Genomic DNA, 55,969 nt, shown 5'->3' on the forward strand with positions numbered 1-55,969 from the left:
AGGCGATGCGGTCAATCAGCAGCGTGGCGGCCAGCAAATCTGCGGCCCCACCCGGTGAGGCATTGAGTGCCAGCATCTCTTTATCGAGCCAGGCGAGCGCCGCGCGGCCTTGAGATGTTGCCGAACCACCAGCAACCAGTACGCTACGCGCGCCGTTTTGCATGGTTTCCAACCCTTCAAGCCCGGCGCGAGACAACACGCAGGTATCGCTAAGCGAGGTCATAATGGCCATCAGTGCATCAAGCCGCGCCTGCGGTTCCGTTGCTCCGTTCTGGCGACTGCGGCGCAGTTGCGGCAGAGCCAGTTGCATGATGTGCGGGAAGCCAAGTTGCGCCTCTTCGCGAGCGCCGGGAACCTGATAACGCCGTGTTGCGAGTAGCCCCTTACTGAAAACTTTTGGTGCTGAACTGTCTGGCAGGCTGGCAAGTTTTGCGGCACTTGCCGCAATTTCTTCACTGCTGCCTTCAAGGCCGTGCATCGCGGCGGCAGAGACCAACAAACCGAGCGCCCAGATAGCGCCCCGGTGAGTATTCACTCCGCCTGTAGCCATCATCATCTGCGCCTCACCTTCACGACCTAAGCGGCCGACGAGTTGGCGCAGAGCGATATCTGCCGGGCGCTGCCAGCTTTGCAATGCCAGCGCATGAAACGTCGGGGAAAGGCTGTGCGCAGAGCGCTCCATCAATTCCAACGTCAGGTCGTGATGTGCACCACTTCCCCGACTGTCCACAAGACCAGGTTTCGGGCTTAAGCGTGCTTCTGTGATCAAGCTTTGGGTGGCAACCCTTGCAAGCCATGCAGCGCTGCCTTCACTCCCAATCTGTGGCTGTAGTTTCATTACCAGCTCCGGAATTTCGCAGGTGGGTTATACAGACCGTCAGACCATTCGACTAAGTCCGCCACGCTGCTGGCTGCCAGCAGTGAACGGGTCGCATCGGTGCGACGAATGCCCATATCTTCCGGGAAGACCACTTTGCCGCTTTGGCGCAGTGCGGCAACGCGTTTCGCATCCACGCCCAGACCGATATCGGTAATACCCGCAACGGATGCCACCATCGCGCGGCGTTCTTCCATGCTTTCAGCACGATACAGATACGCGATGCCTTCTTCGGTGAGCACGTGAGTCACGTCGTCGCCGTAAATCATTACCGGAGCCAGCGGCATACCGGAGGATTTAGCCACGTCCACCGCATCGAGTTTTTCCACGAACGTTGGCTTAACACCAGCCTGGAAGGTTTCGACCATCTGAACAACGAGCTTACGGCCGCGCTGCATCAGGTCTGGTTGAGCCTGCATCGCAAGCCAGGCAGCCGTTGCATGGCGACGACCATGTGGGTCATGGCCCATGTTTGGCGCACCGCCAAAACCAGAAAGACGACCGCGAGTCACCGTAGAGGAGTTGGCGTAGCCATCAACCTGTAACGTGGAACCGATAAACATATCGACTGCGTACTGGCCTGCTAACTGGCAGAACGCACGGTTGGAGCGCATGGAACCGTCGGCACCGGTAAAGAACACGTCCGGACGAGCACGCACGTACTCTTCCATACCCAGTTCGCCACCGAAGCAGTGAACAGTTTCAACCCAACCGCTTTCGATAGCAGGGATAAGCGTTGGGTGCGGGTTTAGCGTCCAGTGTTTACAGATTTTGCCTTTCAGACCGAGCTGTTCGCCGTAGGTTGGCAGCAGCAGTTCAATGGCGGCAGTGTTAAAGCCGATACCGTGGTTGAGCGATTGAACCTGATGTTCTGCATAGATGCCTTTAATCGCCATCATCGCCATCAGAATGTGTTCTTGCTTGATAAGACGCGGGTCGCGGGTAAACAGCGGTTCGATAAAGAACGGTTTGTCAGCCACAACCACGTAGTCAATCCACGAGCCGGGAATATCCACGCGCGGCAGGTCGCATTCGTCATCAACCAGTTCGTTAACCTGAGCGATAACAATACCGTCGTGGAATGCAGCAGCTTCGACCAGTGCTGGCGTGTCTTCGGTGCTGGCGCCGGTATACAAGTTACCTTTACGGTCAGCTTTAAAACCGGCAATCAGTGCCACGTTTGGTGCGAGATCCACATACAAACGGGAATAGAGTTCGATGTAGGTATGAATGGCACCAATCTCTAACTGACCGTCTTCGAGCAGTTGCGAAATACGCAGGCTCTGGGTGCCAGAGAAGGAGAAATCGAGCTTGCGGGCGATACCTTTTTCAAAAATATCAAGGTGTTCGCTACGCCCGACGCTCGGCATAATCATATGCAGGTCGTGAACTTTGGATGGGCTAACTTCAGCCAACATGCGGGAAAGGAAATCCGCCTGTTTTTGGTTATTGCCTTCAAGCACCACGCGATCGCCGGGAGCGATCAGTTTTTCCAGCATATCAACAAGATCTTCGGTTGGAAGCACCTTGCCCTGCACGTTGGTGGAAGCCATACGACGCAGTTTCTCAGTGCGGCGTGTGTTCCACTGGCGTGCTGGCTTTTGGAAAGCCGTCATTTTAACCTCCTGATTCAGCCAATCATTCTGATTTGCTTTAGCTTGGTTAAATTGTGCGCCTCACTGGTTAGACCATCAATTAAGCTCGGGAACCAATCATTAGCCTTAGAGTAATAATGGACTTTTGGTTTTGTGATCGGGGTGGAAGGCGAGCATTGAATTGATGGGCTAGCGACTTACCTAAAAATCCAACTTACGAGAAAGGCCGCATCGTGAAGCTGTGAAAATAGGATGCTGGCAGCTAGTTTGTAGAATGCGCTCGATTCTTCACGAGAAAAGCGCAATTTTCATTTCGCTTTCTTTTAAGTTCATAGCTAAAAGGCTATGATTGAACAATAGCCTTCTGGCTATGGGATAAAGTGATGTGGAACGTTCTGACAACGGAAGTTTTTGATCAATGGTTTTTAGCGCAAAACGAAATGCTCAGAGAAAATGTCCTTGCGATGATGGGGTTCCTTGAAGAGTTTGGTCCGCATTTGGGTCGGCCGTATGTCGATACCTTAAAAGGCAGCGTATTTCCCAACATGAAAGAACTTCGTATTCAGCATGCCGGAAACCCGATACGTGCCTTTTTCGCTTTTGATCCACAACGCCAGGCCATCATTTTATGTGCTGGTGATAAAACCGGGAAAAACGGGCAGCAATTTTATCGCAGTATGATTCTGCGGGCTGAATCAGAGTATCGTAATCACTTGGCAAAACTGGAGAGGTAATATGTCTACTTACAAAGAGTTGCTGTCACAACAAAGCCCTGAAAGCCAACAGCGTATTGCTAAAAAAATCGAAGTTTTACGCCAGGAATTAATACTCAGCCAGTTGCGTGAAGAGCTCAATATTTCACAGACTGAATTGGCCCGAACCATTGGTGTATCACAACCAACGCTCGCAAAAATTGAGAAAACCGGCAATGACCCACGGTTATCAACTCTTAAACGTTATGTGACAGCGCTGGGTGGGGAACTGAGTATTGATATCACTCTCCCTAACGGAAAGCGGGTGGCGTTTCACCTTTGACTGAAAAAACTCTCCTCTTCCCACGATGCAGAAAGAGGAGTTTAAAGCATCAGCTATTATGATTTAGCCGGGTGGGCAGTGATTTTGATTGAGTCGGTGTAAGTCACGCGCACGCTTTGGTTCACTTTCAGATCTTTCAATTTTGCCTGAACTTTAGGGTCTTCAACGGTTACCGTTTTTTCCTGACCTTTTGGTCCGACAAATGTGATTTCATTCTTTTTCAGATCGATGTGTTTAATTTTCAGCTGAACGTTAACCTGGCGGAAGGCTTCGTGCTCAGGTGAACCACTGGTCGCTTTTTCCATCCCTTTGGTGGTTGAAGCCGTAGGTGCGGCTTTATCAACGTTGGTATCAAAAGCAATAGCAACGGAACGCGTTACGGTAGTATCAACGGTATCGCCCGCTTTGATATTCGCCAGCGTGCCGGCTTCTTCTGGAACGTTGAGAGAGACTTTATTCCCTGCTTCCCCTTCCAGCACCACAACATGATTTTTTTGATCAACAGAAACAACTTTCGCGGAAAAATGATCGGCCTGGAAATCACCTGCTACAGGCAGGACGGTTGCATTAGCGGACATGATACTGAATGCCAGTAGGGAAACAGTAGCAGCACCTTTAATGAAGGTTTGAATCGGTTTCATAAATCAGATGTCCTTATAAGATAAACAGATATGTTCCGGCCCCTTAGGGGTTAGGGGCCAGTATGAGCTTAGCGGTATTTTTTATGGTAGGCATTGCGAGTGGTTTTAAATTCTTCTGCTGCTGCCTGCGCTTCTTTTACTTTGCCTTCGTTGGCAAGTTTCAGCGCACCGTCAATCTGTCCAACCAGTAAATCCAAACCGTGGCGATAATCCTTCATCTCGGCACTATCTGCCGCTTTGTTCTCGAGTTTTGGTGGTGTGCCCTTTTGCGCATCCAGCGCTGCGGTTCGCATGTTGTTTAGCGAGGTTTTTAACTCTGCCGCGTTATCGGTCTTCAACACGGTTTTGTAGTTTTCAGCGATGGTATCCATATCATCGCCAACATCTTTCGCCATTACAGCGCCAGTAAATAACACGGACGATACTGCCAACATTGCAATTAATTGCTTACGCATTGACTCACCTTTTTTATTAGAAAGGCGCGGCAGGACGCGCCTGTTACGGTTAACTACTGACCGGCGATTTTCATCTCCGGCAGTAACACTGAACCACATTGAATATTACTGCGCTTCTCAATATCACTACCAATTGTGACCATTTCACGCCACATATCTTTCAAGTTTCCAGCGATAGTAATTTCGCTTACTGGATATTGAATTTCGCCGTTTTCGACCCAGAAACCGGACGCGCCGCGAGAGTAGTCGCCAGTAATGCCGCTTACGCCCTGACCCATCAGCTCGGTCACCACCAGCCCGGTGCCCATCTCTTTAAGCATACCCGCGAAATCCAGGCCTCGCCCTTCGATACGCCAGTTGTGGATACCACCCGCATGACCGGTGCTTTTCAGACCCAGTTTGCGCGCGGAATAGTTGGTCAACAGCCACTGTTGCAGGACACCGTCTTTGATAATGTCGCGGCGTTCTGTGCGAACCCCTTCGCTATCAAATGGTGTAGATGCCAGGCCTTTGAGCAAATGTGGATGCTCTTCAATGGTCAGCCATTCCGGCAGGATTTGTTTGCCAAGAGAATCCAGCAGGAACGTGGATTTACGGTAAACCGAGCCGCCCGCAATCGCGCCCACTAAATGCCCGAACAGGCCCGTTGCCGCTTCAGCGGCAAAAATAACCGGCGCTTTCATGGTAGACAGTTTGCGAGGAGACAGGCGCGCAAGCGTACGGCGAGCACATTCGATACCCACTGATTCTGGGCTGTCGAGATCTTCCATCGCACGGCCAATGGTGTAGGCGTAATCACGCTCCATCTCACCATTAACTTCTGCAATAACACAGCTGGAAAGCGAATGGCGCGTTGAACAGTAGCTTTGCAGCATACCGTTGCTGTTACCGAATACTTTAATGCCGTAGTGGCTGTTAAAACTGCCGCCTTCAGTATTATTGATGCGCTTATCGACGTTCAATGACGCATTTTCAGCGCGAGCAGCCAGTTCAATCGCGCGGTCAGCGTCCATTTCCGTTGGGTGGAAAAGGTCCAGGTCTGGCGCTTCATAAGCCAGTAACTCTTTATCTGCCACACCCGCAAACGGGTCTGGTGAGGTGTAACGGGCGATATCCAGCGCCGCCTGCACGGTGCGCGCTACGGCATCCGGGCTAAGGTCTGTTGTGGATGCGCTACCTTTACGGTTTTGATGATAAACGGTGATGCCTAACGCACCATCGCTGTTAAATTCGACGTTTTCCACCTCACCGTATCGGGTACTTACGCTGATACCAGTGGTTTTACTGACGGCAACTTCTGCGCCATCGGACTGAGCGGAAGCCAGTTCCAGCGCCTGAGATACCGCTTGTTCCAGAACCTGACGTTGTTGTGCTACTTGCGTGTTTACTTTCATCGCTACTGCCATAATGTAAGGTGAGTGAATTAAGTCTAACCCAGAACAGAACAATTTCGCAGTGAACAGGCTTTACTGGTAGAATTAGCCACTTTTTTTAAGGAGCCTAATATGACTAAGCAGCCCGATGACTGGCTCGACGACGTACCAGATAACGAAAATGAAGACGAAGATGATGAGATTATCTGGGTCAGTAAAAGCGAAATTAAACGTGATGCCGAGGAGTTAAAACGCCTGGGTATGGAACTGATGGAGTTGGGCAAAAATGCGCTCGACAAAATCCCTCTTGATGAAGATTTGCGTGCCGCTATTGATTTGGCTCAGAAAATCAAAAAAGAAGGCCGTCGCCGTCAGGTTCAGTTAATTGGCAAAATGATGCGTTCGCGCGACATGGACCCTATCCGCGTAGCACTCGATAAACTGAAAAACCGTCACAACCAACAAGTCGCACTGTTCCATAAACTGGAAGCACTGCGCGATCGTTTGGTTGAGGAAGGCGATGATGCAATGAGTGAAGTGTTAAGACTTTACCCAGAAGCTGACCGCCAGCAATTACGTGTACTGATTCGTAACGCACAAAAAGAAAAGGCAGCAAATAAGCCGCCAAAATCTTATCGCCAGATTTTCTCATATCTGCGCGAACTGGCTGAAACCCAGGCCTAAAAAAATGCCCGCAAATTTGCGGGCATTTTTATTAGTGCCTGGCATATTAATCCCGCCCCATTACCACACTGGATAAATCCGTATTAAATCGCTGATATTGATCGCTGCTAATCGCATGCGGGTAGCTCAAAACAATCAGCTCATGATCTGATATATCAATGTGGTAAGTCGGATGATAATGATTAAATCCATTCTCATGGAAGCCGAGCTTTTGATAAAATCGCAGGCGTTTCTGGGCAATATCAGTCGTTAACGGATCGATCTCCAGAATGGTCAGCGGCTGCATTTGCAGAAACTGACTCAACATTCTTTTGCCATATCCTTGTGCCCGTAATTCCCCGTTTACCGCCAGATGCTCAATGTAGGTGTAATCACCAAAACTCCATGACGCAATCATGCCAATAAACTGCTCACCATCAAACCAGGCTTGCAAAGTGTAGTTTGGACTACTGAGCGCACTCACCTTAGCTTCGGGTTCACGTTTCTCATGCCATGGAAAAGCGCTTTCATATAACGCATCCACGGGCGAAAACCACGGACCATCAGGAGAGGTAATACGTTTAACTGTGAGCATATTGGTAGGCCAGAAAATGCCAGCCCGATAGCCGAGCTGGCATGGTAGGGGAGTACGATTACTGGTTTTCTGATTTTTTAGCCAGTGCATCCAGCAGCTTCTGGTGAATACCACCGAAACCACCGTTGCTCATCACCAGAATATGGTCGCCAGGTTGAGCCGTTTTCACCACCATATCCGCCAAAGTGTCGACATCTGCACTCCAGTGAGCAGGCTGAATACAGGCTTCTGCCACTTCAACCACTTGCCATGGAATATGCGGAGGCTGAAGTAAGAAGACTTCGTCAGCACGACCTAAAGAAGGTGCCAGATCATCTTTGCTCAGGCCCATTTTCATGGTGTTAGAGCGTGGCTCAAGCACCGCGAGAATACGTGCGGTGCCGCCAACTTTGCTACGCAACGCCGAAAGTGTTGCCAGAATCGCCGTAGGATGGTGAGCAAAGTCGTCATATACCGTCACGCCATGCGCTTCACCACGTAATTCAAGGCGACGACGGGCATTGATGAAGCTATCCAGGGCTTTCGCAGCATCTGCCGGGGTAACACCCACATGGCGTGCCGCGGCAATCGCCATCAGCCCGTTATGCATGTTGTGTTCGCCAACTAGCTGCCAGTGAACTTCTCCGACACGCTCGCCATCCAGGTACACTTCCCAGTTGGATGCATCAGGATTAAGCTTCTTCGCCTGCCAGTGGCCTTGCTCGCCCACCAGCTCTTGCTCGCTCCAGCAACCCATTGCCAGCGTCTGCTTAATGTTGGTGTCGTTCTCAGGCCAGATGATTTTCCCCTGCCCCGGCACAATACGCACCAGATGGTGGAACTGTTTCTGAATCGCTTTCAGATCGTCAAAGATGTCGGCGTGATCAAACTCAAGGTTATTGAGGATCAACGTACGCGGGCAGTAATGCACGAATTTGGAACGCTTATCGAAGAACGCACAGTCGTATTCGTCAGCTTCAATCACAAAGAATGGGCTATCGCCCAAGCGTGCAGAAACATCGAAATTACCCGGTACGCCGCCGATCACAAAGCCAGGCTTGTAGCCACAGGCTTCCAGAATCCACGTTGCCATACCTGCGGTGGTAGTTTTACCGTGAGTCCCCGCCACAGCCAGCACCCAACGGTCGCGCAGCACAAAATCGTGCAGCCACTGTGGGCCAGACATGTAAGGAATACTTTTCTCAAGCACCGCTTCAACGCACGGATTTCCACGCGTCATTGCGTTGCCGATGATCACCAGATCCGGCTGTGGATCGAGTTGGCTTGGGTCGTAACCTTGAATTAATTCAATACCCTGCTCTTCAAGCAGAGTGCTCATTGGAGGGTACACATTGGCATCCGAGCCCGTAACCTGATGGCCGAGTGAACGAGCCAGCATAGCAAGGCCGCCCATGAACGTGCCGCAAATACCCAAAATATGAATACGCATAAAACTATCCTTTTATTATTTGGCGCACATTCTAACCGTATGTTGGATGCTGGCAAATCGCATTTAAGTTAATTCCGTATTTTGCTGGCGCGATTCACCTGTACGCTACTATTTGAATCTTTGTTAGGATTGTTGCAGTCGTTTCATTTAATTAACAGAAGCAGGGAAAGTGTTATGAAAACGTTAGGTGAATTTATTGTCGAAAAGCAGCACGAGTTCTCGCACGCAACCGGTGAACTGACTGCCTTGTTGTCGGCAATAAAGCTCGGCGCAAAAATCATCCACCGTGATATCAACAAAGCAGGTCTGGTTGATATTCTGGGTGCCAGCGGAGCTGAAAACGTTCAGGGCGAAGTGCAGCAAAAACTTGACCTGTTCGCAAACGAAAAACTGAAAGCAGCACTGAAAGCCCGAGGGATTGTGGCCGGTGTTGCTTCCGAAGAAGAAGATGACATCGTTGTTTTCGAAGGCGCGGAACATGCCAAGTATGTTGTACTGATGGACCCACTTGATGGTTCATCAAACATCGACGTGAACGTATCAGTTGGTACCATTTTCTCCATCTATCGCCGTATTACACCGGTAGGCACTCCTGTCACCGAAGCCGATTTCCTCCAGCCCGGCAACCGTCAGGTCGCGGCGGGTTATGTGGTTTACGGCTCTTCAACCATGCTGGTTTATACCACCGGTTGTGGCGTTCATGCCTTCACCTACGATCCTTCCCTTGGCGTGTTCTGCCTGTGCCAGGAGCGTATGCGCTTCCCGGAAATTGGCAGCACCTATTCCATCAACGAAGGGAACTACATCCGTTTCCCGCAGGGTGTGAAAAAGTACATTAAGTTCTGCCAGGAAGAAGATTCCAACACCCAGCGCCCGTACACCTCACGTTATATCGGTTCTCTGGTTGCCGACTTCCACCGCAATCTGCTGAAAGGTGGGATTTATCTCTACCCAAGCACCGCAAGCCACCCACAAGGGAAGCTGCGTTTGCTGTATGAAGGCAACCCGATGGCGTTCCTTGCAGAACAGGCTGGCGGTAAAGCGAGTGATGGCAAAGAACGTATTCTGGATATCATCCCGGAAACCCTGCACCAGCGCCGTCCGTTCTTCGTCGGTAACGAACATATGGTCGATGATGTAGAACGCTTTATCCGTGAGTATCCGGACGCTTAATTCGTTTTAATATCTCCCCTCACCCCGTCCCTCTCCCCCAGGAGAGGGTTAGGGTGAGGGCTCGTGAATTAACAACGAAACGTCGCCATCGCCGCAACTAAATGCTGCGACTGCTCCTCAAGTGAACGCGTAGCCGCTGTTGATTCCTGAACCAATGCCGCATTTTGCTGCGCTGCCTCATCCATCTGGCTCACCGCGATATTCACCTGCTCGATACCATAGCTTTGCTCGTTTGACGCATTAGCAATTTCACTGACCAATCTGGTCATGCGCATCACCTCTTCAGCGATTTCATCCATCGTTTCCCCGGCTTGTTGCGCCAGTTCACGACCTTCGCCAACATGATTTTGCGAGTCCGAAATCAGCGTGCGGATCTCTTTTGCTGCATCAGCACTGCGGCTTGCCAGAGTACGAACTTCGCCCGCCACTACCGCAAACCCGCGCCCTTGTTCACCAGCACGCGCCGCTTCTACAGAGGCGTTCAGCGCCAGGATATTGGTCTGGAAGGCGATGCCGTCGATAACGCTCAGGATGTCTGCAATACGGTCAGAACTACTGGAGATATCACGCATTTTCTCAATCACATAACACACCATTTCGCTGCCACGGTCGGCGGTATCAGAAACGTCTTTCGCCAGTTTATGCGCCTGCTCGGCGTTGTCGGCGTTCTGTTTCACCGTCGCGGTAATCTGCTCCATGCTGGCAGCGGTTTGCTCCAGAGAAGTCGCCGTGGATTCAGTACGTTGAGCGAGATTCTGGTTGCCAGCCGCCAGTTCGCGGCTGCCGGTATCAATTTGCGAGCTGGCATCGCGCACGCGGCTTACCGATTCCATCAAGGAATCTCGCATGATGGTAATTGCCGTCGCCAGGCGGCCAAATTCGTTATTGCCAGCTGGTGGCAACGTCTGGGTTAAATCACCTTTGGCGACAAACTCCAGTTGCTCAATCGACTGATTCAACGGCTTGAGCAGTAAATGGCGGAGCGCCAGCCATACCAGCACGATAATCCCGGCGGTGAGCAGTGCGGCAATAATAATTAGCGTAAGGACGATTTTCTTATGCAATTGCACCGCTTCAACTTCGCTGTTGCCGCGCGCCTCGCCCCACTGTTTGAAAATCTCGACATCGGTATCAAACTTTTGCGACAGCGGAATCAGCGTCTTTTCCAGCAGGTCGTAGTAATCATCGGGGCTTTGTTTGGTGAGCGCTGCAAGCATCGGATTGATGCCTTTTGCGAGGTAGTCCGCATAACTCTGCGATAAGTTTTGAATCAGGCGATTGCCCTCTTCGTCGCTCACACCGCTGTCGATAAACTCTTTTAGCTGCTGTTGAGCCGCCGTCACATCACTGGCAACGTAATCGGTGGATTTGGTGGCATCTTCCAGTAGGCCAATTTCCATCTGGCGAACCGCCTGCCCTGCACCGTTACGCGCGCGTAACAACGAAACATAGCCATCAGACAAGCGCACCATCTGCTCGCCCTGTAGGCGATTGATATTCTGGAGTGAGGTTGAGCTTTGTTGCAGAGCAAAAATGCCCATGCCGCTGACAAATAACAACAGGAAGGTCATGACTGCCAGCAATGTCAGCAGCCCCGTGCGAATAGACAAATTTCTCAACATGCTCTTTTCCCGGTGACAGAACGATAGAAACGATTGAAGTGTTATCGACCATCACCGGGTAAACATTAGGCAAAGCGGTTCAGCTTTGACCTGGCGTTACGTTAATGCGCTTCACTGGCGAGCTTTGGCGGTTTTCCCACAGCACCGTCAGGCCGCGCTGTAGGGCAATGAAAATAAACAGCAAAATGCCGATGGCGATTTTCGTCCACCACGAACTGAGCGTGCCATCGAAGTTGATATAGGTCTGAATTAGCCCCTGGATAGCCACACCAAACAGCGTGCCGAGCACCGTTCCCACGCCACCGCTTAACAACGTGCCGCCGATAACCACGGAGGCAATCGCATCCAGCTCAACACCCATTCCAGCCAGCGCGTAACCCGCAGAGGTATAGAGTGAAAAGACGATTCCTGCCAAAGTCGCCAGCCCGGTAGAGAGCATATAAATACGAATCGTGGTGCTGCGCGTGGAAATCCCCATCAGGTTTGCCGAAGTCGCGTTGCCACCAATCGCATAAACCTGGTTACCAAAACGGGTACGGTGCGCAAGGAAAATGCCAATCACCACCACGGCCAGCATCAGCAGGCCCATGGCACTCAAACGCCCACCGCCGGGAATACGCCAGGCAAGGTTTGAAAGGGTGTCATAAATCGGGTGATCAATCGGAATCGACTCTTCCGAAACCAGATAACTGACCCCACGCAGGAAGAACATCCCGGCAAGCGTGATAATAAAGGCTGGGATTTTCAGCGCGTCGATAAGCAGCCCCATAAACGCACCGAACGCGCAGCCCATCAGCAGCACCAGCGGGAAGGCCACCAGCGGCGACAAACCCCAGAAGCCAATCGCTTTGGCGAGGAACACGCCGGTAAAAGCGATCACCGAACCGACAGAAAGATCGATGCCGCCCGAGAGGATCACAAAGGTCATGCCGACGGCAATAATTCCCAGAAATGCGTTATCGGTCAGAATATTGCAGATTACCCGAGTTGAGGCAAAACCGGGGAATTGCGTCAGGCAATACAGATACCCCAGCACAAACACCGCCAGGGTAATCATCAACGGCAAGTTACGTTTGATCATGGCGACGGAGTCCTTTGAGCAAAGCAATAAAACGTGGCGACTGAACAACCAGCACGCACATCACCACCACCGCTTTCACCACCTGGTTAAGCTCAGGCGGGAAACCAGAAAGCAGAATGCCGGTGTTCATGCCCTGAATAATCAGCGCACCAATCACCGAAAGCGCGATGTTAAAACGCCCGCCCATCAACGAACCGCCACCGATGACTACCGCAAGAATAGCGTCCAGCTCCAGCCACAATCCGGCGTTGTTGGCATCAGCACCGCGAATATCGGCGGTGACGATAATCCCGGCGATAGCGGCGCACAGGCCACTCAACACGTAAGTCAGCATCACGACGATACGCGTATTTACCCCGGCGTTTTTCGCTGCGCGAATGTTAATCCCAACCGATTCGATAAACAGTCCCAGCGCCGTTTTACGGGTAAACAGCCAGAAGACCAGCAGCGTTGCCAGCACAATAATCACGGGTGTCGGGAAGAAGAACAGCGAACCGCTGCCCAGAAACGAGAGGTTTGGTGAATCAAAAGTAACGATTTGTCCGGCGGTGATAAGTTGAGCCACACCGCGCCCGGCCACCATTAAAATCAGCGTGGCAACAAACGGTTGGATTTTCAGGATGGCCACCAGAATGCCGTTCCACAACCCCGCCAGAACACCAACGCCGAGGGATGCCAGAATCACTACCGTCAGGCTGTGCCCGTCGACAGTTAACGTCGCAGCCGTCGCACCAGCAATCGCCATCACCGCCCCAACGGAAAGATCGATACCGCCGGTGGCGATCACCAGCGTCATGCCAATGGCAAGTAATGCGACCGGTGCCGCACGGTTAAGAATGTCTATCGGGCTGCCGAACAGCCGCCCATTTTGCACCACGATATCAAAGAAATGGTTAGCGACCAGGCTATCAACCAGTAGCACCAGCACCAGAGCAACTAACTGCGGAATACCCGGCGGCCAGCGAAAACTTCGCTTCGGCTTTTCGGCATCCGTTTGCGGCAATGAACGAGACATCACGTTTTACTCCTTATGCCGCAATGGCATTCATAATTGCCGATACGGAAAGCTCGTCGAGCGGGATCTGGGCCACTTGCTGCCTGTCACGCATGATGATCACGCGATCCGCATAGCCCACCAGTTCTTCGAGTTCAGAGGAGATAACCAATAGCGCCAGGCCATCGGCACACAGCGTTTCGATCAAACGGATAATTTCGGCGTGTGCACCAACGTCGATCCCACGAGTCGGTTCGTCGAGGATCAGGAACTGCGGTTTGGTCAGCAGCCAGCGTGAGAGCAACACTTTTTGCTGATTACCACCGGAAAGAAATTCGATCGGTTGATCGGGGCCGGGCGTACGAATACCCAACTGGCGAATAAACCGTTCCGCTATTTGATACTGTTCACGCTTAGGGATGGGGCGCAGCCAGCCGCGTTGGGCCTGTAACGCCAGAATGATATTTTCACGCACCGAAGCGGCGGCAATAATGCCGTCAGTTTTGCGATCTTCCGGGCAAAAACCAATCCCGAGAGACGAAGCTTTATGCGGCGATCGAAGTGATTGCGGCTTGCCTTTGATCCATGCGTTGCCCTGATCTGCGGGTTTGATCCCAAAAATGACTTCGGCGGTTTCGGTGCGCCCGGATCCTAATAACCCCGCCAGACCAACGATCTCACCCGGACGGACCTCCAGATTGAACGGGTTGATCACCCCTTTCTTACCGAAATCTTTAAATGCGGCGACCGGTTTATCGCTCAGTAAAGTACGGCCCGCACGGTTGAGCGCATTGGTTTCCAGCTCGCGCCCCAGCATCATTTTTACCAGATCTATCTGCGGCAGATCTTTTGTATTTCGCGTGCCCACAAACGATCCATTGCGCAGAACGGTAATACGATCGGTGACTTCGTAAACCTGATCGAGGAAGTGAGTGACGAAGATCAAGCTGACGCCCTGGTCACGCAGCTGGCGCATCAGGGTGAACAGCATTTCAACTTCTTTGGTGTCGAGGCTGGCGGTCGGTTCATCAAGGATCAGCACTTTGGCCGATAGATCGATGGCCCGGCAAATGGCAACGATTTGCTGCATCGCGACGGAGTAGCGGTTAAGCGGCTCGGCGACATCCAGCGAGAATCCATAGGACTCCATCAGGAGGGTGGCGCGTTTTTCCATCTCTTTGCGTTGTATAAACCCAAAGCGACGCGGCTCGCGGCCGATAAACAGGTTATCCGCCACCGACATATTCGGCAGCAAATTCACTTCCTGGTAGACGGTGCCAATGCCAAGCTGTTGAGCATGAGCGGTGTTTCTCGGTGAGATCAATTCACCTTCGAGATAAATATTGCCGCTATCGCGCTGATAAACGCCGGTTAGCGCTTTGATAAGCGTGGATTTCCCTGCTCCGTTTTCACCCAGTAACGCCATGATTTCACCCCGATTAAGGCTGAAGTCCACTTTGTCGAGCGCTTTGACGCCGGGGAAATGTTTGGTTAAGCCTTCCGTGCGCAGAATTTCCTGATTGTTGTTTGTGTTCATGAACGCACTCCTGCCAACGCACAACTGTAGGGTGAGATAAGCGCAGCGCCCTCGACCAGGCCCGTGCCTTAATGGCGGATGACGCTACGCTTATCCGCCCTACATAAAACAGCCCCTCCGTTTCGGGAGGGGCATAACTCATCAGTAGCCCATCGATTTCTTCTTCTCGAGCTCTTCTTTCGCGGTATCCGGGAGGTACAGCGTTGATTTGGTGATGGTCACTTTTTCCGGCATGGTGCCGTCTTTTTTGAATTTCTCGAGCGCATCGAACGCAGGGCCTGCCATGTTTGGCGTCAGCTCAACGCTTGCGTTCGCTTCGCCGTCGATCATTGCTTTATAGATATCCGGCACCCCGTCGATTGAACCGGTCAGAATGTCTTTGCCTGGTTTCAGGCCCGCTTCTTTGATGGCCTGAATCGCACCGATCACCATGTCATCGTTATGCGCGTAAACCATGCAGATGTTTTTGCCGTTATTCTCGGCTTTGATGAAGCTCTCCATAACCTCTTTACCTTTACTGCGGGTAAAGTCGCCAGATTGAGAACGAATGATTTTCACGTTAGACGCTTTAGAAATGGCGTCCGCAAAACCTTTCTTACGATCGATTGCCACACTCGCGCCCACGGTGCCTTGCAGCTCAACCACGTTACATTGCTTACCGTTCAACTCTTTAAGCAGCCATTCACCAATCAACTGGCCTTCCAGCACGTTGTTGGCGGTAACAACGGTCATATACAGCGATTTATCTTTCACATCGATATTACGGTCGAGCAGGAATACCGGGATTTTGGCCTCTTTTGCTTCTTGTAATACTGGCTCCCAACCCGTGGCGACGATTGGCGCAATGAAGATTGCGTCTACGCCCTGGGCGATAAATGAACGTACGGCTTTAATCTGGTTTTCTTGTTTTTGTTGGCCGTCTGCGATTTTCAGCGTGATGCCGCGTTTCTCAGCTTCACTCTTCGCAACCGATGTTTCTGCTGCTCGCCAGCCGGATTCAGAACCTACCTGCGAAAATCCGACCGTTAACGGAGCAGCTATCGCCATAGACGACATGGCTGCGGAGACTGCAGAGACCAAAAGTAAGCGCTTCCACATAGGGACATCCTCGTAGGGTTATTGTTGGTTAAAATCTGGGCGTCGAAAAAACTATAGACGACGTGTGGTGTAACAGAATGAGTTACATCACAATTCCAACAAGTCGCGCATATCCTTGTAACCGCTTACAAAAATTTATAAAGAATACGGCTATGTTTATGGATTTTCCCGTTGTCGGAAGGTTCTGGAAACGGCAGCAGGTGAGAAATGAAGGCAAAAAGAGGCGAAGACATTTAAATCGAGTTAGCTATAATACGCGGCACTTGAATGACACCAGTTTAAAGGAAAAAGACATGAGCTTACTCAACGTCCCTGCGGGTATTGATCTGCCAGAAGACATCTACGTTGTTATCGAAATCCCAGCAAACGCTGATCCTATCAAATATGAAGTTGATAAAGACACCGGCGCGCTGTTCGTTGACCGTTTCATGTCTACCGCAATGTTCTACCCGTGCAACTACGGTTACATCAACCACACCCTGTCTTTAGACGGTGACCCGGTTGACGTTCTGGTCCCAACTCCATACCCACTGCAACCAGGTTCTGTTATTCGTTGCCGTCCAGTTGGCGTGTTGAAAATGACTGACGAAGCTGGCGAAGATGCCAAGCTGGTTGCAGTTCCGCACACCAAACTGAGCAAAGAATACGATCACATTAAAGATGTGAACGACCTGCCAGAACTGCTGAAAGCGCAGATCTCCCACTTCTTTGAGCAGTACAAAGCTCTCGAGAAAGGCAAATGGGTTAAAGTTGAAGGCTGGGACAATGCAGCAGCAGCTAAAGCTGAAATCGTTGCTTCCTTCGAGCGCGCTAAGAAGTAATTCTTACCCTCGCTTAATGCTTGTGAAAACACCGCCAGATGGCGGTGTTTTTTTATGCGTCTGCAAAAGTGAAACGGCCACTCAGATGAGTGGCCGTTTGGGAATGAACTACTCGCTATCTTTATCCAGCCAATCTCCGCTTTCGATGCGGGTTAACCCCTCCACCGAACGCTGGTACACATACATCCATGCGCTGCCGTAAGGAGTCTGAATTAGCTGACGTTTATACTCGCCACCTTTAGTGCGCAAAGCGTCAAGCTCAGAGAGTGTAGAAGCATCAATGCGATACACTTCACCCACCACAGACCCCTCACCCGGCACTACCCCCGGATAATGGCCAAGGCTGTATAAAGCGTAATTTTCAACATGATGATCCCCAAGCCACTGGGCGTTGGTCATCCAGTGGCTGTTACCTTGCTTGCGTCGTAAACTGCCGTAAACAAAAATTCGCATAGCTAAAACTCAAACTGATAAAGCAGATCAAGTGCCTGATCGATACCAGACACCGCTTCCAGATACAGCTTAGGCATCAGGCGATAACGCAGTGTTAGTGTCGCCAATGAGTCAAAAATACCCACTCCATATTTAACCTGGAGACCTGGCAGTACATAGCCACTGACCACCACTTGTGAGGAATCCCCCACCCCTGCGGTATCAAGCGCCAGATTGCTTACGCCAAACGTCTCGCCGATTTTACCCACAACCTGACCACTTTGTGCAACCCCCAAGCCAACAAGCATTGACGTCATGGCGTTACCATCGTCGCCAGAATTGTCTAAACCCTGCCCGCGAAGCAGGTAGGACAAGGCTTCTTGCTGTGACATGGCCGGATCAGAAAATATCTCAGCTTTCGGCTCATCTGCTGTTCCCGTGACACGAACACCGGCTATTACGTCGTTTTCCGTCGCTTCTGGGTTACGAATCGCTTCGATATTTAATAATGGCTGGTCTGGCGGGCCAGAGAATAACAGCTCGCCTTTACGTACGATCAAATCCTGTCCGTACGCATGGAAACGCCCTTCAGGAATATTGATCTGCCCGTTCAGGCCGAGACCCTGACGGTCTTGCACCATTTTTAAATCGCCACTCAGACGCGCTTTCAAACCAAACGCATCCAGGCGTACATTGTTACCAACATGAATAACCAGGTTACTGTTGATAGGAATGCTTGCCGTTTGCGGTTTAATCGGCTTCAGGTCTTTATCGAGCATCACTTCATCACTGGACACACCCACTGAGCTTTCCGGGACTTCATGCACCACAATTCGTGCCCACGGGATGTCTACACTCCCATCAAGCGTGAACAAGCTCGGAGTCGCGACAAACTCAACATCCGGTGACACGTCAAGGCGTACCATCGGCGGCACCGTAATACGCACCTTGTTGCCTTTCGCTGCCACGCGCGCGCGCCAGTTGTCTATTTGCGTCCAGTCAGCATCGCCACTCAGAGCAATATCACCCTGCTTCGTACGCACCGTTCCGGCAAGCGTCGAGCTCATGCCGTTAAAGTTCATCGCCAACTGACTTGGCTGCATATCAAACGGCATAAAGTTGCCGTCGATATCCACGCCGTTAACTTGCAACTGGCCGAAGACTTGCGGACGCTCTAAATTCCCCGCCAGACGTAAGTTAGCGTTAATCTTTCCGGCGGCTTTTTCTCCACGTGAGAATATGGAGTTAGCGATCGCCAAATCAAAGTTGCGCATATTCACATTCCCCGCCAGGTTGCGGCGGTTTTGTGGATCGCTAATTTGAACCTGACCATCGAACTGGCCGTTTTGAGCAACGCGAATCAACCAGCCTAGTTTGGCCTGGTTATTTTTAAGCTCGGCATTGAGATTAAGCGTGTCGAACGCCACCAGCAGCGGGCTGTCGTTCACCATTTGCGTGACTTTCACGCCGTTACCCGTGAGCGTAACTGAACCTTGTGGCAAGCCTTCTGATTCCGCATCCCAGCTAACATCCGCACGGCCACTAAATGCTCCCACCGCTTGTGTATCAGCCGGCATAAACGGTTTGAGCATCGCTAAATCAAAGCGGTTCAGATTGACCAACGCACGGCCTTTTGCACCGGCATCAATTGGCTGCGGCACACAAAGTTCAGCATTCGGGTTCGTCCAGCAATGCGCGCCAATATTGATTTTCTGCTCTTTGTTGCGGTAATCGAGTGCCAGAGCGCGGTTCAGCGACCACGGACCAACCGGCGTTTCAAAGCGCGTATTGCTGAGATTGCCACGCCAGCGTTCTTCCGCACGGTCAAAGCTGCCGCTTAAATCAAGCTGCCCGGAAACCGGCTCGCCCTGAATGCGCAGTTTTAACTGGTGCTGTTTTTCGGAGCCTGTTGCGTCAAGCGTTACCAGGCTGAGATCGACACCTGGCTGGGAAATACGCTCAACCCGCAGATCCAGATTCCCGGCGATTTGATCGGTGGATTTCACATCTCCTTTCAGCAAGACTCGAGCAATCGACAGTTCCTGCCAGCGGAGGTTATTTGCGGTAAGGTCTGCCAGCAGCTGCGGCGCTTTCACATCGCCACGCACTTTAATCGTGCCTTTCGCTGTGCCGCCAAGTCCCGGTAAAGCATTGTCGAGATTCGGTGCATCGATGGTGGCATCAAGCTCCAGATCTTTCGGCCCTAACTCCCCTTTAACATCAGCACTGTTACGCCCCAGCTCGATATGCAACCCAGGAGTTTTCCACTGCATGTAACTGTTGCCGTTGAGCTTTCCGGTAACGTTTAGTTTGTTATTTTTGACATTCCCGGCAAGTTTTAGCTCGGAGACATCTACCTGCCAACTGCCGCCATACAAACTGCCACTGGTTTTCACCAGGCCGTCGAGTTTCGCAGGCCAGTCCGGGAATTGCTTCGCCGTATTGATATCGTCGAGTTTCAGCTCGCCGCGCCAGCTAATAGCTTTGCTCCAGTCGAGCACGGCTTTCAAGTCAGTGTTGCCCTGCAACGCAGCGACTCGCAGCTTATCGAGATTAAGCTGTTGCTCGTTGCCTGCCGCATCCAGAGTGATGGTGGCTGGCGGAATTTGCTCGCCTTTCACATCGCTACGGAACGACAATTTATAGTCGGTCATTTTGCCGCTGAATTTCAGTTTCAGGTTTTCGGCCTGGTACTCTTTCTTCCCGGTAAATGGCCAGTAAAGTTGCTTACTGACCACTTCAAGATTGAGCGGCAAGCCTGCTTCAGCAAGCTGAGTTTGCGCGGTGAGCTCAAGATCAACCGGGCCTGAGAGATTCATGCCCACTTTCAGCACATCCCGCAGCTCCCCACCAATCTTCATCTTCACCTTTTCGCCTTTGATTGGGTCGATATTCAGCGTGGTGTTTAAGGTTAAGTCGACCGGCCATTTATCGCGTAATTCCGCGCTACCAGTGGCGTTGACCAACCCTTGCGAGGAATCAACATCCAGCGCATCAAGCTTAAGAGAGCCGTCGATGCTGCTGACTTTTAGCAACAGGCTGCTGACCAACAGATCGGTGTCGCCCGTCAGGCGTAAGTTAGCCCCACGGAACTCCTGAATATTCAGGTTCAGCGGCAAATGCACATCGGTCATTTCCGGCAAAACCGGCTTTTCAAACAATTGTTTGAGCGTTTCGCCCAGCGGCAACTCTTCTGGCTGCGGGTTCTGGATCTTCGGCTCAACCACCTGTTCCTGCGCGACTTTTACTACCTTCGGCAACGCAATCAGCAACCCTTCAAGATTGGTCGGCGTAACCGTCAGGTTGCGCTCCTGCCAGTTAAGACCAGAGGTAAACTCCATCACCGAAACCGTGGTGTTATCAATCTTGATATTGACGTTATTAAGCGCCACGCGACTTAGGGTAATCGGATACGGCGTGGTGAGATTGAGCGGGCCAGTGTCCTCTTCCTGAACTGGCGCTGCCGGAGGCATTTTTTTGCTATCGATAACGACATCAATGTCTTTAAGCGAGAGATTATTCACGCACAGGCTGCTATCACGCAGGCAACCCAGTTTCACCGCGAGATTAATTTCACCGGCATTCACATCAACGCCAGGTTGTTGGTAGCGCAAACCTTTGATTGTCAGATTGCGCCAGCCACCCGTGACGCTGGCGATATCCAGCCCCGGCACCCAGCGGTTAGCGGCGTTAAATAAGACATGCAAACCGGTAGTTGTTCCCACCAGGAAGCCCACCGCGCCAATCAGCAGCACCACAAAAACCAACACCGCGAGGCTTATTTTCTTCCAACGACTCATAGTTCAGGCCCCAAACCGATGTAAAACTGTAAACCATGCTCATCTTTATCAGCTACCGGGACCGCTAAATCGAGTTTGATTGGCCCAACCGGTGACTGCCAGCGCACGCCAAAGCCTGCACCCGTTTTATAGTTACTCTGTTTGATATCGTTAACCGCTTCGCCAGAATCGACGAACACCGCCCCCCACCATTTCCCGGTAACGTTGTATTGATACTCCAGCGATCCGGTAATCATTTTTGACGCACCGGTCAGTTCGCCTTTGTCGTTTTCAGGAGAGATGGATTTGTAGGAATAGCCGCGAATACTGCGGTCACCACCGGCAAAGAAGCGTAAGTCTGGCGGCACTTTGTCGAAGTTATTGGTTTCAATCCAACCCACATTGCCGCGCACCACAAAACGGTGCTTTTCCTGCAACGTTCGAATCCAGACTTGCTGCGCCTGGAATACCCCGAAATCGACGTCCGAGCCCCATGTCGTGTCTGAAATATCAATCGAATAACGTTGGGAATCGCCCCAGGTTGGCATCAAACCACCGCGCGAACGGGTACGGTTAAGGCTCAAACCCGGATAAAGCAGCATCGTGGTGTTGGTTACGTCTGCCTGGGTAAAGTGATCGAGGCTCCAGCGCAGGTTAATGGCGTGCTGCCAACCGCTGGATAAATCCCAGTATCGTGAGACCGCGAGGGTGCTGGAGTCGGACTTGGTATCGTTCAGGTCGGTCGCTTTAAAGCCGCCCTGCACCAAATAATATTGTTCCAGCGGGTTTTTAAGCAGGGGCATTTTGTAGCTGAAATCAACGATCTGTTCTGGAGCGGAAAGGCTGATGCTGCTGGTCAGGCTGTGGCCGTATGAGTTCATCCACGGTTTTTTCCACGTCGCTTTTACGCGCGGCCCAACATCGGTGGAATAACCCACACCGGTTTCGATGGTGTTCTCAGTACGCGGTGAAACAACACCATGCAACGGTAATACTTTGGTTTCGCGAGACTTGTCGAATTCCGGCGCAACCACCACCGAATTAAACCAACCTGTCGCGGATAAACGGCGATTTAGCTCCGCCAGGTCTTTCGACTGGTAGTAATCACCCTGTTTAAAAGGCACAAGATTTTGCAGGTACTCTTCGCGTATTTGTGAGCCTTCAAAAGTCACGGCCCCAAAACGATAACGCTCGCCGCTGTTGTAATCGATGTCCCAGAACGCCTGGCGGCGCTCAAGCGAAACGCCTAGCTGGCTTTTGAGGAATTCACTGTCGAAATAGCCCTTTCGCACCGCAATGTTGGAAAGATCTTTTTTGAAACTGTCGTAATCGTGATGATTGAGGATAGTGCCAGGCTTTGGGCGCTCACCGAGCAACGCGATGTAGTCTTTATCGTCACGCGCTCCGCCACGGAGAATTACGTCGGTGCCGCCAATCAGCACTGGCGGGCCGGGATCGACTTTGGCAATCAATACCTGGCGTCCTTTGGCTGGTGGTGGCCGCAGGTCGAAATCAATGGTTGGCTCATAATAGCCGAGCGCTTTCAATCCATTACGGATAGCGTCATCCACACGCGCACGGAAACGCCTGTCTGGCGTAACTTCATCACTCTGGATAGTTGAAAGCTGAGCGCGAACGTTTTTTTGCAGTTCACCGCTTAGCCCTTCTACCTGTAAACGCACGTTGGCAGCGCTGGCCCACGTGCTTACCAGGCATAGGCAAGCCGAGCAAATAGTACGGAATCGTGGCACGTTTTCTCCTGAATATCCTTGTTCCCACCCCTGGAAGGAAACGTCTTTGTTACAAAACCACAACAATTGGGGTTGAAAACTGCACAATAACCCAAATAATTCTTATATGTACTGTAGTCTCATACAGAGAAGTTATTGTCTGCAATAACACGCCTCGTTACAACCGCATGGCGGTTGTTGTTAAATTTAGCCAACATCGGGAGAGCATGACTGATGAAATTATTTGAGAAAACCCATCCCGTAACGCAGTCCGAAGCGTTGCCTGGTCGCAATACCCCGATGCCAATCGCCACTTTACATGCGGTAAACGAGCATTCCATGACAAATGTACCAGATGGGATGGAGATCGCTTATTTCGCAATGGGTTGTTTCTGGGGTGTCGAGAGAATGTTCTGGAGAATTCCAGGGGTTTACAGCACCGCCGCAGGTTATGCCGGGGGCTTTACGCCTAACCCAACCTATCGCGAAGTGTGTAGCGGAATGACCGGGCACACAGAAGCGGTGCGCGTGGTTTACGACCCACAAGTGGTGAGTTACGAACAATTATTGCAAGTGTTCTGGGAAAATCACGATCCAGCCCAGGGAATGCGCCAGGGTGGTGACGTTGGCACACAATATCGCTCCGCAATTTACCCATTAACGCCAGAACAGGATGCCGCCGCCCGCGCAAGTTTTGCACGCTTCCGGGAGGCGATGACGCTCTCCGGAGACGAGCGACACATCACGACTGAAATTGCCAACGCCGGTCCGTTCTATTATGCCGAGGACGACCACCAGCAGTATCTGCACAAAAATCCATACGGCTACTGTGGTATTGGTGGTATTGGCGTTTGTTTACCACCACAGAGTTAAAGCATTTGTACAATCGGTTACCCTCGTTTCGTTTACGGGTAAATGAGGGCTGTGATATGTTATATGGTAACATTTAAACTCCAATAATGACTCCATGCAGCCCTCCCAATTTTCTGAACCAACGGAACCTTCACCGTTAACTTCTCAGGCTCGTTACTCTTTAGCGTCATCGCAGGCGAAGCTGACTGCAAGATTAGTCTTCGGATTAAGCGCGCTAATTTTTTTGATGATTGTGGTGGCGCTGATTGTCAGCATTATCGAGTCATCTTCACGCTGGACGGCTTTATTAAGCAGCCAGGCCGCAGTGCTCACCTTGCTAGCTATCGCTATCTACAATGCACAGCGAATTTGCCAGTGGCGGGCAGAAAAGTTCTCACCAGCGCTTAAATCCGAAACGGCTCCTACTGAAACAGAACCTCCCCCGACAATTTATCAACGGCTTGGCGCACTCATTCCCATCAACTTTGAACGCATCAATGCGTTACTTAAGAGTGACGGTGTCTGGTTGGCCTCGATGGCGGGATTCGTGTTATTCGTCACCCAGGCAGGCTGGGGAACTAATTATGTCTCGCTGGATGATGGCAACCTGCGCTGGGTGGCGGTCGGGATTATTGCATTGGCGATGTTTGTCACACTGGTTGCGGAGCGCCATCTGGCAGCCACTTCAAACGAAGCCTGGCCAGAAGCCAAATTCATTGCGCCGATATTACGTGTAACTCTCGCGGTACAATTGCTCTCTTTGCCCGCACTGATATTCCCGACTACAAACCTCTCATTGTTGGTCAATCTGCCTGCGATCCTTGTGGTGTTGGTAGCAATTGAGTTTCTGCTGCGCGGCTTGTTCTCACTATTCACTCCACCGGGTGAAGAAGGCTGCGAACCCAAGTTCCTTGCTCAAAGCCAACTGGCAGCACTACTCGTCTGGCCGCCACGCCCACTACTTTTTTTACAACGCGAGCTGCACCACCACTTTGGCATCGATTTACGCCAGCTTTGGGCATTCACGGTATTGCGTCGGGCGTTTTTACCTGTGCTGGCAGTCATGTTGTTTTGCGGCTGGCTGTTGACCGGGATGCAGCAAGTTTCACCAACCCAACGCGGTATTTATGAACGCTTTGGCAAACCGGTTGCCGTGTTGCCATCGGGCCTGCATTACGGGCTGCCCTGGCCTTTTGGCCAGGTGATACTGGCGGAAAATGGCCAGGTGCATGAGTTAGCGGCTGGAGAAGAAGCCGATACACCTGCGGAGCCGCTGGCGAATGCCGAAGGGAATGCACCGCAAAGTGCCGATCGCCTGTGGGATGCGATTCATAGTTTTGATAAAGCACAGATTATTGCCAGCCAAAGCGGTAACCAACAAGGTCTGCAAATCATTAATAGCGATGTCCGTTTTATGTGGCGCGTTGGCTTAACCGATAACGCAGCACTGGCGGCAACCTATAACAGCGTGAATTTGCCAGAGTTGATTCGCAGCGCCGCAAACCAGGTTCTGGTGCATCAGTTTTCCTCGCTGACTCTTGAGCAGGTTTTAGGGGAACAGCGCATCGAATTAGCAAGCCAGATTAATCAAGCAGTGCAGCAAAAACTCGATGGTCTGCATAGCGGTGTCGAGCTGCTCTCGACCGTCGTCGAAGCTATCCACCCTCCAGCAGGCGCTGCTGATGCCTTCCACGGTGTACAGGCCGCGCAAATTGCAGCTCAAGCGCTCGTGTCTCGCGAACGTGGGCATGCAGCAGAGCTGGCCGCCAGCGCACAAACTACAGCTACCACGCGCCAGAACCAGGCACAGATGAACGCCACCGATGTGACCAGTAAAGCGCAGTCAACGGCTGTGCGTTTTGCCGCACAGAAACAAGCAGTGGCGAAATCCGGCCAGGTGTTTGTCGATGAATTATGGTTTAGCCAGTTGCACCAGACTTTAGGCAAAAGCCCGTTGTTAATTATCGACCACCGTATTGGCGCAACCTCGCAGCCCACTATCGACCTGCGCGAGTTTCCCTCGTTAAGCCAGGCAGCACGCAACGATGCACCTTCCAAACCGACACAGGAGTCTTCCCGTTGAGCCATTCACATCATCACGGTTGCAGTAGCGGTTGCCACCACAGCCACCATTCTGACGCTCCTGTAACTAAAGCCTGGAAGCGCATTGCTGGCGCAGGTGCACTGGTGCTCATTCTTGCCGCCGCCGCAAGCCTTGTGCAGGTTCGCTCTGGTGAGTCGCTGATTATTACTCGGTTCGGTAATCCGGTACGCGTACTGCTCAATCCAGGTCTTGCGTGGCGCCTGCCCGCACCTTTTGAAATGTCCACCACCGTCGATCTGCGTCTGCGAACGACTTCGAGCGGCTTGCAGGATGTGGGCACGCGGGACGGGCTGCGCATCATTGTGCAGTCATATGCGGTCTGGCAGGTTGATAGTACCCCTGAGCATGTGCAGCGCTTTATGCGCGCGGTACAAAATCAGCCTGATGAAGCGGCACGGCAAATTCGTGCTTATCTCGGCTCGGCACTCGAAACCACCGCGAGCGGCTTTACGCTCTCTCAACTGGTCAATACGGACAGCAAACAAGTGCAGTTAAACCAGTTTGAATCGCATCTGCAGGCGCAAATCAGCCAGCCATTATTGGAAAGCTATGGTATTCGGTTGGTGCAGGTTGGAACCGAACGCCTGACCCTGCCCGCGGTGACGCTTAGCGCCACAGTCGACAGGATGCGTGCCGAGCGTGAAACCATTGCGACTGAACGCACTGCTGAAGGCAAACGCGCCGCGGCTGAAATTCGCTCGGCGGCAGAGCGTGATGCTCGCATTGTGGAGGCGACAGCACAGGTTCAGGCTGCAGATATCGAAGCACAGTCTCAGGCGCAAGCCGCCGAAATTTATGGCAAGGCTTATGCCAGTTCACCTCAGCTATACAGCCTGTTACGCCAGCTTGATGCGCTCAGCGGCGTGGTTAATTCCAGCACCCGTCTGGTGTTACGCACTGATGCCGCACCGTTCCGTCTGCTGGTAGAAGGGCCAAAGCTGGATACAACTCATGAGTGAGCATCACAAAAATAAACCTGCGGGCCCGTGGACACAGTCAATACGCCTCGCCTTTTACGCACTGTATGCACTGACACTGCTGGCAGCAGCGTCGTGGTTGTTTTCGAATATTCGCCAGATACCCGCAGACAGCCGCGCCGTGGTACTGCACTTCGGTGCACAGCAGCGAATTGCCGAATCGGGTTTATTGCTCACCTGGCCGAAGCCGATTAACGATGTGGTGATGGTTCCGGCACCTGACCGCGTGATTGAACACCACGTTACGGCGCTATTACGCTCGAATGATGCGCTGCATGCAGATGCTCGTGGCGATAACAGCAGCGATGCACTGGCGGGTTCCGGCTATCTGCTTACTGGTGACTCAGGCGTGGTGCAGTTAGATATCAGCGTGTTTTACCGTGTCGTCGCGCCAATGGCGTATGTATTGCAGGGCGAACATGTGATTCCGGCTCTCGATCGACTGGTTGAGCGTGCTGCCGTTGCGGTATGCGCCGCGCGCGATCTGGATACTATTCTTGTCGCCCGCCCGGAAATGGTCAGTGGCGATTTAAATGTTGCCCAGCAACGCGAACGCCTGCGGGCCGATGTTCAGCACAACGTCGAGCAAAATTTGCAGCGCCTGGCACAATCAGGCAGTGACCTGGGGATTACGCTTGAGCGGGTTACTGTGCAATCCACTTTGCCGGAAACCACAGTCACCGCATTCAATGCGGTATTAACTGCCAGCCAGCAAGCGTCACAGGCAATAGCCACCGCCAATACCGACGCCTCTTTAATTCGCCAAAAATCCACCCAGCTTGCCGACCAGACACGCCAGACGGCTCAGGCACAGGCCCGCGAACGAGTGGCGAAAGCTCAGTCCGACACGGCAATGGTGAATCGTCTGGCCAACAGCCCGCACGACCCCGACTTATTAGCGCGAGTTTACCGCGAACGCATTGCGGCGATTCTGGCGCAAGCTGAATCCGTCATTACCGTCTCTCCAAAAGATGATGCGAATTTGATTCTGCAAGCTGCTGGGCAAAAGGAACCTTCGAAACCATGAGTACCCACACTGTTAACCCCGGTGGCGCGCTGAGCCATCAGGAACAACGGCAGATTACCCGCCAGTTGATACTGGCATTGATCGCCAGCGGCACATTAATTCTTGGTTTGCTATGGCGTGGTCTGGCACCCGATCAAGTTGCGGTAGCCGATATCTTACTGGGTGCTGCATCGCTGATGGTCGGCATTCCGGTATTGCGCCACGCCTTTTACAGCCTGCGTTACCCGAGCTTGCATGGCATTACCGATCAACTGGTTGCGCTAGCGCTAATTGGCTCGTGGGCGACCGGGGATTTGCTTACTGCCGCATTGCTACCGCTAATTATGATCGTCGGCCATATCCTCGAAGAGCGCAGTATGATTGGTTCGCAAGAAGCGATTGAAGCGCTCAGCAAATTGACCCACAGCCGGGCGCGTCGCTTTGATGCTGACGGCAATCTGCATGAAATTGACAACCATGAACTGGTGGCTGGTGACATCGTCGAAGTGCGTGCAGGCGACCGGTTACCTGCTGACGGGCGTGTACTGGAAGGGACGGCAAGCCTGGATACCGCACCGATCACGGGTGAATCAGTTCCACTGGAAGTGAAACCGGGCATGAATGTTTACGGTGGTGCAATCAATCTTGATGGGCGGCTGCGAATTGAAGTGACGCACATCGGCGAAACCTCAACACTCGGGCGAGTGGTGGCATTGATGCAAAGTGCCGAGCAAGCCAGCCCGCCGATTACCCGTCTGCTTGAACGTCACGCGGCGCGTTATCTGCTGCTGGTTTTATTGATTGCCGCCAGCACATGGTTTTTGACGCAAAACGACCAGGCCATGTTGGCGGTACTGGTCGCCGCCTGTCCTTGTGCGCTAGTGCTTTCCGCGCCTGCAACATCTATTGCCGGGCTAACCGTTGCCGCACGTCACGGTATTTTGATTCGCGGTGCGGCCTTCCTCGAAGAGTTAGCCGAACTGAATGCGGTGATTATCGATAAAACCGGCACACTCACACACGGCAAGCTGCAACTTCATGAACTGATTCCTGAAGCGGGAGAATCGCCGGAAGTTCTGTCTGCACTGGCTGCGAGCCTTGGTGCCACCAGTAACCACCCGGTCAGCCGGGCGCTGGTCAATATTGCCCCGCAAAACACATGGCCGCAGCTTGAAAATGTGCATGAACACCAGGGTTTGGGTATTTCTGCCACTACAGCAGCGGGCGAGGCTTATCTCGGCCGACATGAGCTGTTAAAAACTCAGGTCGCTGATTTACCGGAAGAACCGCCACACGACGGGCCGATAGTTGGGCTGGTACTAGGGGGGCGTTTCCGTGGCTGGATTTTACTGGCCGATAGCCTACGCGACGAAGCGGCCAGTGCAATGGCGGAGCTGCGTGATCTTGGGCTTAACCATCAACTATTACTGACCGGTGACCGCGAAGCCGTGGCACAACGCATCGCGAAGAACGTGGGGATTAACGACGTTATAGCCGGGGCATTACCCGCCGACAAACTCCACCAGGTCAGTGTGCAAATCGACAATGGCTTCCGGCCAATGGTAGTTGGCGATGGGATCAATGATTCCCTTGCAATTAAAGCGGGTGTGGTTGGCGTTGCGATGGGTGCAGGTGGCTCGGATATCGCCATGGCATCAGCGGATATTGTATTAATTGGTGGGGACTTACGCCGTCTTGGAACCTGCGTGCGCTTAAGTCGCCTGTGCCGTCGCACCTTACAGATGAACGTGCTGATTGGGCTGGGTTGGACGCTGGTGATTGTCGTCGCCGCCGCATTTGGCTGGCTGGGAGCCTCCGGTGCCGTAATTGCCGCCCTATTGCACAATCTGAGCACACTGCTAGTGCTGGGCAACGCCGGGCGATTGTTAAGGTTTGAAGAAAAACTGGGTGGGTGATGGAAATCTACTCAGTCCGCTAAAAAACAAAACGCCTGATAGGTTTATCGGGCGTTTATGCTTGAAAAGTGCCAACTCATCTTAGGAATGGCCGAAAGGGAAAAGACGAACCCCCGCGGCTCGTGACACAGCAACGAGTGTAGAAATTGTCGGATTTCCTGTTGGGGACAGTGAACGATACAAATTTACACGGGAAAGCCCAGATTTAGCGGCTATTTCACCTATACCACCCCGAGCTTCAACAATACGTCGCAAAGCAACAAGGAAAGCCGCCACACCACCCTCCTCGTTTATTTCTTCCAGTGCAGTTTGTAGGTAAATTTCCGCATAGTCAGGATTTTCACGGATGATGTCGATAACGGCACTGTCATGGTCAGCTGCCTTTATAACAGCCCCTTTATTGGTTTTAGTCGTCATACAGCTACCTCGTTTTATAATCCTGTAAATATTTTACTGCTAAATTGAGATCTGTTTTTTGGGTGCTCTTATCGCCCCCCACTAACAACAGAATGATTTCATTCTTTTCGAGAGCGTAATACACGCGATAGCCTGGCCCGTAATCCACCCGGAGTTCCCACACACCATCCCGTTCAAACTTATGGTCACCAAAATTTCCTGCACTTGCGCGGTCTATACGAGCATCAATCCTTGCGACGGCACGTAAGTCTTTTTTGATGAGCTTATTTATCCAGTCGGAGTAAGGGACGTGACCCGTTTTGTCGACATATCGCTTCGTTGTGTAAGCCATTCATTCAATCCTTTGAATTTCTTAACTGTAGAAAGTGTACCTTATAAGATACAAAAGGAAAATTGATGGAATAAACTAAATAACCCAATAAAAGCAGCCCAAATTATGCCCTCTGGCAGCCCCATGCACCCTTACGCTATACTACCCGTTGAAATTGCTGGCCCAACCTCCACGGACTGGCAGTCAAAATGTACTAACCCTTAGATTTTCAACTTTCCTTCCGAGGCTCTGGCTCTAAGCCGGATAAACTATGTTAAACAGTATTTTATTAATACTTCTTCTTATTTCCGTCAGTGCATTCTTCTCAATTTCGGAGATCTCACTGGCTGCTTCCCGCAAGATAAAACTCAAGCTGCTGGCTGATGATGGCAACCTTAACGCGCAACGCGTACTGAAAATGCAGGAAAGTCCTGGCATGTTCTTTACCGTAGTGCAGATTGGCCTGAACGCGGTTGCGATTCTCGGCGGTATCGTCGGCGATGCGGCATTTTCCCCGGCATTTAAAGTGCTTCTGGAGCGCTTCTTCTCGCCAGAAATGGCTGACCAACTGAGCTTTATCATCTCCTTTACCCTGGTCACCAGCTTGTTCATTCTGTTTGCAGACCTCACCCCGAAACGCATCGGTATGATTTCGCCTGAATCTGTTGCTTTGCGAATCATCAACCCGATGCGCTTCTGTCTGTTTATCTTCCGCCCGCTGGTATGGTTCTTTAACGGCCTGGCAAACGTTATTTTCCGCATTTTCAAATTGCCGATGGTGCGTAATGACGACATCACCTCTGACGATGTTTACGCCGTGTTTGAAGCCGGTGCGCTGGCTGGCGTGTTGCGTAAGCAAGAACATGAGCTGATTGAAAACGTGTTTGAGCTCGAATCACGTACGGTGCCCTCGTCAATGACCTCACGCGAAAACGTCATCTGGTTTGATTTGCATGAAGATGAGCAAAGCCTGAAGAATAAAATTGCCGAGCACCCGCACTCCAAGTTCCTGGTGTGTAATGGTGATATCGACCATATCGTTGGCTACGTTGATTCCAAAGAACTGCTGAACCGCGTACTGGGCAACCAGAGCATGGCGCTCAACAGCGGTGTGCATCTGCGTAACACGTTGATTGTGCCGGATACATTGACGCTCTCAGAAGCACTGGAAAGCTTTAAAACTGCCGGAGAAGACTTCGCGGTTATCATGAACGAATATGCGTTGGTGGTAGGCATCATCACGCTGAACGACGTCATGACGACGCTGATGGGTGACCTGGTCGGCCAGGGTATGGAAGAACAAATCGTTGCCCGTGACGAGAACTCATGGCTGGTTGAAGGCGGTACGCCGATTGACGACGTAATGCGTGTGCTGGATATCGACGAGTTCCCGCAGAATGGCAATTACGAAACCATCGGCGGCTTTATGATGTTTATGCTGCGAAAAATCCCGAAACGCACCGACTCGGTGAAGTTCTCCGGGTATAAGTTCGAGGTAGTGGATATCGATAACTACCGCATCGACCAATTGCTGGTGACCCGTATCGACAATAAGCCGACACCGTTGACGCCAAAACTGCCTGATGCTGAAGATCAGAACGCAGCGTAATTCCCAAAACTCAGAAACACTAACGGCACCCTTGGGTGCCGTTTTTGGTACTTCTTTTGGCCTTACGCCAATTCCGCCTGCATATGTTTTACCTGGCGGTTTACTTCAGACATAACAGATAGATGCTGCTTATCTTTCACTTTTGGGATAAGAATCTTGCCCTTATCAAATTCAAAAGCGCCAACGTCCTTGATGTACAACCGTCCACGGAACAGGATTTTCACGTACTTCGCCACCTGAAGCGGGTTGTACCGTTGGAAAATTTTCATTCTTCTTCTCTCCTGCAGTGTTAACACCCCTGCGGTTCCACATTTGGTCCGACAAAACGAGGCGAAAAATTTGGTGCCTGGAAACTATAGTCCATATACAAACCGACACCTAGTTTGCACAATCTTATTTACCGTATGATTACAATTTCTCAGAATATTCTTTGTAATTGTAAACAAAACTCAGTCTAAGCCTTCAAAAAACAGGGATATGTGCGGTCGCCCGCAAACTGGCATTGTTGTTGCGGGACAGATGGCTATTCAGCACATATGCTTAAAACGTCACGACGAAGTGGTCGGATCACCTGCAAACTTTTCACAAATAATAAGATAGGAGTTCTCATGTCCCTACGTAAAACCCTTGCGCTTGCCCTGCTGCTACTGCCACTTGCGGCATCGGCACATAACTTTGAGAAAAATCAGCGAGTCTCGCCTATTGGTATTACGGATAAAGGCGAGTTGATGCTCGACAATGATAAGTTTAGCTATAAAAACTGGAATAGCGCGCAGCTAGTGGGAAAAGTGCGAGTGCTGCAGCATATTGCTGGCCGCACGAGCGCAAAAGAGAAGAACGCCGGGCTGATTGAAGCGATTAAGGCAGCCAAACTCCCGCATGACCGCTACCAGACAACGACTATCGTGAACACGGATGACGCGATTATGGGTACCGGAATGTTTGTGCGCAGCAGCCTTGAGAGCAATAAAAAGCAGTATCCGTGGTCGCAATTTATTGTCGATAGCAACGGCGTGGCGAAGAGTGCCTGGCAGTTGGAAGAAGCCAGTTCAGCGATTGTGGTGCTGGATAAACAAGGCCGCGTGCAGTTTGCTAAAGATGGCCCACTGACACAGGAAGAAGTGCAGCAGGTCATGAGCCTGCTGCGCGAACTGTTGAGTAAATAGTTGTTTAGTAAATAGAAACGCGGAAACCTGGGTTTAAGAATGACTCGCGTGGGGTGTAGTCGAGTGGCTTACCCTGCCAGTCATGAACGTGAGCACCGGCCGCGGCCGCCACAGCATGGCCTGCTGCCGTGTCCCAAATGTTAGTTGGCCCGAAGCGTGGATAGAGCTGTGCCTGCCCCTCCGCCACCAGGCAAAACTTCAGCGATGAGCCGATAGACGTGGTCTGGTGTTCACCCAACTGGTGAAGATACTCTTTGAGTTCATCATCGCCATGTGAACGGCTTATCACCACCAGAGGTGGGCGAGCATCACGCACGTGGATTTGGTTACGCACACCGTTTTCTTCTTTCCAGGCTTTGCCTTCTGCTGCGCTGTACATCACGTTCAGCACTGGCGCATACACTACGCCCAGCACCGCTTTGCCTTTTTCGATAAGCGCGATGTTGACCGTGAATTCCCCGTTACGCTTCAGAAACTCTTTGGTGCCGTCCAGCGGGTCCACCAGCCAGTAACGATCCCAGCTCTGACGGGTTTCCCAGGTCTGCGGATCTTCTTCTGAGAGTACCGGAATCTCCGGCGTCAGTGTTTGCAGCCCTTGCAGGATAATGGTGTGAGCTGCGATATCCGCCGCAGTTACGGGTGAATCATCGGATTTTTGGGTCGCCTCTAGCGGCTTTTGCCCGTCATACACCTGCATGATGGCAGCTCCAGCCTCCCGAGCCAGTTGGCAAATTTTATCTAGCATTCTCCACCTCATGTTGTGTCGTGCGATTAACCTGTTGTTTTACTTATATCTCATCACGCCTGGTTGCGCTATCTGTGAACCCATTCCGGTTTACTACGCCCTTTTTCTGGCACACTTCACAAATCTGTAAGCAACAACGTTTATATACATAGCCTTTTGCGGCCTATCTCTAAAAAGGACCTTTTATCATGATCAAGTTTAGCGCAACGATGCTGGCCATGCTGGTTGCTACCGGCGCTCATGCGGCAACCGTTGACCTCCGTATCCTTGAAACCAGCGATCTCCATAGCAATATGATGGATTTCGATTACTACAAAGATACCTCCACGGAAAAATTTGGACTGGTGCGTACGGCAAGTTTAATCAACGCCGCGCGCGGTGAAACGGTAAACAGCGTACTGGTCGATAACGGAGACCTGATTCAGGGCAGCCCGCTGGGCGATTACATGGCGGCAAAAGGCCTCAAAAAAGGCGATATCCACCCGGTTTATAAGGCGCTCAATACGTTGGATTACGCCGTGGGCAACCTGGGCAACCACGAATTTAACTACGGCCTCGATTACCTGCATATGGCGCTATCGGGGGCCAAATTCCCGTATGTGAATGCCAACATTATTGATGCCAAAACCAATAAGCCACTGTTCACACCTTACGTGATTAAAGAAACCGTGGTGAAAGACAAAGACGGCAAAGAGCAGACGCTGCGCATCGGTTATATCGGTTTTGTACCACCACAAATCATGACGTGGGATAAAACTAATCTGGAAGGCAAAGTGACGGTGCAGGATATTACCGAAACGGCCCGCCATTATGTGCCTGAAATGCGCAAACAAGGGGCGGATTTAGTGGTGGTTATCGCCCACTCCGGCCTGTCGAGCGACCCATATCATGCGATGGCTGAGAACTCGGTTTATTACCTCAGCGAAGTGCCAGGCGTGGATGCCATTCTGTTTGGCCACGCGCACGCCGTATTCCCAGGCAAAGACTTTGCCAATATCAAAGGTGTTGACCTCGAAAAAGGGACGCTTAACGGTATTCCGGCGGTGATGCCTGGCATGTGGGGCGACCATCTTGGCGTGGTTGATTTAGTGCTGAACAACGATAGTGGCGCATGGAAAGTTACCAGCAGCAAAGCGCAAGCGCGCCCAATTTATGACAGCGTGGCGAAGAAAGCCCTGGTGCCGGAAGATGCCAAACTGGTGGAAGTGATGAAGCACGATCACGACGCCACGCGCGAGTTTGTCAGCAAGCCAATCGGCAAATCTTCCGACAATATGTACAGCTACCTGGCGCTGGTGCAGGACGACCCAACGGTGCAGGTGGTGAATAACGCCCAACTCGCCTACGTTGAAAAATACATTCAGGGCGATCCGGACCTGGCGAACCTGCCGGTACTTTCCGCTGCCGCACCGTTTAAAGTTGGTGGGCGTAAGAATGACCCGGCCAGTTTTGTCGAAGTGGAAAAAGGCCAGTTAACCTTCCGTAACGCCGCAGATTTGTATCTCTACCCGAACACATTGGTGGTAGTGAAAGCCACGGGCAAAGAGGTCAAGGAATGGCTGGAATGTTCCGCCGGGCAGTTTAACCAGATTGATGTGAACAGCACGAAACCGCAGTCACTGATCAACTGGGACGGTTTCCGCACCTATAACTTTGATGTTATCGACGGCGTGGATTACCAGATTGATGTGTCACAACCTGCGCGTTACGACGGCGAATGCCAGATGGTGAACCCGAAAGCTGAGCGTATCAAAGGGCTGACGTTCAAAGGTAAGCCAATCGACCCGAACGCGACTTTCCTGGTGGCAACCAATAACTATCGCGCTTACGGCGGCAAGTTTGCCGGAACAGGCGACAGCCATATCGCTTTCGCGTCACCAGATGAAAACCGCTCGGTGCTGGCGAACTGGATTACGGCAAGCAAAGAGATCCACCCAGCTGCTGATAACAACTGGCGTCTCGCGCCAATCCACAGCAATCAGAAATTAGATATTCGCTTTGAAACCTCTCCGGGTGACAAAGCGACGACCTTTATCAAAGAGAAAGGCCAGTATCCGATGAAGAATGTGGGTAATGACGAGATTGGGTTTGCGATTTATCAGCTGGATTTAAGTAAGTAACAGTTAGATAACCAATAGATTTCGAGTGGCAGGAAGGCGGCAATTGAGCGAGTTCCTGGGAGCTTGCACGAGCAAGTGACCGGGTGAGCGAATGCAGCCAACGCATCTGCCGCTTGAAAGATGAAGGTTATCAGGCGTCTCGCTCACTGCGGGACGCCATTACTCTCGGCAAATTCCCTTCAATCCAATCGGCTAGCTCCGCCACTTTCTCGGCCACTTCAAAACCCAACGGCGTCAGGCTGTATTCCACATGCGGCGGCACAACCGGGTAGGATTTTCGATTTACAAAACCGTCGGCCTCAAGCCATTGCAGCGTTTGCGCGAGCATTTTTTCACTCACACCGCCCATCTTGCGGCGCAGGTCGCTGAAACGATGAGTCCCACCCTGCAAGGCCACCAGAATCAACACGCCCCAGCGGCTGGTGACGTGCTTTAACACATCGCGCGACGGGCACTGCTCAGCAAATAAATTGCCATCACGCATTTGCTCAGTTAACGACAGCGGACGGATTTCAATCTCACTCATTTCATACTTACCTTTTTGTGCGTACTTACTTTAAGTTAGTGCTGGTGATAGTGTGGCACAACTTAACCAGAACACCCACAGGAGATTTATCATGATCGCGATTACCGGCGCTTCCGGCCAACTGGGCCAACTCGTTGTTGAAGAATTACTGAATACCGTTGCGGCTAACCAATTGGTTGCCATCGTGCGTAACCCGGCAAAAATTCAATCATTTGCTAACCGTGGCGTTCAGGTACGAGCTGCCAGCTATGAAGATAAAGCGGCTTTGGTGCAAGCGCTGAATGGCGTGGAAAAACTGCTGCTTATCTCTTCAAGTGAAGTGGGCCAGCGTGCAGTTCAGCATCGCAATGTGATTGATGCAGCCAAAGAAGCAGGCGTGAAACTGATTGCCTACACAAGCCTGTTGCATGCAGACTCCTCGCCGCTGAGCCTTGCCGATGAACATATCGCCACCGAAGAAATGCTAAAACAATCCGGCATTCCATTCGTACTGCTGCGCAACGGCTGGTATACCGAAAACTATCTCGCCAGCGTACCGCCTGCTCTGCAACACGGCGTATTTATTGGTAGCACTGGCGAAGGCAAAATCGCTGCTGCGGCACGTGCTGATTACGCAGCAGCAGCCGCTAAAGTCATGACTCTGGACAACCAGGCGGGCAAGGTTTACGAACTAGCGGGCGACCACGGCTGGACGCTGTCTGAGCTGACTGCTGAGTTGACCAAACAGAGCGGAAAAACCGTGGTGTATCAGAACTTGCCGGAAGCTGATTTTAAAGCAGCATTGCTCGGTGCTGGCCTGCCAGAAGGGCTAGCAGCAATGTTGGCAAACTCTGACGTTGGCGCATCCAAAGGTGGTCTGTTTGATGATAGCCACCAGCTAAGCACCCTGATTGGCCGCCCAACCACTCCGCTTGCAGAGAGCCTGCGCGCGGCGCTGTAAATGTTAACTTTCCGTTAAAGCTGAAGATCCTATATCCTTAATAATTCGAGTTGCAGGAAGGCGGCAAGAGAGTGAGTCCCGATGAGCTTACTGTAGTAAGTGATTCGGGCGAGCAAACGTAGCCAACGCATCTGCAACTTGAAGTATGAAGGAGATTAATGTGCAAGGCGTTCCTGAACTGTTCAACGATGAAAAAGACATTGCTCAATTCCGGCATTTACCACAATTGCCCGGCGTTGAGCTTTATCACGCCCATATTTCGCGTTACGCCTTTGAACCGCACACTCACGAAGCTTTCGGTATTGGCACGGTGACGCGAGGCGCAGAACGCTTTCGCTATCGTGGTGTTCAACATGTTGCCGCGCAGGATTCGCTGGTGCTGATGAACCCGGATGAATTGCACACCGGCGAAGCCGCCACGGAAGACGGCTGGCAGTACCGCATGATTTATCTCGAGCCGGAACTGCTTGAAAGCGTGACCGGATCGCGCAACTGGTCGTTTAGCGATGTGGTTAAACACGATCCGCTGCGTGCAGGTTGTATTTCACAATTAATTAATGGCTTGTGGAGCGAAAGCGATTCGCTGACCCAGCAAGGTTTGTTGCTGAATCTTATCGAAACTTTCCAGCCTTACGCTCAACATCAGGCTGGCGGAACGCCAGAGTCCGCGCACCGCTTTGAACAAATTCGGGACTATCTGCACGATAACTATATGCAACCGGTAACGCTTGATGAGCTCGCTGCCGTGGTTTCGCTTAGCCCTTATCATTTTCAACGCATGTTCAAAGCACACTTCCACGTCACCCCCCATCAGATGCTAATGGCGATCCGTCTTTGGCACGCTAAGCGATTACTAACCAGTGGGATGCCTGCCGCGCAAGTGGCCGCTGCCAGCGGATTAACCGATCAGGCACATCTGACTCGCGCCTTTTCCCAGCGTTATGGCATCACGCCCGTTCGCTATCAAAAACAGGTCGCCCGTTAGCTAAACCGCAAGCTGGTACAATATTTTTGATCCCGCCACACCTACACTCATTCCAAAGACATTATTGGATATAGAAGATGTTAACTGGAGTGCTGTATGCCCTGCTCGCAGGGTTGATGTGGGGGCTGATTTTTGTCGGGCCGTTGATTGTTCCTGATTACCCGGCTGCCATGCAGTCGACCGGGCGTTATCTGGCGCTGGGCTTTATTGCGCTGCCGCTGGCCTGGTTTGGCCGCCAGCGCTTGCGCCAACTGACACGTTCGGATTGGTTTACCGCGCTGAAGCTTTCTACCGTCGGCAATCTCATTTATTACGTGTGTCTCGCGAGCGCCATTCAGCGTACCGGCGCGCCGATTTCGACCATGATTATCGGCACGCTGCCGGTGGTGATTCCAGTATTCGCCAACCTGCTTTACAGCAAACGTGACGGCAAACTACCGTGGCGTCGACTTGCGCCTGCACTGGTGATTATCGCCCTGGGTCTTGTGATGGTAAATACTGCAGAGTTACGCACCGGGCAGCTTGATTTCAGCTGGTGGCGATATATCAGCGGCATCAGCCTGGCGTTTATTTCAGTCGCCTGTTGGGCGTGGTATGCGCTGCGTAACGCCTGTTGGCTGCGCGAAAACCCGGATAAAAATCCGCTGATGTGGGCGACGGCGCAGGGACTGGCGATTCTGCCCTTTTCACTGATCGGGTACATCGCCGTCTGCCTGTGGATGTCGCGCACCAACACTGATTTCACCCTACCCTTTGGCCCGCGCCCGGAAGTGTTTTTAACACTGATGTTAGCCATCGCACTGTTCTGTTCATGGCTTGGAGCCTTGTGTTGGAACATCGCCAGCCAACGTTTACCAACCGTAATCGTCGGCCCGCTGATTGTCTTTGAAACGCTCGCAGGCCTGGCTTACACCTTTATGCTGCGCCATAGCTGGCCACCTCTGCTGACATTGCTGGGGATTGTTTGCCTGGTGATTGGCGTGGTAATGGCTGTGTTGACCAAACCGCAGAAAAACACGCTCGCTGAAGTGGTTGTCGTGACGGACAAATAGCGCCTTACCTCGAAATAGTCATAGCGCCAGCTTAAAGATGCATTTAATATGCATCTTATATTATCGACAACGAGGTATCTGCTTATGGCCTTCCGCGACCAACCTTTAGGTGAACTGGCTTTAACCATTCCGCGCGCTTCTGCGCTGTTCCGTAAATTGGATCTCGATTTCTGCTGTGGTGGTAAACAGACGCTTGAGCGTGCCGCAACGCGCAAAGAGTTGGATCTCGAGGCGATCGAAGCCGAGCTTGCTGCTCTTGCTGAAGAACCCACTGAGAAAGAGTGGCGCACGGCACCGCTGGCGGAAATCATCGACCACATTCTGGTGCGCTACCATGACCGCCACCGCGAACAACTGCCAGAGCTGATTCTTCAGGCCACCAAAGTTGAGCGCGTGCATGCCGATAAGCCTAACGTACCGAAGGGGCTGGCGAAGTATCTCACCATGCTGCATCAGGAACTCAGCAGCCATATGATGAAAGAAGAACAGATCCTGTTCCCTTTGATCAAGCAAGGCATGGGTTCACGGGCGACTGGCCCAATTAGTGTGATGGAAAGTGAGCATGATGAAGCGGGTGAATTGCTGGAAGTTATTAAGCACACCACCAATAACGTGACGCCGCCACCAGAAGCCTGCACGACCTGGAAAGCGATGTATAACGGAATTAATGAGTTGATTGACGATCTGATGAATCACATCAGTCTTGAGAATAACGTGCTGTTCCCACGGGCTTTGGCTGGGGAATAAAGGTTAATCCCCCTCACCTGTGGCGAGGGGGATTATGATTACTTACGCATTGCCGCGATGCGCTTCTTGCCGATAAACATCCAGCACACACCTAACAACACAAACCACAATGGCGTCACGATCAGTGCCTGGCGGGTATCAGTTTCCAGCGTCAACAGCACAATCACAAACACGAAGAACGCCATACACATCCAGCACATAAACTTGCCGAGCGGCATTTTGTAGATCGATTTCTCGTGCAAATGTGGGCGCTGTTTGCGGTACACCAGGTACGAGCAAAGAATAATCGTCCAGACGAACATAAACAGAATCGCCGACACGGTAGTTATCATGGTGAACGCCGCAATCACGTTCGGGTTCACGTAAAGCATCACCACGCCACCCAGCAGGCAAATACAGGAGAAGGTCAAGCCCTTCGCCGGAACTGCGCGCTTAGAGAGTTTGGCGAATGCTTTCGGTGCCATACCATCTTGTGCCAGGCCAAACAGCATACGGCTGGTTGAGAACACTCCGCTGTTGGCAGAAGAAGCCGCAGAGGTCAGCACCACAAAGTTGATGATACTCGCGGCGGCAGGCAGGCCCACCAACACAAACAGTTCAACGAACGGGCTCTTATCCGCGACAACGGAACGCCATGGCGTCACCGACATAATCACGATCAGCGCAAACACGTAGAACATGATGATACGGATCGGAATCGAGTTGATGGCGCGTGGCAGAGATTTTTCCGGGTCTTTGGTTTCTGCTGCCGTCGTTCCCACCAGCTCAATACCCACAAACGCAAATACCGCTATCTGGAAGCCTGCGAAGAATCCGCTGATGCCTTTCGGGAACCATCCGCCGTCATTCCACAAGTTGTTGATGGAAGCCTCTACGCCAGACGGGGAATGGAAGTTGGTTAAAATCATCACCAGGCCGATAACGATTAGCGCAACGATGGCGACAATTTTAATCATCGCAAACCAGAACTCCATTTCGCCGAACATTTTCACCGTGGCGAGGTTCAGGCTCAGCAGCAAAACAATCACCGCGAGCGACGCCACCCAGTCCGATAAGCCGGGGAACCAGAACTGTGCGTAGGCAGTTATCGCCACGACGTCCGCCATGCCGGTGACCACCCAGCAAAACCAGTAAGTCCAGCCGGTAAAATACCCCGCCCACGGGCCGAGTAAGTCCGCTGCAAAATCGCTAAATGACTTGTATTCGAGGTTTGAAAGCAGCAGCTCGCCCATCGCGCGCATCACGAAGAACAGCATAAAGCCGATAATCATGTATACGAAGATGATGGATGGACCTGCGAGGCTAATCGTTTTACCGGAGCCCATAAACAGGCCGGTTCCGATGGCGCCACCGATGGCAATAAGCTGAATATGGCGGTTGGTTAAATTACGCCGCAGAGACTGTTCTGACGGCTCTTCAGCAACGTCAGAAACCTTTATCTGATCTACCATGTTGTATTTTTCCTGTACCTGTCTGTTGTGTTCAGGCTCTACCGGCCTTTATAAATATTAAAATAGTGAGGATGTGATGTTGTTGTTCCGGGGAACTCAAAGATAGTAGGGAAGAATTGGCAGGATGAATACTAAGAAAGAAATTATTTGTTAATTTAATGTTTGTTTTGAGTGCAAAATCACGACTATAAAGTGAGCGACCTCACAGAAACACTCAGGAAGGTAGCGTTTACCAGATAAAATCACGCTAATTTTGTTAACCACCAAATAAAAACCCCGCCGAAGCGGGGTCGTTCGAACGCTTACAGAATTTCCAGCAGTTCAACTTCAAAAACCAGAGTGCTGTACGGAGGAATTGACGCACCCGCGCCACGCTCACCGTAAGCCAGGTTATGAGGAATAGTCAGTTCCCACTTTGAGCCAACTGGCATCAGAGTCAGAGCTTCAATCCAGCCTGCGATAACGCCGCTAACTGGGAATTCAGCTGGTTCGCCACGTTGTACGGAGCTGTCGAACACAGTGCCATCAACCAGTTTGCCGGTGTAATGCACGCGAACGTGATCTTTACGCGCTGGGATTGGACCAGTACCTTGAGTCAGAACACGGAATTGCAGGCCAGATTCGGTGCTGCTCACGCCGTCTTTCTTCAGGTTTTCTTCGAGGAATTTCACGCCTTCAACAGCCAGTTCTTTCTGGCGTTCCTGGCGAACGGCGTCGGCACGTTCGTGAACTTCACGCAGTGCGCGATGAACTACATCAACCGGAACTGCCGGGGCATTCCCTTCCAGCGCATCACGCAGACCAGCCACCAGTGCTTCTGGCAGCAGGCCTTGCAGACCAGATTCACTCAGTTGTTGACCTACCTGTAAACCAATACCGTAACTTGCTTGCGCTTCGACGCTGTCAAAAGAAGGGGTCGTCATGGGATTTCCTTTAATGGTATTTAAAAGCAAGCCCGCAGCATAGCAGCGTCAACCTGACGGGTAAAATGCAAAAGCGGCAAAGGTGACAAATGCAGGCGAAACAGGAACAATGGTTTAAGTGAGCGTGAAATTGCGGTTGAGAATCACGTTACGCGGGATTATTCAGCGCATCAAACAGTTAGCGTTCTATAATGGAGTGGGTAAATGTACAGAGCACGTTGTGTGGAAATGAGGAGTGTTGCCGATGCGATTCGCTGTTAAACCCTGGCTTGCGCGGATTTGGCATGCACCCGACAATTTCCGGTTGATGGATCCACTGCCGGTGATGCACCGCCGTGGCATTATTATTGCGGCGATCGTGGTTGTACTCGGCTTCCTGTGGCCTACACCTGATGCCCCTACTCTGCCAGTTACGCGCGATGCTCAACTTTCTATTGAGTCACAATCCCCAATTCGTGCCCACTTAGTCAACCCGCCAGAGAACTCAGCTCCTGTCGAACCGTCACGTGTTGAAGAACAACCACAGGCAGAAACGCAAGCGCCTGTGCCGCATGAGAATAACGATATTGACCAGCAATGGCGTTCGTACCGCGTAGAGTCCGGGCAAACTATGGCGCAGCTGTTCCGCGATCATAATTTACCGCCCGCTGATGTTTATTCGATGGCGCAGGTAGAAGGCAGCAACAAACCACTGAGTACTTTGCAAACCGGGCAGATGGTGCAGATTCGCCAGAATGCGAATGGTGTAGTGACGGGGCTGACAATTGATATTGGCAACGATCAGCAAGTGCTATTTACACGTCAGCCTGATGGCAGTTTTGTACGGGCGCGCTAATTTTTTAGCCGGTTCAGAAATGCAAAACGCCGGCACGAGGCCGGCGTCTTTACGTGTTTGAATCAGCGTAAATTACGCTTCAGCAACAACGTTTACAATCAGTTTAGCGAATACATCGCTGTGAACCTGGAAGTCCACTTCGTGCTCACCAGTGGTACGCAGAACACCGTTCGGTAAACGAACTTCGCTCTTAGCCACTTCAACGCCAGCTGCAGTTACTGCATCAGCGATGTCGCGGGTACCAATGGAACCGAACAGTTTACCTTCGTCGCCAGCTTTAGACGCGATAGTAACAGTTTCGAGTGCGTTGATCTTCGCAGCGCGAGCTTCAGCAGCAGTCAGAACGTCAGCTAATTTAGCTTCCAGTTCTGCACGGCGAGCTTCGAAGAATTCAACGTTTTTCTTGGTAGCAGGAACAGCTTTACCCTGTGGTACCAGGAAGTTACGAGCATAGCCCGCTTTAACGTTAACCTGATCACCCAGGCTACCCAGGTTTGCTACTTTATCAAGCAGAATAACTTGCATTACCTTATCCTCTCAAAGTCGTTAATGGACAGTGGCCGATTACTGATGACGATCAGTATATGGCAACAAAGAAAGGTAACGAGCGCGCTTGATGCAGCGAGCCAACTGACGCTGGTATTTTGCACGAGTACCGGTAATACGGCTCGGGACAATTTTACCACTTTCAGTGATGTAGTTTTTCAGTGTAGCGATATCTTTATAATCAATCTCTACAACGCCTTCCGCGGTGAAACGGCAGAACTTGCGACGACGGAAATAACGTGCCATTAGGCTAGTCTCCAGAATCTATCAAATCAATCTGCTCGGCATGCAATACCACTTTGTTCAGACCATTTTTTGCCTGATGGCAACTAATGAAACCTTGAACTGTGAGTACCGTGCCGACCGTTATACTTTGAGTAATGGCTGAGTGTGCGTGCCCGCTAATAATAACTGGCATACGGCACCACGCCTGCCGATCTAAACCGGCTTCCTTTTGCACAGAACGGTGCTCAAGCACGAACTGGCAATGAGGAATTCCTGACGGGCTGACCTTGCGAAGAGGCGTCTTGCACACTGTGCCAGACAACACCAGGCGGTTGGCCGTCATTGGAAATTACTCTTCAGAATCCCCAGCATCCGCATCATCAGCAGTTTCGCTAGCGAAGTCATCGCGACGATCACGACGTTCGTCTTTAGCTTTAACCATTGGTGAAGCTTCGGTTACAGCGTGCTTAGTACGCATAACCATGCTACGGATAACGGCGTCGTTGAAGCGGAAGTTAGTTTCCAGCTCATCGATCACTTCCTGCGGAGCTTCAACGTTCAGCAGAACGTAGTGTGCTTTGTGCAGTTTGTTGATCGGGTAAGCCAGTTGACGGCGGCCCCAGTCTTCCAGACGGTGGATCGTACCTTCTGCTGCAGTGATTGCAGTAGTGTAACGTTCGATCATACCCGGAACCTGTTCGCTCTGGTCAGGATGGACCATAAAAACGATTTCGTAATGACGCATCGAATTGCTCCTTACGGATTATTCAGCCTCCTGTCAGGGTCAGCCGCGGCCCATGGAAGCAAGGAACGTGTTTATAAAGGCGGCTGAAAAAATTGACGCGTAATCATACAAGCGGAGCCCAGTAAACTCAAGGTCATATGGAAATTAATTCTTTTGCATGAAGGCTAAATTTCTAACAAGCGCTAACTCAGTGAAATCTATAACTTTGACCTGGATCACTTAAAATTTTTGACCAACATCATCAGAAATGGTCGCTTTTTATCCAACCCTAAGGGTTTACACTTATTGTCATAGGCCGCCACTATTTATTAACAGGAGCGACGACCGCAGCTGACACATTAAGTTGTAGTGGAGCGGATTATGAAAATTACAGTTTTAGCCTTTCTGGCGGCGATTTTGCTTAGTTCAAATGCAGCTGCCGCGATCAAGATTGATGGTCGCCAGGCACAGAATATGGATGATGTGATGAGTCTTGGGGTTATTTATATCAACCATAACTTCGCGACAGAACAGGAAGCTGAAGTTGCTATCCATGAGGATGCAGATCAGCACAATGCAAAGTACTACCACACTATTTTGATGAGAGAACCAGGTAGTAACGGCAATATGCGCGTAAGCGCTGACATTTACCGGTAGCAGAATGCAATGAGGTAATGAAGTAAGGCGTTAACACCAGGAATACCACAACGACATAGAAAGCCAACGTTTGACTTGCCCCCGCTTGCGGGGGCTTTTTTATACGCTTCATACTGAAATTTAAAGAGAGTTGGAGCCCGTGCAAATGCGATTTAAAAGGCCAAAGCCATGTGCCCTGTAACTTCAACTATCTCGCGTATTTATCTTCCCTGCCCGTAATAAGCGTTCGGGCCATGTTTGCGCTGAAAGTGTTTGTTCATCAAATAACTGTCGATAGGTTTAAGTGCCGGATTAATCCCACGAGCAATCCACGCCATTCGCGCCACTTCCTCCATAACCACCGCGTTATGTACTGCGTCTTCGGCTGTTTTCCCCCATGCAAACGGGCCATGTTGATAAACCACGACGCCGGGCGTGTGCAGAGGGTGATGGCTACCTAAGGTTTCGATAATCACTTTGCCGGTATTTAGCTCATATTCGCCCTGCACTTCGTCGATAGTTAATGCGCGAGTGCAGCGAATATCACCAAAAAAGTAATCAGCATGTGTCGTGCCAAGTGCCGGAATACTTAGCCCAGCCTGCGCCCATGCGGTGGCATGGGTAGAGTGAGTGTGAACAACGCCGCCGAGTTCGGGATATTGCCTATATAGTGCGAGGTGTGTCGCGGTATCAGACGAAGGGCGGCACTTCCCTTCAATCACCGCACCGTTCATATCGACTATCACCATGTCGTCAGCAGACATCTGCTCATAGGCCACGCCGCTTGGCTTAATCGCAATGCATTGCCGCTCGCGGTCGATACCGCTGACATTCCCCCAGGTGAAGGTCACCAGACCATGCCGTGGAAGCGCCATATTCGCCTCAAAAACCTGCTGTTTAAGATGCTGCATAATCAGCCTCCAGCAAACCGGCAGTTGCCATGCGAGCGAGCACCCAATCACGAGCAGCGATAATTTCAGCAACCGGATCTACCGCAGCTTCACTCCACATTTCAATCAAATATGGGCCACGGTAGCCACTGCGTTTTAAGGTCGCAAAGCAATCCTCAAACGCCACCACGCCGCTGCCGAAGGGAACATTTTTGAACACGCCGGGCTTCGTGTCTTTTACGTGAACCGCCACAATGTGCCCGCGCCCTGCCTCCAACTCCATTTGCACGTCGTTATCCCATGCGGATAAATTGCCGATGTCCGGATACAACTGGAACCAAGGGTTATTCAGGTAATGCGCGTAACCCATCGCTTTGCTGATGGAGTTCATCAGCGGATAGTCCATGATTTCCATTGCCAGTGTGACCTGGGCGCGGCTCGCCATTTCAACAGCCTGAGTCAGGCCTTCACGGAAACGGCGACGGGTTTCGTCGTTGGCTTGCTGGTAATAGACATCGTAACCCGCCAGCTGAATTACGCGTACGCCAACGTCTTGCGCAAACTTGATGGCTTTACGCATGATCTCCAGCCCATGGTTACGAATTTCGTCATCTTCACTGCCTAGTGGATAACGGCGATGCGCACTCAGGCAGATAGAAGGAACGCGCACCCCGGTATCCGCGATGGCTTGTACCAAGGAAAATCGCTGTTCGCGACTCCAGTCAAGCCGTGCGAGGCGTTCATCAGTTTCATCAATCGACATCTCGACAAAATCGAACTCCAGACTGGCAGCGAGTTGTAGCCTTTCCCGCCAGCACTCCCCGGCAGGAAGCGCCTTTTCGTAAATACCCAGCGGCACTTGCTTATTCAACATGAGCAGTCCTTATCCCCAAAGCTGGGCGATAGCACGTTTGAACTGGCGAGCCGCATCTACAGGCGAGGCTGCATCACGAATGCTGCGCCCGGCAATAAATACATGAATCGGAATGCCTTTAAACAGCGGTAAATCTTCAAGCGCAAGACCACCCGTAACCGTCACTTTAAACCCCATATTAGCCAGGCGTTTGATTGCGCTAATATCCGTTTCGCTCCAGGCAATGCCCGCAGCTTGCGCATCACGGCTGCGGTGATAAACCACTTGTTCGATGCCCGCAGCACGCCACTCCTGGGCTTGTTCCCACGTCCAGAAACCTGTCAGCTCGATTTGCACATCACCGTTAAATTCACGGGCCACTTCCAGCGCACCTTTAGTGGTGTTGATATCGGCACAGCAAATCACCGTAACCCAGTCAGCATGCGCTTCGAAACACATCCGCGAGAGGATTTTCCCGGCATCCGCAATTTTGGCATCGGCCAGTACAATTTTATGTGGATAGAGCGCTTTGAGGTCACGCACCGCGCGCACGCCTTCGCCCACGCAAAGAATGGTTCCTACTTCAATAATGTCGACTTCTTCAGCGATCAGGCGCGTAGTTTTGTAAGCGTCTGATAGGGTCTGGTTATCTAGCGCAACTTGCAGCATCGGTAATGAATGAGACATAAAAAGCTCCTTAAACTGTGGGCCTACGCCGTAGCGCGATCAATTAAATCCAACACTTCCTGCGCGGTGCGGCAGGCGCGTAAACGATCAAAATTGGCTTCATCTTCAAATAGATTAACGATCTGCATGATGCCGACCTCCTGATGTGTAGTGGCATCAACAGCAGCCATGGTAATAAGAATATCCACCGGGTCGTTATCTTCGTGGTTAAACACCAGCGGGGTTTTCAGCGTTACCAGAGAAAAACCGGTACTTTTGACCCCTTCTTCTGGCCGACCATGTGGCATAGCAAGACCAGGGGCAATTACGAAGTAAGGCCCGTGTTGTGCGACGCCATCCAGAATCGCCTGGTAATAGCGCGGCTCTACAACATCCGCTTTTACCAGCAGGTCAACGCCCAGCTTGACCGCGTCCTGCCAGGTTTCCGCCTGCGCCTGAAGTAAAATTGAGTGGTTATCAGCCAATGAGTCACGAAGTTTCATGGTGCCTCTCTATTTTAGATCCTGCGGGAAGTGCGCAGTAATCACTTCCATCAGCTTTGGTCCAAAGTCCGCAGCCGAAAGCATGTTGCGCACACCCACCACATATTTATTGCCTACCACAGTGATTTCACCAGCAATGTGCGTTGAGGCGATAATGACATCGGCACCGCTCAGTTCGCTTTTGTACTCACCCACCGCGCAGCTGTTTACTGAGTGATTGACGCCCTGCTGCGTCAGGAACTGATCCACCTTCATTTTCATGATCATGGAACTACCCTGCCCGTTACCGCATACCGCCAGAATTCGTACCGTCATAATCCAGATCCTTTTAGTGGGCAGATGACTCTGCCAGATGTTTTTCTGCATCTTCCTCGGCGCGAAGAGTGCGCCCGGCGAAGAACATGTAAATCAGTGCAATCACGATAACCACCCCCATAAACCACAACCCAAGCGTCAGCCCTTGCATTAATGGTGGTGCAAGAATCGACCAGTCAGCCATGCCCATCCAGGCGCTTAATCCGGTGAGTTTGATGGCCCAGACACAGCCAAAGATTTCAATAATGCCCATCACCAGGCAGATTTTTAGCGCCGCGCGCCAGCCGCCAAAGTGGTTGGCAAACACGCCAATGGTGGCGTTAGAGAAGAACATTGGGATAAAGCCTGGGATTATCATGATGGAAGAACCGAGTCCGATAAGAATGCCGACGGCAATCAACTGGCCGATGGTTCCCCAAATGAATCCCCACACCACTGCGTTTGGTGCGAAGCTGTAGATAGCTGCGCAGTCGATGGCGAGAACCGCCCCTGGAATTAAGCGCTGTGAGATACCGTTAAAGGCTTCGGACAACTCTGCGACGAACATTCTCACGCCCTGAACGATGATGAAAATCGCCACCGCGAACTGGAAGCCGGTTTGCAGAATGTAGATAGTCCAGTGAGTTTTACCGGCCATCGCCTGCATAACATCGATGCCGAATGAACAAAGGATCACGCCGAAAAACAGCGTCATAACAATGGCGGTGGAAACGATGTTGTCGTGGAAGATGTTGAGCCAGCCCGGTAATTTAAGATCTTCAACACTCTCCTCTTTTTTTCCTAGATACGGTGCGATTTTGTAGGCAATCCACGAAGCGAATTGTTGTTGGTGACCGATTGAAAAACCGCTGTTTTCCGTCACGGCTTGTGTCGGTTTATACATCATGTTGGAGGTGATACCCCAATAGAGGGAAACCAACACCGCGGTGCAGATGATGGTTGTCCACATTGGATAGCCAAGGATAAAGAAGAACACGGCAATGAGGCCCGCTTGCTGGAACATGATGTGACCAGTCAGCATGATGGTGCGGATCCCTGTAATACGCCGTAGCAACACATAAATAATATTGAGTGCCAGAGCCAATAACACGGCGTATCCCACCCAACTGTAGGCGTCGCCCATTCTTTCGACCGTCGCCATCATCGATGCATAAGTATCTGAAATAGCGCCGTTAATCCCATAAACCTCAGACATCTTCGCGACAACGGGTTTAAACGTGCCGGTCAAAATCCCGGAGCCTGCCTGCAGCAACATAAAGCCGATAATCGTTTTGATGGTGCCTTTGATAATTACGCTGACGCTTTTACGCAAAAGCACATAGCCCAGACAAGTCACAATCCCTAGTAGCAAAGGGGCGTTTGTCATTACCTGGTTAAAGAAAATGATAAAGCCGTTGTAGAGGATCTCCATAAAGCTCTCCGTAGGGTAGTCGCTCCCTGTTTCGATCAGAAAACAGGCGGAAGTAATGTTCGCCCTCACTCTATTTGTCAAAAATAATCACAACAAGATTGAAAATGATTATTTGTGAGGAAGTACGCAATTTATTTTCCACAATTACACTGCGGTTAATTCCCAGCAATCAAAAAAGACAAATAAACCTTAAAAAACATATAAATATAAAAACAAACCTCTTTCATACTTCTCATTTAATAAGTGTTTAAAGGTGAAATCCACAAAATAACCTGTCAGAAAAAACTTCTAAATTTAAAAATTTGATGTCAATATAAATCACAATTTGATCACTTGTGATTATTGATTCTAAATGGATAGGAGAAGGCTGATGAGTAAGGTTGAGACGATTACCCGTGAATCCTGGATTTTAAGCACCTTCCCGGAATGGGGTAGCTGGCTGAATGAAGAAATTGAGCAGGAAGTGGTTGCCCCTGGAACCTTCGCCATGTGGTGGTTGGGCTGCACGGGTATCTGGTTGAAATCCCAGGGTGGTGCGAATATCTGCGTTGATTTCTGGTGTGGTACCGGTAAGCAAAGCCACGGCAATCCGCTGATGAAACAAGGCCACCAGATGCAGCGCATGGCTGGGGTGGAAAAATTGCAGCCCAACCTGCGCACCACACCGTTCGTGCTCGATCCTTTCGCTATTCGCAATATTGATGCGGTACTTTCAACACACGATCACAACGATCATATCGACGTGAACGTGGCGGCCGCAGTGATGCAGAACTGTGCCGATGATGTGCCATTTATTGGGCCGCAGACCTGCGTTGATTTATGGATTGGCTGGGGTGTTCCACGCGAGCGTTGCATCGTAATGAAACCCGGTGATGTCGTGAAAGTGAAAGACATTGAAATTCATGCGCTAGATGCTTTCGATCGTACCGCGCTGATTACGCTTCCTGCTGATGAAAAAGCGGCGGGTATATTACCTGATGGCATGGATAAACGCGCAGTCAACTATCTGTTCAAAACCCCTGGTGGCAACCTTTACCACAGCGGAGATTCTCACTATTCCAACTACTACGCAAAACATGGCAATGATCATCAGATTGATGTCGCACTCGGCTCTTACGGCGAGAACCCACGCGGGATCACCGACAAAATGACTAGTGCTGATATTTTACGCATGGCGGAGTCATTGAATACCAAAGTGGTCATTCCGTTCCATCATGATATCTGGTCGAATTTCCAGGCCGATCCGCAAGAGATCCGTGTGCTATGGAATATGAAGAAAGATCGACTGAAGTATGGCTTTAAGCCATTTATCTGGCAGGTGGGTGGCAAATTTACCTGGCCGCTGGATAAAGATCAGTTCGAATATCACTACCCACGCGGGTTTGATGATTGCTTTACTCATGAACCGGATCTGCCGTTTAAGTCCTTCTTGTAATGTTGTGAAGCCGGGTCAATATCCGGCTTTTCCTTTAGGTATTCCATCTGATTTCAAATATCATCTTTAAAAATCATCCCTCATCGGAAAAATTCATGACCGAAGCACAACGCCACCAGATCCTGCTCGAACTGCTCCAGCAAACAGGATTTGTGACTGTCGAACAAGTGATGGAACGCCTGGCAATCTCTCCGGCGACCGCACGGCGTGATATTAATAAGCTCGATGAGAGCGGCAGACTGAAAAAAGTCCGTAACGGTGCCGAAGCCATTAGCCAGCAGCGCCTGCGCTGGACGCCAATGAATATTCATCTGGCGCAAAATCACGATGAGAAAAGCCGTATTGCCAGTGCTGCATCAGCGCTCGTCAAACAAGGTGAAAGTGTCGTGATCAACTGCGGATCGACTGCTTTTTTACTCGGCCAGCAGATATGTGGCAAACCAGTGCAGATCATTACTAACTATCTTCCGCTGGCTAATTACCTTATCGACGAAAATCATGAAAGTGTGGTGATCATGGGCGGGCAATATAATAAAAGCCACTCCATTACCCTTGGGCCGCAAGAAAACGAGACTTCGCTGTATGCCGGGCACTGGATGTTTACCAGTGGCAAAGGGCTGACGTCTGAAGGACTTTATAAAACGGATATGCTAACCGCAATGGCAGAGCAAAAGATGCTGGGCGTCGTGGGTAAGCTGGCTGTATTGGTCGATAGCTCAAAAGTAGGGCAACGCGCGGGCATGCTCTTTAGCCGCACGGAGCAGATTGATTTAGTGATTACCGGTAAGCAAGCAAACCCTGAAGTGGTCAAAAAACTTGAAGATCAGGGTGTGCAAGTGATTCTGGTGTAATTAAAGGTTCTCACTAAAGAAGCGGCTGGCGGCATCCAGAGCCGTTGGCGTAATGCGGTGCTTGACGCCTGGTTCCCCTAAGCAGATCAGTTGTTTATCCAGCCCCTTCTCAACTAGCGCTTGCTGCAAACGCCATGTCTCAGCCGCCGGAACAACATCATCATCCTCGCCGTGCCACAGCAAAAGTGGCCGGTTACCGATGCTTTCTAGCTGATGGCTGATGTCATATTCGGCGAGTGCATTGAGTGATTCAGCCTCTTCCGCTCGTGGTGAAAATAGCGTTTGCCCAAGCGACATAAAATATCCCGATCCCATCAGACATGCCACGCAGCGAACTTGCGGATAACGCGCCATAATACCAAGAGCCGTCATGCCTCCCATTGAAGCACCACCCACAGCAACTCGTCGCTCATCTACGGGATAGCGTTCAGATAAAGCCTGATAAAGCGGCGAAAACTCATCAATGTTGTGTTTAAGAATCGACCAGAATTGATACAGCCGCACGGTGTCATCACCATTAAATCGCGCACCGTGTTGCTCGGCATCGGGCATAATCACGCGCATTCCAGCCTGAGCAAGAGCGACCGCAAAGTAACTGTAAACCAGTTTAGAGGAAGTAAAACCGTGATAGAAAAATACCACCGGGAGTTCGCACTCTTTTTTCCCGGAGGGCACAGCGTGGAGAACTTCAATGCCCGCAAGCTGTTCGGTATATATTTCAATCATGATATTAGCCCTATATTGGTGTGATATATCCTTTGTATGTCAGGGTCCTGTGGATGGCAAGTCATTGATGGGTTGTGATTATTGTTCACTATGAGATCTGCTTAGCGATTTTCATTCGAAAGTGATTAAAAAGCGCGGGGAAGCTAACAAAATGGGAACATTCCCTCTTCTCAGAAAAAAACCGGGGCTACACTATGGCTATTAAGAGACGAGAAACGATCATGCGATTGCTATCAGCTGTGTTACTTGCGACCACGCTCAGTGCTTGTAGCGTGTTACAAGGGACACCACAACCAGCGCCGCCTGCAACCGGAACCCCTCAGGAAATCCAGCGTTACCAAACGCAGGGTTTGACCAAAATAGGGACGGTGACAGCACTTGAGCACGGCTCTCCGATGGACGCAGAACGAGCGCTAGAAGAGAAAGCTGTTGCAGCCAAAGCGGATTATTACGTCATCGTGCTAAACGATGAGACGGTAGTACCTGGTCAGTGGTATGCCCAGGCCATTTTGTACCGTAAGTAATTTAGCACTGTGTTTAATTTATGCATATTTACATAGCTTTGCGTCAATTGATCGTTTGTTATGCACAATGAACCTCAGCCAACGGACAGGTCTGAAGTTCACCCACGCGAAGGATTGCCCTGCTGATTTAGGGTAAGTATTAAAGGAGCTAATTATGAAACGATCGCTTGCCTTAACCTCATTACTGCTGTCCGTGGGGCTAATCACAACGTCGGCACAATCGGCAGAAGATGTTGCCGCAGATTGTGTGACGGGTTTGAATGAAATCGGCATGATTTCTGTGAATGGTATTGCCGGTAGCGTGCAAGATGTAGAGAAAGTCATTGCCCTGAAGGCTGACGAACATGGAGCATCATACTATCGCATCGTTAAAATGCAGGAAAACCAGCTTGCTGAAGGCTGGCGTGTACAAGCCATTATTTATGCATAAATAAGCCAGCGGCCATTGATACTCCCCTTTATGGCGCTGGCTTTTTTGTTCTATCCTGTGCGGCCTGTCGCTCTGAGTAGTACATCAATAAGTACCTGATTCGGTAAAACACTTTCCCCCCGCGAGTCCAGCATCATACGGCACCAGGCTTCACCTAACGGTGGAGAGAGATGCTGTAAAACCTGGGTACCTGTCGCCAGAAGAGCCAGCATTCGGGTAACTTCCCTGCCCCATTCCTCTTGTGGCTTACGAAGCCGCTGTTGCAACTGCCGCCAGCTACGATCGAAATGCCGATTTTGCCCTTTCACTTCGTCAAACTCCGCATGCAACATCTCCATCGCACCGGGATGTTTGGCCAGAACGCGCAGCACATCAAGGCTCATGATATTGCCCGATCCTTCCCAGATACTATTCACCGGCATTTCACGGTAAATGCGTGGCAACTCGCTATCTTCGCAATAACCCATTCCCCCAAGCACTTCCATGGCTTCCGCGACAAAGGGGATACCCGATTTGCAGACGCTAAATTTAGCCACAGCCGTAAACAGCCGACTATAAGCCAACTCATGCGGATTACCGGGTGATTCCCAGGCGCGAGCCAGACGAAACAGAAACGCCGTTTGCCCTTCAAGTTGCAAAGCCATACGCCCCAGAACCTGGCGCATAATCGGCAGGTCGATCAGCATCTTGCCGAATGCCTGACGTTGGTGTGCGTGATATAACGCGACAGAGAGCGCGCGGCGCATCAGGCCATGGCTGCCAAGTGCACAGTCAAAACGGGTATAACCACCCATTTTGAGAATTGAGCGAACTCCCTCGCCTTCTTCACCGATAAGCCACGCCGTAGCATCGCAAAATTCAACTTCGCTGCTGGCGTTGGAGCGGTTACCGAGCTTGTCTTTCAATCGTTCAAAACGAACCTGGTTACGTTGCCCATCGGGTAAAAATCGCGGCAGGAAGAAACACGAAAGGCCGCCTTTCGCCTGCGCCAGAATCAAATGCGCATCGCTTTGCGGAACGGAGAAAAACCATTTGTGGCCGACTATGCGATACATTTCACCAGGGCCGCGTTTATCGATCGCCTCTGCACGCGTGGTGTTGCTGAGCACATCTGAGCCCCCCTGCTTCTCAGTCATGCCCATACCGATGAGCAGGCCACGTTTTTGAGCGCCAAGTGAGAGGTGCGCATCGTAACGATCGCTGAGTAGCGGCTTCAGCCACGGCTGAAACTCTTTGGGTAGATGCTTAAGTAAGAGAGGAGTGGCACCAAATGTCATGGTGATAGGGCATAACGTTCCTGCTTCCACCTGCGCATGCTGAACAAAGCGCGCAGCACGGGCCACAAACGAGCCTTGCCTGGCATCTTCCTGCCACGGCAAATTGTGTACCCGATTGGCACACAGCCCTTGCATTAGTAAATGCCAGGCAGGATAAAAGCGCACATCATCGAGCCGCTCACCGCTGGAATCATAGCGGAGTAATTCAGGCGGATTGGCATTCGCCAGGCGGCCGAGCTCCAGTGATTCAGCTGAACCCAGTTGTTGGCCGATACTTGCCAGAAGTTCCGCATCCCAGCCAGCCCCTTCACGGGCTACAGCCTCGGTTAACGAGATATCAGAAAGA

Annotated in this window: 57 protein-coding genes (2 of these 57 cut by a window edge); 23 read left to right on the forward strand and 34 right to left on the reverse strand. The window is 51.3% G+C overall.

All coding sequences use genetic code 11. The annotated features are described in order from the left end of the window. Together LVQ77_RS13330 and mdcA are read right to left on the reverse strand one after the other, a co-directional pair. On the reverse strand, positions 1-838 hold the 5' portion of the coding sequence (locus LVQ77_RS13330; RefSeq protein ID WP_232904658.1) for a triphosphoribosyl-dephospho-CoA synthase. The gene continues 47 nt to the left of window position 1, outside the view; the window shows 838 of its 885 coding nt (coding positions 1-838); the start codon lies at positions 836-838; its stop codon lies off the left edge, out of view. After that, positions 838-2,493, reverse strand: coding sequence for a malonate decarboxylase subunit alpha (gene mdcA / locus LVQ77_RS13335; protein WP_232865659.1), 1,656 nt, complete (start codon positions 2,491-2,493; stop codon positions 838-840). Before mdcA ends, LVQ77_RS13330 begins: the two co-directional genes overlap by 1 nt. A 362-nt stretch (positions 2,494-2,855) precedes the next feature. Here mdcA and LVQ77_RS13340 point away from each other — a divergent pair, with 362 nt between their 5' ends. Together LVQ77_RS13340 and LVQ77_RS13345 are read left to right on the forward strand one after the other, a co-directional pair. Next, positions 2,856-3,206 carry a type II toxin-antitoxin system RelE/ParE family toxin gene (locus LVQ77_RS13340; protein ID WP_232904659.1) on the forward strand — a complete coding sequence of 117 codons (351 nt, stop codon included), beginning with the start codon at positions 2,856-2,858 and terminating at the stop codon, positions 3,204-3,206. A gap of 1 nt (position 3,207) precedes the next feature. After that, the gene (locus tag LVQ77_RS13345; protein ID WP_151994030.1) at positions 3,208-3,507 is read left to right on the forward strand and encodes a helix-turn-helix domain-containing protein; all 300 of its coding nucleotides are present in this window, start codon (positions 3,208-3,210) and stop codon (positions 3,505-3,507) included. Between the two features lie 56 nt (positions 3,508-3,563). Here the strand turns inward: LVQ77_RS13345 and LVQ77_RS13350 are convergent, their stop codons facing one another. The 3 genes from LVQ77_RS13350 to pmbA form a co-directional block, all read right to left on the reverse strand. Next, positions 3,564-4,148 carry a hypothetical protein gene (locus tag LVQ77_RS13350; RefSeq protein WP_232865661.1) on the reverse strand — a complete coding sequence of 195 codons (585 nt, stop codon included), beginning with the start codon at positions 4,146-4,148 and terminating at the stop codon, positions 3,564-3,566. 68 nt (positions 4,149-4,216) lie between these two features. Further along, positions 4,217-4,603, reverse strand: a complete 387-nt coding sequence (cybC, locus tag LVQ77_RS13355; protein ID WP_034461367.1) for a cytochrome b562 — start codon at positions 4,601-4,603, stop codon at positions 4,217-4,219. A 53-nt stretch (positions 4,604-4,656) separates the two neighbouring features. After that, positions 4,657-6,009 (reverse strand): metalloprotease PmbA, encoded by a 1,353-nt coding sequence (pmbA, locus tag LVQ77_RS13360; RefSeq protein ID WP_151994033.1) that lies wholly within the window; start codon positions 6,007-6,009, stop codon positions 4,657-4,659. A gap of 99 nt (positions 6,010-6,108) precedes the next feature. Here pmbA and yjgA point away from each other — a divergent pair, with 99 nt between their 5' ends. Next, a complete protein-coding gene (yjgA, locus tag LVQ77_RS13365; RefSeq protein WP_064515802.1) occupies positions 6,109-6,660 on the forward strand; it encodes a ribosome biogenesis factor YjgA in 552 nt (183 codons plus the stop codon). Between the two features lie 46 nt (positions 6,661-6,706). Here the strand turns inward: yjgA and LVQ77_RS13370 are convergent, their stop codons facing one another. Next, complete coding sequence (locus LVQ77_RS13370; RefSeq protein WP_232904766.1) at positions 6,707-7,234, reverse strand: GNAT family N-acetyltransferase; 528 nt, start codon at positions 7,232-7,234, stop codon at positions 6,707-6,709. A 58-nt stretch (positions 7,235-7,292) separates the two neighbouring features. Next, the gene (mpl, locus tag LVQ77_RS13375) at positions 7,293-8,663 is read right to left on the reverse strand and encodes a UDP-N-acetylmuramate:L-alanyl-gamma-D-glutamyl-meso-diaminopimelate ligase (protein WP_232865663.1); all 1,371 of its coding nucleotides are present in this window, start codon (positions 8,661-8,663) and stop codon (positions 7,293-7,295) included. 174 nt (positions 8,664-8,837) lie between these two features. Between mpl and fbp the strand changes: the two genes are divergently transcribed. After that, positions 8,838-9,836: a class 1 fructose-bisphosphatase gene (fbp, locus tag LVQ77_RS13380; RefSeq protein WP_034492895.1), complete on the forward strand. Its 999-nt coding sequence runs from the start codon at positions 8,838-8,840 to the stop codon at positions 9,834-9,836. A gap of 68 nt (positions 9,837-9,904) precedes the next feature. On the opposite strand, the gene LVQ77_RS13385 is transcribed toward fbp, so the two are convergent. The 5 genes from LVQ77_RS13385 to ytfQ form a co-directional block, all read right to left on the reverse strand. Further along, positions 9,905-11,458, reverse strand: coding sequence for a methyl-accepting chemotaxis protein (locus LVQ77_RS13385; RefSeq protein ID WP_232904660.1), 1,554 nt, complete (start codon positions 11,456-11,458; stop codon positions 9,905-9,907). 79 nt (positions 11,459-11,537) lie between these two features. After that, positions 11,538-12,539: a galactofuranose ABC transporter, permease protein YjfF gene (gene yjfF, locus LVQ77_RS13390; RefSeq protein WP_034492890.1), complete on the reverse strand. Its 1,002-nt coding sequence runs from the start codon at positions 12,537-12,539 to the stop codon at positions 11,538-11,540. Continuing rightward, a complete protein-coding gene (gene ytfT / locus LVQ77_RS13395; protein ID WP_232904661.1) occupies positions 12,526-13,557 on the reverse strand; it encodes a galactofuranose ABC transporter, ATP-binding protein YtfT in 1,032 nt (343 codons plus the stop codon). Before ytfT ends, yjfF begins: the two co-directional genes overlap by 14 nt. Positions 13,558-13,567: 10 nt before the next feature. Further along, on the reverse strand, positions 13,568-15,070 hold the full coding sequence (ytfR, locus tag LVQ77_RS13400) for a galactofuranose ABC transporter, ATP-binding protein YtfR (RefSeq protein ID WP_232865666.1): 1,503 nt from the start codon (positions 15,068-15,070) through the stop codon (positions 13,568-13,570). A 141-nt stretch (positions 15,071-15,211) separates the two neighbouring features. After that, a complete protein-coding gene (gene ytfQ / locus LVQ77_RS13405) occupies positions 15,212-16,168 on the reverse strand; it encodes a galactofuranose ABC transporter, galactofuranose-binding protein YtfQ (RefSeq protein WP_064515782.1) in 957 nt (318 codons plus the stop codon). A gap of 293 nt (positions 16,169-16,461) precedes the next feature. On the opposite strand from ytfQ, the gene ppa reads away from it, so the two are divergent. Continuing rightward, positions 16,462-16,989 carry an inorganic diphosphatase gene (gene ppa, locus LVQ77_RS13410; RefSeq protein ID WP_064515779.1) on the forward strand — a complete coding sequence of 176 codons (528 nt, stop codon included), beginning with the start codon at positions 16,462-16,464 and terminating at the stop codon, positions 16,987-16,989. A 108-nt stretch (positions 16,990-17,097) separates the two neighbouring features. Here ppa and LVQ77_RS13415 read toward each other — a convergent pair whose 3' ends face one another. From LVQ77_RS13415 to tamA, 3 genes are read right to left on the reverse strand one after another with little or no spacing between them, the layout of a single operon-like run. Then, the gene (locus LVQ77_RS13415; protein WP_151994040.1) at positions 17,098-17,442 is read right to left on the reverse strand and encodes a gamma-glutamylcyclotransferase family protein; all 345 of its coding nucleotides are present in this window, start codon (positions 17,440-17,442) and stop codon (positions 17,098-17,100) included. Positions 17,443-17,444: 2 nt separating this feature from the next. Then, positions 17,445-21,221: an autotransporter assembly complex protein TamB gene (gene tamB, locus LVQ77_RS13420; RefSeq protein ID WP_232904662.1), complete on the reverse strand. Its 3,777-nt coding sequence runs from the start codon at positions 21,219-21,221 to the stop codon at positions 17,445-17,447. Then, positions 21,218-22,951, reverse strand: a complete 1,734-nt coding sequence (gene tamA / locus LVQ77_RS13425; protein WP_232865668.1) for an autotransporter assembly complex protein TamA — start codon at positions 22,949-22,951, stop codon at positions 21,218-21,220. Before tamA ends, tamB begins: the two co-directional genes overlap by 4 nt. Positions 22,952-23,164: 213 nt before the next feature. Here tamA and msrA point away from each other — a divergent pair, with 213 nt between their 5' ends. From msrA to LVQ77_RS13450, 5 genes are all read left to right on the forward strand, one after another. Then, positions 23,165-23,803, forward strand: a complete 639-nt coding sequence (gene msrA, locus LVQ77_RS13430; protein ID WP_232904663.1) for a peptide-methionine (S)-S-oxide reductase MsrA — start codon at positions 23,165-23,167, stop codon at positions 23,801-23,803. A gap of 94 nt (positions 23,804-23,897) precedes the next feature. Next, positions 23,898-25,865, forward strand: coding sequence for a protease modulator HflK (hflK, locus tag LVQ77_RS13435; protein WP_232904664.1), 1,968 nt, complete (start codon positions 23,898-23,900; stop codon positions 25,863-25,865). Next, a complete protein-coding gene (gene hflC / locus LVQ77_RS13440) occupies positions 25,862-26,845 on the forward strand; it encodes a protease modulator HflC (RefSeq protein ID WP_232904665.1) in 984 nt (327 codons plus the stop codon). The genes hflK and hflC overlap by 4 nt, the downstream gene beginning before the upstream one ends. Further along, on the forward strand, positions 26,838-27,890 hold the full coding sequence (locus LVQ77_RS13445; protein ID WP_232904666.1) for an SPFH domain-containing protein: 1,053 nt from the start codon (positions 26,838-26,840) through the stop codon (positions 27,888-27,890). The genes hflC and LVQ77_RS13445 overlap by 8 nt, the downstream gene beginning before the upstream one ends. Beyond that, complete coding sequence (locus LVQ77_RS13450; protein WP_232904667.1) at positions 27,887-29,785, forward strand: heavy metal translocating P-type ATPase; 1,899 nt, start codon at positions 27,887-27,889, stop codon at positions 29,783-29,785. Before LVQ77_RS13445 ends, LVQ77_RS13450 begins: the two co-directional genes overlap by 4 nt. Positions 29,786-29,866: 81 nt before the next feature. Here LVQ77_RS13450 and LVQ77_RS13455 read toward each other — a convergent pair whose 3' ends face one another. Further along, entirely contained in the window at positions 29,867-30,202 is a 336-nt protein-coding gene (locus tag LVQ77_RS13455; RefSeq protein ID WP_064561852.1) for a helix-turn-helix domain-containing transcriptional regulator, read from the reverse strand. 4 nt (positions 30,203-30,206) lie between these two features. Then, the gene (locus LVQ77_RS13460; RefSeq protein ID WP_232865674.1) at positions 30,207-30,533 is read right to left on the reverse strand and encodes a type II toxin-antitoxin system RelE/ParE family toxin; all 327 of its coding nucleotides are present in this window, start codon (positions 30,531-30,533) and stop codon (positions 30,207-30,209) included. A gap of 250 nt (positions 30,534-30,783) precedes the next feature. Here LVQ77_RS13460 and paeA point away from each other — a divergent pair, with 250 nt between their 5' ends. Beyond that, complete coding sequence (paeA, locus tag LVQ77_RS13465) at positions 30,784-32,121, forward strand: polyamine export protein PaeA (protein ID WP_151994055.1); 1,338 nt, start codon at positions 30,784-30,786, stop codon at positions 32,119-32,121. A 62-nt stretch (positions 32,122-32,183) separates the two neighbouring features. Here the strand turns inward: paeA and LVQ77_RS13470 are convergent, their stop codons facing one another. Continuing rightward, complete coding sequence (locus LVQ77_RS13470) at positions 32,184-32,390, reverse strand: DUF1107 domain-containing protein (RefSeq protein ID WP_151994056.1); 207 nt, start codon at positions 32,388-32,390, stop codon at positions 32,184-32,186. A gap of 339 nt (positions 32,391-32,729) precedes the next feature. On the opposite strand from LVQ77_RS13470, the gene LVQ77_RS13475 reads away from it, so the two are divergent. Next, complete coding sequence (locus tag LVQ77_RS13475; RefSeq protein WP_151994057.1) at positions 32,730-33,287, forward strand: YtfJ family protein; 558 nt, start codon at positions 32,730-32,732, stop codon at positions 33,285-33,287. A gap of 4 nt (positions 33,288-33,291) precedes the next feature. Here LVQ77_RS13475 and cysQ read toward each other — a convergent pair whose 3' ends face one another. Continuing rightward, positions 33,292-34,032, reverse strand: a complete 741-nt coding sequence (gene cysQ, locus LVQ77_RS13480; protein WP_232865675.1) for a 3'(2'),5'-bisphosphate nucleotidase CysQ — start codon at positions 34,030-34,032, stop codon at positions 33,292-33,294. A 188-nt stretch (positions 34,033-34,220) separates the two neighbouring features. Here cysQ and LVQ77_RS13485 point away from each other — a divergent pair, with 188 nt between their 5' ends. After that, on the forward strand, positions 34,221-36,152 hold the full coding sequence (locus LVQ77_RS13485; protein WP_232904668.1) for a bifunctional 2',3'-cyclic-nucleotide 2'-phosphodiesterase/3'-nucleotidase: 1,932 nt from the start codon (positions 34,221-34,223) through the stop codon (positions 36,150-36,152). Positions 36,153-36,282: 130 nt separating this feature from the next. On the opposite strand, the gene LVQ77_RS13490 is transcribed toward LVQ77_RS13485, so the two are convergent. Continuing rightward, the gene (locus LVQ77_RS13490; RefSeq protein ID WP_232865677.1) at positions 36,283-36,678 is read right to left on the reverse strand and encodes a winged helix-turn-helix transcriptional regulator; all 396 of its coding nucleotides are present in this window, start codon (positions 36,676-36,678) and stop codon (positions 36,283-36,285) included. 91 nt (positions 36,679-36,769) lie between these two features. On the opposite strand from LVQ77_RS13490, the gene LVQ77_RS13495 reads away from it, so the two are divergent. The 4 genes from LVQ77_RS13495 (at position 36,770) to ytfE (ending at position 40,402) form a co-directional block, all read left to right on the forward strand. Next, entirely contained in the window at positions 36,770-37,618 is an 849-nt protein-coding gene (locus LVQ77_RS13495) for an SDR family oxidoreductase (protein ID WP_232865678.1), read from the forward strand. Positions 37,619-37,778: 160 nt separating this feature from the next. Further along, positions 37,779-38,603 carry an AraC family transcriptional regulator gene (locus LVQ77_RS13500; RefSeq protein ID WP_232904669.1) on the forward strand — a complete coding sequence of 275 codons (825 nt, stop codon included), beginning with the start codon at positions 37,779-37,781 and terminating at the stop codon, positions 38,601-38,603. A gap of 77 nt (positions 38,604-38,680) precedes the next feature. Further along, positions 38,681-39,655, forward strand: a complete 975-nt coding sequence (locus tag LVQ77_RS13505) for a DMT family transporter (protein WP_151994081.1) — start codon at positions 38,681-38,683, stop codon at positions 39,653-39,655. An 84-nt stretch (positions 39,656-39,739) separates the two neighbouring features. Continuing rightward, entirely contained in the window at positions 39,740-40,402 is a 663-nt protein-coding gene (gene ytfE, locus LVQ77_RS13510) for an iron-sulfur cluster repair protein YtfE (protein ID WP_232904670.1), read from the forward strand. Between the two features lie 38 nt (positions 40,403-40,440). Here ytfE and cycA read toward each other — a convergent pair whose 3' ends face one another. Then, positions 40,441-41,853 carry a D-serine/D-alanine/glycine transporter gene (gene cycA / locus LVQ77_RS13515; RefSeq protein WP_151994083.1) on the reverse strand — a complete coding sequence of 471 codons (1,413 nt, stop codon included), beginning with the start codon at positions 41,851-41,853 and terminating at the stop codon, positions 40,441-40,443. 302 nt (positions 41,854-42,155) lie between these two features. Continuing rightward, on the reverse strand, positions 42,156-42,776 hold the full coding sequence (gene bamJ, locus LVQ77_RS13520; RefSeq protein ID WP_034461196.1) for a BamJ family beta-barrel-assembly machinery protein: 621 nt from the start codon (positions 42,774-42,776) through the stop codon (positions 42,156-42,158). Between the two features lie 238 nt (positions 42,777-43,014). On the opposite strand from bamJ, the gene LVQ77_RS13525 reads away from it, so the two are divergent. Then, the gene (locus tag LVQ77_RS13525) at positions 43,015-43,611 is read left to right on the forward strand and encodes an OapA family protein (RefSeq protein ID WP_232904767.1); all 597 of its coding nucleotides are present in this window, start codon (positions 43,015-43,017) and stop codon (positions 43,609-43,611) included. 72 nt (positions 43,612-43,683) lie between these two features. On the opposite strand, the gene rplI is transcribed toward LVQ77_RS13525, so the two are convergent. Genes rplI through rpsF form a run of 4 tightly spaced genes read right to left on the reverse strand, consistent with a single transcriptional unit; the run spans position 43,684 to position 45,127 of the window. After that, positions 43,684-44,136: a 50S ribosomal protein L9 gene (gene rplI, locus LVQ77_RS13530; protein ID WP_151994085.1), complete on the reverse strand. Its 453-nt coding sequence runs from the start codon at positions 44,134-44,136 to the stop codon at positions 43,684-43,686. Between the two features lie 39 nt (positions 44,137-44,175). Further along, positions 44,176-44,403, reverse strand: a complete 228-nt coding sequence (rpsR, locus tag LVQ77_RS13535) for a 30S ribosomal protein S18 (protein ID WP_002210155.1) — start codon at positions 44,401-44,403, stop codon at positions 44,176-44,178. Positions 44,404-44,407: 4 nt separating this feature from the next. Then, positions 44,408-44,725 (reverse strand): primosomal replication protein N, encoded by a 318-nt coding sequence (gene priB, locus LVQ77_RS13540; RefSeq protein WP_034461190.1) that lies wholly within the window; start codon positions 44,723-44,725, stop codon positions 44,408-44,410. Positions 44,726-44,731: 6 nt separating this feature from the next. After that, positions 44,732-45,127 carry a 30S ribosomal protein S6 gene (gene rpsF, locus LVQ77_RS13545; protein ID WP_064515710.1) on the reverse strand — a complete coding sequence of 132 codons (396 nt, stop codon included), beginning with the start codon at positions 45,125-45,127 and terminating at the stop codon, positions 44,732-44,734. A gap of 360 nt (positions 45,128-45,487) precedes the next feature. Here rpsF and yjfY point away from each other — a divergent pair, with 360 nt between their 5' ends. After that, positions 45,488-45,763: a DUF1471 family protein YjfY gene (gene yjfY / locus LVQ77_RS13550; RefSeq protein WP_232865682.1), complete on the forward strand. Its 276-nt coding sequence runs from the start codon at positions 45,488-45,490 to the stop codon at positions 45,761-45,763. Between the two features lie 200 nt (positions 45,764-45,963). Here the strand turns inward: yjfY and LVQ77_RS13555 are convergent, their stop codons facing one another. The 6 genes from LVQ77_RS13555 to ulaA are packed head-to-tail and all read right to left on the reverse strand — an operon-like array spanning position 45,964 to position 50,380. Then, positions 45,964-46,653 carry an L-ribulose-5-phosphate 4-epimerase gene (locus LVQ77_RS13555; RefSeq protein ID WP_232865683.1) on the reverse strand — a complete coding sequence of 230 codons (690 nt, stop codon included), beginning with the start codon at positions 46,651-46,653 and terminating at the stop codon, positions 45,964-45,966. Further along, on the reverse strand, positions 46,640-47,506 hold the full coding sequence (locus LVQ77_RS13560) for an L-ribulose-5-phosphate 3-epimerase (RefSeq protein ID WP_232904671.1): 867 nt from the start codon (positions 47,504-47,506) through the stop codon (positions 46,640-46,642). The genes LVQ77_RS13555 and LVQ77_RS13560 overlap by 14 nt, the downstream gene beginning before the upstream one ends. Positions 47,507-47,515: 9 nt before the next feature. Continuing rightward, positions 47,516-48,172 (reverse strand): 3-keto-L-gulonate-6-phosphate decarboxylase UlaD, encoded by a 657-nt coding sequence (locus LVQ77_RS13565; RefSeq protein ID WP_232904672.1) that lies wholly within the window; start codon positions 48,170-48,172, stop codon positions 47,516-47,518. A 23-nt stretch (positions 48,173-48,195) separates the two neighbouring features. Further along, the gene (gene ulaC, locus LVQ77_RS13570; protein WP_151994090.1) at positions 48,196-48,654 is read right to left on the reverse strand and encodes a PTS ascorbate transporter subunit IIA; all 459 of its coding nucleotides are present in this window, start codon (positions 48,652-48,654) and stop codon (positions 48,196-48,198) included. A gap of 9 nt (positions 48,655-48,663) precedes the next feature. Next, entirely contained in the window at positions 48,664-48,969 is a 306-nt protein-coding gene (gene ulaB / locus LVQ77_RS13575; protein ID WP_151994091.1) for a PTS ascorbate transporter subunit IIB, read from the reverse strand. A gap of 13 nt (positions 48,970-48,982) precedes the next feature. Then, positions 48,983-50,380, reverse strand: a complete 1,398-nt coding sequence (gene ulaA, locus LVQ77_RS13580; RefSeq protein ID WP_232865686.1) for a PTS ascorbate transporter subunit IIC — start codon at positions 50,378-50,380, stop codon at positions 48,983-48,985. A gap of 370 nt (positions 50,381-50,750) precedes the next feature. Between ulaA and ulaG the strand changes: the two genes are divergently transcribed. Both ulaG and ulaR read left to right on the forward strand, forming a co-directional pair. Next, positions 50,751-51,815 (forward strand): L-ascorbate 6-phosphate lactonase, encoded by a 1,065-nt coding sequence (gene ulaG / locus LVQ77_RS13585; RefSeq protein WP_232865687.1) that lies wholly within the window; start codon positions 50,751-50,753, stop codon positions 51,813-51,815. A gap of 95 nt (positions 51,816-51,910) precedes the next feature. Beyond that, positions 51,911-52,666: an HTH-type transcriptional regulator UlaR gene (ulaR, locus tag LVQ77_RS13590; protein ID WP_232865688.1), complete on the forward strand. Its 756-nt coding sequence runs from the start codon at positions 51,911-51,913 to the stop codon at positions 52,664-52,666. On the opposite strand, the gene yjfP is transcribed toward ulaR, so the two are convergent. Continuing rightward, entirely contained in the window at positions 52,667-53,392 is a 726-nt protein-coding gene (gene yjfP, locus LVQ77_RS13595) for an esterase (RefSeq protein WP_232904673.1), read from the reverse strand. 194 nt (positions 53,393-53,586) lie between these two features. Between yjfP and bsmA the strand changes: the two genes are divergently transcribed. Both bsmA and LVQ77_RS13605 read left to right on the forward strand, forming a co-directional pair. Next, positions 53,587-53,916 (forward strand): biofilm peroxide resistance protein BsmA, encoded by a 330-nt coding sequence (gene bsmA, locus LVQ77_RS13600; protein ID WP_064515702.1) that lies wholly within the window; start codon positions 53,587-53,589, stop codon positions 53,914-53,916. A 154-nt stretch (positions 53,917-54,070) separates the two neighbouring features. Next, positions 54,071-54,346, forward strand: a complete 276-nt coding sequence (locus LVQ77_RS13605; protein ID WP_034461185.1) for a YdgH/BhsA/McbA family protein — start codon at positions 54,071-54,073, stop codon at positions 54,344-54,346. A gap of 50 nt (positions 54,347-54,396) precedes the next feature. Here LVQ77_RS13605 and LVQ77_RS13610 read toward each other — a convergent pair whose 3' ends face one another. Then, positions 54,397-55,969 carry the 3' portion of an isovaleryl-CoA dehydrogenase gene (locus tag LVQ77_RS13610; RefSeq protein ID WP_232904674.1) on the reverse strand. The gene runs 62 nt beyond the window's last position, so the window shows 1,573 of its 1,635 coding nt (coding positions 63-1,635); its start codon lies beyond the right edge, outside the window — the gene reads right to left on this strand; it ends in the stop codon at positions 54,397-54,399.

This window comes from Buttiauxella cochleicola (assembly GCF_021282435.1).
GTDB lineage: Bacteria > Pseudomonadota > Gammaproteobacteria > Enterobacterales > Enterobacteriaceae > Buttiauxella > Buttiauxella massiliensis.

What these genes read in the sequence shown, in the direction of transcription:
- mdcA (WP_232865659.1), bottom strand. Translation starts at nt 2,493, where the DNA reads ATGACGGCTTTCCAAAAGCCAGCACGCCAGTGGAACACACGCCGCACT.
- LVQ77_RS13340 (WP_232904659.1), top strand. Translation starts at nt 2,856, where the DNA reads ATGTGGAACGTTCTGACAACGGAAGTTTTTGATCAATGGTTTTTAGCG.
- LVQ77_RS13345 (WP_151994030.1), top strand. Translation starts at nt 3,208, where the DNA reads ATGTCTACTTACAAAGAGTTGCTGTCACAACAAAGCCCTGAAAGCCAA.
- LVQ77_RS13350 (WP_232865661.1), bottom strand. Translation starts at nt 4,148, where the DNA reads ATGAAACCGATTCAAACCTTCATTAAAGGTGCTGCTACTGTTTCCCTA.
- cybC (WP_034461367.1), bottom strand. Translation starts at nt 4,603, where the DNA reads ATGCGTAAGCAATTAATTGCAATGTTGGCAGTATCGTCCGTGTTATTT.
- pmbA (WP_151994033.1), bottom strand. Translation starts at nt 6,009, where the DNA reads ATGGCAGTAGCGATGAAAGTAAACACGCAAGTAGCACAACAACGTCAG.
- yjgA (WP_064515802.1), top strand. Translation starts at nt 6,109, where the DNA reads ATGACTAAGCAGCCCGATGACTGGCTCGACGACGTACCAGATAACGAA.
- LVQ77_RS13370 (WP_232904766.1), bottom strand. Translation starts at nt 7,234, where the DNA reads ATGCTCACAGTTAAACGTATTACCTCTCCTGATGGTCCGTGGTTTTCG.
- mpl (WP_232865663.1), bottom strand. Translation starts at nt 8,663, where the DNA reads ATGCGTATTCATATTTTGGGTATTTGCGGCACGTTCATGGGCGGCCTT.
- fbp (WP_034492895.1), top strand. Translation starts at nt 8,838, where the DNA reads ATGAAAACGTTAGGTGAATTTATTGTCGAAAAGCAGCACGAGTTCTCG.
- LVQ77_RS13385 (WP_232904660.1), bottom strand. Translation starts at nt 11,458, where the DNA reads ATGTTGAGAAATTTGTCTATTCGCACGGGGCTGCTGACATTGCTGGCA.
- yjfF (WP_034492890.1), bottom strand. Translation starts at nt 12,539, where the DNA reads ATGATCAAACGTAACTTGCCGTTGATGATTACCCTGGCGGTGTTTGTG.
- ytfR (WP_232865666.1), bottom strand. Translation starts at nt 15,070, where the DNA reads ATGAACACAAACAACAATCAGGAAATTCTGCGCACGGAAGGCTTAACC.
- ytfQ (WP_064515782.1), bottom strand. Translation starts at nt 16,168, where the DNA reads ATGTGGAAGCGCTTACTTTTGGTCTCTGCAGTCTCCGCAGCCATGTCG.
- ppa (WP_064515779.1), top strand. Translation starts at nt 16,462, where the DNA reads ATGAGCTTACTCAACGTCCCTGCGGGTATTGATCTGCCAGAAGACATC.
- LVQ77_RS13415 (WP_151994040.1), bottom strand. Translation starts at nt 17,442, where the DNA reads ATGCGAATTTTTGTTTACGGCAGTTTACGACGCAAGCAAGGTAACAGC.
- tamB (WP_232904662.1), bottom strand. Translation starts at nt 21,221, where the DNA reads ATGAGTCGTTGGAAGAAAATAAGCCTCGCGGTGTTGGTTTTTGTGGTG.
- msrA (WP_232904663.1), top strand. Translation starts at nt 23,165, where the DNA reads ATGAAATTATTTGAGAAAACCCATCCCGTAACGCAGTCCGAAGCGTTG.
- hflK (WP_232904664.1), top strand. Translation starts at nt 23,898, where the DNA reads ATGCAGCCCTCCCAATTTTCTGAACCAACGGAACCTTCACCGTTAACT.
- LVQ77_RS13445 (WP_232904666.1), top strand. Translation starts at nt 26,838, where the DNA reads ATGAGTGAGCATCACAAAAATAAACCTGCGGGCCCGTGGACACAGTCA.
- LVQ77_RS13450 (WP_232904667.1), top strand. Translation starts at nt 27,887, where the DNA reads ATGAGTACCCACACTGTTAACCCCGGTGGCGCGCTGAGCCATCAGGAA.
- LVQ77_RS13455 (WP_064561852.1), bottom strand. Translation starts at nt 30,202, where the DNA reads ATGACGACTAAAACCAATAAAGGGGCTGTTATAAAGGCAGCTGACCAT.
- LVQ77_RS13460 (WP_232865674.1), bottom strand. Translation starts at nt 30,533, where the DNA reads ATGGCTTACACAACGAAGCGATATGTCGACAAAACGGGTCACGTCCCT.
- paeA (WP_151994055.1), top strand. Translation starts at nt 30,784, where the DNA reads ATGTTAAACAGTATTTTATTAATACTTCTTCTTATTTCCGTCAGTGCA.
- LVQ77_RS13470 (WP_151994056.1), bottom strand. Translation starts at nt 32,390, where the DNA reads ATGAAAATTTTCCAACGGTACAACCCGCTTCAGGTGGCGAAGTACGTG.
- LVQ77_RS13475 (WP_151994057.1), top strand. Translation starts at nt 32,730, where the DNA reads ATGTCCCTACGTAAAACCCTTGCGCTTGCCCTGCTGCTACTGCCACTT.
- cysQ (WP_232865675.1), bottom strand. Translation starts at nt 34,032, where the DNA reads ATGCTAGATAAAATTTGCCAACTGGCTCGGGAGGCTGGAGCTGCCATC.
- LVQ77_RS13485 (WP_232904668.1), top strand. Translation starts at nt 34,221, where the DNA reads ATGATCAAGTTTAGCGCAACGATGCTGGCCATGCTGGTTGCTACCGGC.
- LVQ77_RS13490 (WP_232865677.1), bottom strand. Translation starts at nt 36,678, where the DNA reads ATGAGTGAGATTGAAATCCGTCCGCTGTCGTTAACTGAGCAAATGCGT.
- LVQ77_RS13495 (WP_232865678.1), top strand. Translation starts at nt 36,770, where the DNA reads ATGATCGCGATTACCGGCGCTTCCGGCCAACTGGGCCAACTCGTTGTT.
- LVQ77_RS13505 (WP_151994081.1), top strand. Translation starts at nt 38,681, where the DNA reads ATGTTAACTGGAGTGCTGTATGCCCTGCTCGCAGGGTTGATGTGGGGG.
- ytfE (WP_232904670.1), top strand. Translation starts at nt 39,740, where the DNA reads ATGGCCTTCCGCGACCAACCTTTAGGTGAACTGGCTTTAACCATTCCG.
- cycA (WP_151994083.1), bottom strand. Translation starts at nt 41,853, where the DNA reads ATGGTAGATCAGATAAAGGTTTCTGACGTTGCTGAAGAGCCGTCAGAA.
- bamJ (WP_034461196.1), bottom strand. Translation starts at nt 42,776, where the DNA reads ATGACGACCCCTTCTTTTGACAGCGTCGAAGCGCAAGCAAGTTACGGT.
- rplI (WP_151994085.1), bottom strand. Translation starts at nt 44,136, where the DNA reads ATGCAAGTTATTCTGCTTGATAAAGTAGCAAACCTGGGTAGCCTGGGT.
- rpsR (WP_002210155.1), bottom strand. Translation starts at nt 44,403, where the DNA reads ATGGCACGTTATTTCCGTCGTCGCAAGTTCTGCCGTTTCACCGCGGAA.
- priB (WP_034461190.1), bottom strand. Translation starts at nt 44,725, where the DNA reads ATGACGGCCAACCGCCTGGTGTTGTCTGGCACAGTGTGCAAGACGCCT.
- rpsF (WP_064515710.1), bottom strand. Translation starts at nt 45,127, where the DNA reads ATGCGTCATTACGAAATCGTTTTTATGGTCCATCCTGACCAGAGCGAA.
- yjfY (WP_232865682.1), top strand. Translation starts at nt 45,488, where the DNA reads ATGAAAATTACAGTTTTAGCCTTTCTGGCGGCGATTTTGCTTAGTTCA.
- LVQ77_RS13555 (WP_232865683.1), bottom strand. Translation starts at nt 46,653, where the DNA reads ATGCAGCATCTTAAACAGCAGGTTTTTGAGGCGAATATGGCGCTTCCA.
- LVQ77_RS13560 (WP_232904671.1), bottom strand. Translation starts at nt 47,506, where the DNA reads ATGTTGAATAAGCAAGTGCCGCTGGGTATTTACGAAAAGGCGCTTCCT.
- LVQ77_RS13565 (WP_232904672.1), bottom strand. Translation starts at nt 48,172, where the DNA reads ATGTCTCATTCATTACCGATGCTGCAAGTTGCGCTAGATAACCAGACC.
- ulaC (WP_151994090.1), bottom strand. Translation starts at nt 48,654, where the DNA reads ATGAAACTTCGTGACTCATTGGCTGATAACCACTCAATTTTACTTCAG.
- ulaB (WP_151994091.1), bottom strand. Translation starts at nt 48,969, where the DNA reads ATGACGGTACGAATTCTGGCGGTATGCGGTAACGGGCAGGGTAGTTCC.
- ulaA (WP_232865686.1), bottom strand. Translation starts at nt 50,380, where the DNA reads ATGGAGATCCTCTACAACGGCTTTATCATTTTCTTTAACCAGGTAATG.
- ulaG (WP_232865687.1), top strand. Translation starts at nt 50,751, where the DNA reads ATGAGTAAGGTTGAGACGATTACCCGTGAATCCTGGATTTTAAGCACC.
- ulaR (WP_232865688.1), top strand. Translation starts at nt 51,911, where the DNA reads ATGACCGAAGCACAACGCCACCAGATCCTGCTCGAACTGCTCCAGCAA.
- yjfP (WP_232904673.1), bottom strand. Translation starts at nt 53,392, where the DNA reads ATGATTGAAATATATACCGAACAGCTTGCGGGCATTGAAGTTCTCCAC.
- bsmA (WP_064515702.1), top strand. Translation starts at nt 53,587, where the DNA reads ATGGCTATTAAGAGACGAGAAACGATCATGCGATTGCTATCAGCTGTG.
- LVQ77_RS13605 (WP_034461185.1), top strand. Translation starts at nt 54,071, where the DNA reads ATGAAACGATCGCTTGCCTTAACCTCATTACTGCTGTCCGTGGGGCTA.